52 protein-coding genes and 1 pseudogene (1 of these 53 running past the window's edge) are annotated in these 57,452 nt (G+C 72.1%); 2 read left to right on the top strand and 51 right to left on the bottom strand.

Translation table 11 applies throughout. From position 1 onward, the window contains the following. From accC to VMF70_07980, 6 genes are all read right to left on the bottom strand, one after another. Positions 1–1,017, bottom strand: the 5' portion of a protein-coding gene (gene accC, locus VMF70_08005; protein HTT67955.1) for an acetyl-CoA carboxylase biotin carboxylase subunit. It extends 345 nt beyond the left edge of the window; 1,017 of the gene's 1,362 nt are visible here — the first part of the coding sequence; its start codon is at positions 1,015–1,017; its stop codon lies beyond the left edge, outside the window. Continuing rightward, the gene (locus VMF70_08000) at positions 1,017–2,306 is read right to left on the bottom strand and encodes a PilT/PilU family type 4a pilus ATPase (protein HTT67954.1); all 1,290 of its coding nucleotides are present in this window, start codon (positions 2,304–2,306) and stop codon (positions 1,017–1,019) included. The genes accC and VMF70_08000 overlap by 1 nt, the downstream gene beginning before the upstream one ends. A 7-nt stretch (positions 2,307–2,313) precedes the next feature. Next, positions 2,314–2,781: an acetyl-CoA carboxylase biotin carboxyl carrier protein gene (accB, locus tag VMF70_07995; GenBank protein ID HTT67953.1), complete on the bottom strand. Its 468-nt coding sequence runs from the start codon at positions 2,779–2,781 to the stop codon at positions 2,314–2,316. Continuing rightward, entirely contained in the window at positions 2,778–3,872 is a 1,095-nt protein-coding gene (locus tag VMF70_07990; protein ID HTT67952.1) for an aminopeptidase P family protein, read from the bottom strand. The genes accB and VMF70_07990 overlap by 4 nt, the downstream gene beginning before the upstream one ends. A gap of 168 nt (positions 3,873–4,040) precedes the next feature. Beyond that, positions 4,041–4,493, bottom strand: a complete 453-nt coding sequence (gene aroQ / locus VMF70_07985; GenBank protein ID HTT67951.1) for a type II 3-dehydroquinate dehydratase — start codon at positions 4,491–4,493, stop codon at positions 4,041–4,043. After that, on the bottom strand, positions 4,493–6,637 hold the full coding sequence (locus VMF70_07980) for a tetratricopeptide repeat protein (protein HTT67950.1): 2,145 nt from the start codon (positions 6,635–6,637) through the stop codon (positions 4,493–4,495). Before VMF70_07980 ends, aroQ begins: the two co-directional genes overlap by 1 nt. A 151-nt stretch (positions 6,638–6,788) precedes the next feature. Between VMF70_07980 and VMF70_07975 the strand changes: the two genes are divergently transcribed. After that, positions 6,789–8,624: a peptidyl-prolyl cis-trans isomerase gene (locus tag VMF70_07975; GenBank protein HTT67949.1), complete on the top strand. Its 1,836-nt coding sequence runs from the start codon at positions 6,789–6,791 to the stop codon at positions 8,622–8,624. Between the two features lie 275 nt (positions 8,625–8,899). On the opposite strand, the pseudogene VMF70_07970 reads toward VMF70_07975, so the two are convergent. The 43 genes and pseudogenes from VMF70_07970 to VMF70_07760 all read right to left on the bottom strand — a co-directional run bounded on the left by VMF70_07970 (position 8,900) and on the right by VMF70_07760 (position 56,436). Continuing rightward, positions 8,900–9,040: pseudogene (locus tag VMF70_07970) on the bottom strand (twin-arginine translocase TatA/TatE family subunit). A 15-nt stretch (positions 9,041–9,055) separates the two neighbouring features. Next, positions 9,056–9,328, bottom strand: a complete 273-nt coding sequence (locus VMF70_07965; GenBank protein ID HTT67948.1) for a DUF4321 domain-containing protein — start codon at positions 9,326–9,328, stop codon at positions 9,056–9,058. A gap of 3 nt (positions 9,329–9,331) precedes the next feature. Next, a complete protein-coding gene (locus tag VMF70_07960; GenBank protein HTT67947.1) occupies positions 9,332–10,321 on the bottom strand; it encodes a polyprenyl synthetase family protein in 990 nt (329 codons plus the stop codon). A gap of 1 nt (position 10,322) precedes the next feature. Continuing rightward, on the bottom strand, positions 10,323–12,491 hold the full coding sequence (locus tag VMF70_07955; protein HTT67946.1) for a tetratricopeptide repeat protein: 2,169 nt from the start codon (positions 12,489–12,491) through the stop codon (positions 10,323–10,325). Between the two features lie 12 nt (positions 12,492–12,503). Further along, positions 12,504–13,832 (bottom strand): imidazolonepropionase, encoded by a 1,329-nt coding sequence (gene hutI / locus VMF70_07950; protein ID HTT67945.1) that lies wholly within the window; start codon positions 13,830–13,832, stop codon positions 12,504–12,506. Beyond that, positions 13,825–15,480 (bottom strand): urocanate hydratase, encoded by a 1,656-nt coding sequence (gene hutU / locus VMF70_07945; protein ID HTT67944.1) that lies wholly within the window; start codon positions 15,478–15,480, stop codon positions 13,825–13,827. Before hutU ends, hutI begins: the two co-directional genes overlap by 8 nt. A gap of 173 nt (positions 15,481–15,653) precedes the next feature. Then, positions 15,654–16,472 (bottom strand): hypothetical protein, encoded by an 819-nt coding sequence (locus tag VMF70_07940; protein HTT67943.1) that lies wholly within the window; start codon positions 16,470–16,472, stop codon positions 15,654–15,656. Between the two features lie 184 nt (positions 16,473–16,656). Further along, entirely contained in the window at positions 16,657–19,494 is a 2,838-nt protein-coding gene (locus VMF70_07935) for a putative LPS assembly protein LptD (protein ID HTT67942.1), read from the bottom strand. Next, complete coding sequence (gene tatC / locus VMF70_07930; GenBank protein HTT67941.1) at positions 19,495–20,283, bottom strand: twin-arginine translocase subunit TatC; 789 nt, start codon at positions 20,281–20,283, stop codon at positions 19,495–19,497. Between the two features lie 12 nt (positions 20,284–20,295). Further along, positions 20,296–21,144: a tetratricopeptide repeat protein gene (locus VMF70_07925; protein ID HTT67940.1), complete on the bottom strand. Its 849-nt coding sequence runs from the start codon at positions 21,142–21,144 to the stop codon at positions 20,296–20,298. Next, the gene (pal, locus tag VMF70_07920; protein HTT67939.1) at positions 21,144–21,785 is read right to left on the bottom strand and encodes a peptidoglycan-associated lipoprotein Pal; all 642 of its coding nucleotides are present in this window, start codon (positions 21,783–21,785) and stop codon (positions 21,144–21,146) included. Before pal ends, VMF70_07925 begins: the two co-directional genes overlap by 1 nt. After that, on the bottom strand, positions 21,782–23,089 hold the full coding sequence (locus VMF70_07915) for a hypothetical protein (GenBank protein ID HTT67938.1): 1,308 nt from the start codon (positions 23,087–23,089) through the stop codon (positions 21,782–21,784). The genes pal and VMF70_07915 overlap by 4 nt, the downstream gene beginning before the upstream one ends. Next, positions 23,086–23,859 (bottom strand): TonB C-terminal domain-containing protein, encoded by a 774-nt coding sequence (locus VMF70_07910; protein ID HTT67937.1) that lies wholly within the window; start codon positions 23,857–23,859, stop codon positions 23,086–23,088. The genes VMF70_07915 and VMF70_07910 overlap by 4 nt, the downstream gene beginning before the upstream one ends. Next, a complete protein-coding gene (locus VMF70_07905; GenBank protein ID HTT67936.1) occupies positions 23,856–24,269 on the bottom strand; it encodes an ExbD/TolR family protein in 414 nt (137 codons plus the stop codon). Before VMF70_07905 ends, VMF70_07910 begins: the two co-directional genes overlap by 4 nt. Further along, positions 24,270–24,980 (bottom strand): MotA/TolQ/ExbB proton channel family protein, encoded by a 711-nt coding sequence (locus VMF70_07900; GenBank protein HTT67935.1) that lies wholly within the window; start codon positions 24,978–24,980, stop codon positions 24,270–24,272. Then, positions 24,980–25,930 carry an NAD-dependent epimerase/dehydratase family protein gene (locus VMF70_07895; GenBank protein HTT67934.1) on the bottom strand — a complete coding sequence of 317 codons (951 nt, stop codon included), beginning with the start codon at positions 25,928–25,930 and terminating at the stop codon, positions 24,980–24,982. The genes VMF70_07900 and VMF70_07895 overlap by 1 nt, the downstream gene beginning before the upstream one ends. Before the next feature lie 82 nt (positions 25,931–26,012). Beyond that, the gene (locus tag VMF70_07890; GenBank protein ID HTT67933.1) at positions 26,013–27,269 is read right to left on the bottom strand and encodes a LysM domain-containing protein; all 1,257 of its coding nucleotides are present in this window, start codon (positions 27,267–27,269) and stop codon (positions 26,013–26,015) included. Beyond that, positions 27,241–27,765 carry a single-stranded DNA-binding protein gene (ssb, locus tag VMF70_07885; GenBank protein HTT67932.1) on the bottom strand — a complete coding sequence of 175 codons (525 nt, stop codon included), beginning with the start codon at positions 27,763–27,765 and terminating at the stop codon, positions 27,241–27,243. The genes VMF70_07890 and ssb overlap by 29 nt, the downstream gene beginning before the upstream one ends. Before the next feature lie 94 nt (positions 27,766–27,859). Then, positions 27,860–28,327 carry a ribosomal protein S18-alanine N-acetyltransferase gene (rimI, locus tag VMF70_07880; GenBank protein ID HTT67931.1) on the bottom strand — a complete coding sequence of 156 codons (468 nt, stop codon included), beginning with the start codon at positions 28,325–28,327 and terminating at the stop codon, positions 27,860–27,862. Continuing rightward, entirely contained in the window at positions 28,311–28,973 is a 663-nt protein-coding gene (gene tsaB, locus VMF70_07875) for a tRNA (adenosine(37)-N6)-threonylcarbamoyltransferase complex dimerization subunit type 1 TsaB (GenBank protein HTT67930.1), read from the bottom strand. Before tsaB ends, rimI begins: the two co-directional genes overlap by 17 nt. Further along, positions 28,970–29,389 (bottom strand): tRNA (adenosine(37)-N6)-threonylcarbamoyltransferase complex ATPase subunit type 1 TsaE, encoded by a 420-nt coding sequence (tsaE, locus tag VMF70_07870; protein HTT67929.1) that lies wholly within the window; start codon positions 29,387–29,389, stop codon positions 28,970–28,972. Before tsaE ends, tsaB begins: the two co-directional genes overlap by 4 nt. Then, on the bottom strand, positions 29,367–31,559 hold the full coding sequence (gene uvrB, locus VMF70_07865) for an excinuclease ABC subunit UvrB (protein HTT67928.1): 2,193 nt from the start codon (positions 31,557–31,559) through the stop codon (positions 29,367–29,369). Before uvrB ends, tsaE begins: the two co-directional genes overlap by 23 nt. Further along, positions 31,556–33,718 carry a bifunctional (p)ppGpp synthetase/guanosine-3',5'-bis(diphosphate) 3'-pyrophosphohydrolase gene (locus tag VMF70_07860; GenBank protein HTT67927.1) on the bottom strand — a complete coding sequence of 721 codons (2,163 nt, stop codon included), beginning with the start codon at positions 33,716–33,718 and terminating at the stop codon, positions 31,556–31,558. The genes uvrB and VMF70_07860 overlap by 4 nt, the downstream gene beginning before the upstream one ends. Beyond that, positions 33,715–34,398 (bottom strand): DNA repair protein RadC, encoded by a 684-nt coding sequence (radC, locus tag VMF70_07855; GenBank protein ID HTT67926.1) that lies wholly within the window; start codon positions 34,396–34,398, stop codon positions 33,715–33,717. Before radC ends, VMF70_07860 begins: the two co-directional genes overlap by 4 nt. A 269-nt stretch (positions 34,399–34,667) precedes the next feature. Continuing rightward, the gene (secA, locus tag VMF70_07850; protein HTT67925.1) at positions 34,668–37,958 is read right to left on the bottom strand and encodes a preprotein translocase subunit SecA; all 3,291 of its coding nucleotides are present in this window, start codon (positions 37,956–37,958) and stop codon (positions 34,668–34,670) included. A 61-nt stretch (positions 37,959–38,019) separates the two neighbouring features. After that, the gene (nadD, locus tag VMF70_07845) at positions 38,020–38,592 is read right to left on the bottom strand and encodes a nicotinate-nucleotide adenylyltransferase (protein ID HTT67924.1); all 573 of its coding nucleotides are present in this window, start codon (positions 38,590–38,592) and stop codon (positions 38,020–38,022) included. Continuing rightward, positions 38,567–39,328, bottom strand: a complete 762-nt coding sequence (gene bamD / locus VMF70_07840; protein HTT67923.1) for an outer membrane protein assembly factor BamD — start codon at positions 39,326–39,328, stop codon at positions 38,567–38,569. Before bamD ends, nadD begins: the two co-directional genes overlap by 26 nt. After that, positions 39,325–40,230 (bottom strand): hypothetical protein, encoded by a 906-nt coding sequence (locus VMF70_07835; GenBank protein ID HTT67922.1) that lies wholly within the window; start codon positions 40,228–40,230, stop codon positions 39,325–39,327. The genes bamD and VMF70_07835 overlap by 4 nt, the downstream gene beginning before the upstream one ends. Continuing rightward, complete coding sequence (locus VMF70_07830; protein ID HTT67921.1) at positions 40,230–40,958, bottom strand: tetratricopeptide repeat protein; 729 nt, start codon at positions 40,956–40,958, stop codon at positions 40,230–40,232. The genes VMF70_07835 and VMF70_07830 overlap by 1 nt, the downstream gene beginning before the upstream one ends. Beyond that, the gene (locus VMF70_07825) at positions 40,942–41,910 is read right to left on the bottom strand and encodes an NAD-dependent epimerase/dehydratase family protein (protein HTT67920.1); all 969 of its coding nucleotides are present in this window, start codon (positions 41,908–41,910) and stop codon (positions 40,942–40,944) included. The genes VMF70_07830 and VMF70_07825 overlap by 17 nt, the downstream gene beginning before the upstream one ends. After that, positions 41,907–42,839 (bottom strand): UDP-glucuronic acid decarboxylase family protein, encoded by a 933-nt coding sequence (locus tag VMF70_07820; GenBank protein ID HTT67919.1) that lies wholly within the window; start codon positions 42,837–42,839, stop codon positions 41,907–41,909. Before VMF70_07820 ends, VMF70_07825 begins: the two co-directional genes overlap by 4 nt. Continuing rightward, positions 42,839–44,143, bottom strand: a complete 1,305-nt coding sequence (locus VMF70_07815; protein HTT67918.1) for a UDP-glucose/GDP-mannose dehydrogenase family protein — start codon at positions 44,141–44,143, stop codon at positions 42,839–42,841. The genes VMF70_07820 and VMF70_07815 overlap by 1 nt, the downstream gene beginning before the upstream one ends. Continuing rightward, positions 44,140–45,165, bottom strand: a complete 1,026-nt coding sequence (gene rfbB / locus VMF70_07810) for a dTDP-glucose 4,6-dehydratase (GenBank protein HTT67917.1) — start codon at positions 45,163–45,165, stop codon at positions 44,140–44,142. The genes VMF70_07815 and rfbB overlap by 4 nt, the downstream gene beginning before the upstream one ends. Positions 45,166–45,167: 2 nt before the next feature. Beyond that, a complete protein-coding gene (locus VMF70_07805; protein ID HTT67916.1) occupies positions 45,168–45,653 on the bottom strand; it encodes a dTDP-4-dehydrorhamnose 3,5-epimerase family protein in 486 nt (161 codons plus the stop codon). Continuing rightward, positions 45,650–46,378, bottom strand: coding sequence for a sugar phosphate nucleotidyltransferase (locus tag VMF70_07800; GenBank protein ID HTT67915.1), 729 nt, complete (start codon positions 46,376–46,378; stop codon positions 45,650–45,652). The genes VMF70_07805 and VMF70_07800 overlap by 4 nt, the downstream gene beginning before the upstream one ends. Position 46,379: 1 nt before the next feature. Beyond that, complete coding sequence (rfbD, locus tag VMF70_07795; GenBank protein ID HTT67914.1) at positions 46,380–47,258, bottom strand: dTDP-4-dehydrorhamnose reductase; 879 nt, start codon at positions 47,256–47,258, stop codon at positions 46,380–46,382. Between the two features lie 5 nt (positions 47,259–47,263). Further along, entirely contained in the window at positions 47,264–48,565 is a 1,302-nt protein-coding gene (locus tag VMF70_07790) for a nucleotide sugar dehydrogenase (protein HTT67913.1), read from the bottom strand. Then, positions 48,562–49,680, bottom strand: a complete 1,119-nt coding sequence (locus tag VMF70_07785; GenBank protein ID HTT67912.1) for a DegT/DnrJ/EryC1/StrS family aminotransferase — start codon at positions 49,678–49,680, stop codon at positions 48,562–48,564. The genes VMF70_07790 and VMF70_07785 overlap by 4 nt, the downstream gene beginning before the upstream one ends. After that, positions 49,677–50,246: an acyltransferase gene (locus VMF70_07780; protein HTT67911.1), complete on the bottom strand. Its 570-nt coding sequence runs from the start codon at positions 50,244–50,246 to the stop codon at positions 49,677–49,679. The genes VMF70_07785 and VMF70_07780 overlap by 4 nt, the downstream gene beginning before the upstream one ends. Next, positions 50,243–51,208, bottom strand: a complete 966-nt coding sequence (gene murB, locus VMF70_07775; GenBank protein HTT67910.1) for a UDP-N-acetylmuramate dehydrogenase — start codon at positions 51,206–51,208, stop codon at positions 50,243–50,245. Before murB ends, VMF70_07780 begins: the two co-directional genes overlap by 4 nt. Further along, positions 51,208–54,537 (bottom strand): carbamoyl-phosphate synthase large subunit, encoded by a 3,330-nt coding sequence (gene carB, locus VMF70_07770; GenBank protein ID HTT67909.1) that lies wholly within the window; start codon positions 54,535–54,537, stop codon positions 51,208–51,210. The genes murB and carB overlap by 1 nt, the downstream gene beginning before the upstream one ends. Then, positions 54,521–55,474: a GDP-mannose 4,6-dehydratase gene (locus VMF70_07765; GenBank protein HTT67908.1), complete on the bottom strand. Its 954-nt coding sequence runs from the start codon at positions 55,472–55,474 to the stop codon at positions 54,521–54,523. The genes carB and VMF70_07765 overlap by 17 nt, the downstream gene beginning before the upstream one ends. Further along, a complete protein-coding gene (locus VMF70_07760) occupies positions 55,471–56,436 on the bottom strand; it encodes a GDP-mannose 4,6-dehydratase (GenBank protein HTT67907.1) in 966 nt (321 codons plus the stop codon). The genes VMF70_07765 and VMF70_07760 overlap by 4 nt, the downstream gene beginning before the upstream one ends. A 139-nt stretch (positions 56,437–56,575) precedes the next feature. Here VMF70_07760 and rpmB point away from each other — a divergent pair, with 139 nt between their 5' ends. Continuing rightward, complete coding sequence (gene rpmB, locus VMF70_07755) at positions 56,576–56,794, top strand: 50S ribosomal protein L28 (protein HTT67906.1); 219 nt, start codon at positions 56,576–56,578, stop codon at positions 56,792–56,794. A 104-nt stretch (positions 56,795–56,898) separates the two neighbouring features. On the opposite strand, the gene rplQ is transcribed toward rpmB, so the two are convergent. Together rplQ and VMF70_07745 are read right to left on the bottom strand one after the other, a co-directional pair. Continuing rightward, positions 56,899–57,255, bottom strand: coding sequence for a 50S ribosomal protein L17 (gene rplQ / locus VMF70_07750; GenBank protein HTT67905.1), 357 nt, complete (start codon positions 57,253–57,255; stop codon positions 56,899–56,901). After that, positions 57,255–57,452 (bottom strand): hypothetical protein (locus VMF70_07745; GenBank protein HTT67904.1); only part of this gene is annotated, 198 nt, incomplete at its 5' end. The genes rplQ and VMF70_07745, both read right to left, overlap by 1 nt.

Genomic DNA, 57,452 nt, shown 5'->3' with positions numbered 1-57,452 from the left:
CACCCGGCACTCGATGGCGTGCCCGCGCAGGAACAGGCCGCTCTCCGGCACCGACAGCGGCTCCCCGGCCGCGACCTTGATCTGCTCCTTCACCAGGTCCCACCCCGTGGTCATCTCGGTGACCGGGTGCTCCACCTGGATGCGGGTGTTCATCTCCATGAAGTAGAAGCTGCCGTCGCCGTTCAGCAGGAACTCCATCGTCCCGGCGCCGACGTAGCCGATGCGCTCGGCCAGGTGCACCGCGGCGCCCCCCATGCGCTCGCGCAGCTCGGGTGTCACCGCCGGCGAGGGCGCCTCCTCCACCAGCTTCTGGTGGCGCCGCTGCACCGAGCAGTCGCGCTCGCTGAGGTGCAGCACCCGGCCGTGCCGGTCGCCGAACACCTGGATCTCCACGTGCCGCGGGCGCTCGAGGTACTTCTCGAGGTACACCGCGTCGTTGCCGAACGCCGCGAGCGCTTCGCCGCGCGCCAGCTGGAAGTGGCGGGCGAAGTCCTCCTCGTCGGCGGCCACCCGCATCCCCTTCCCGCCCCCGCCCGCCGCCGCCTTGATGATGACCGGGAAGCCGAGCTGGTGGGCGGCGGCGACCGCCTCCTCCACGTCGCCGACGGGGCCCGGCGTGCCCGGGATGATGGGCACCCCCGCGGCCTCGGCCAGGCGGCGGGCCTCGGCCTTGTCGCCCATGGCGCGGATCTGATCGGGCGTGGGGCCGATGAAGGTGATGTTCGACGCGGCGACGATCTCGGCGAACTCGGCGTTCTCGGCCAGGAACCCGTAGCCCGGGTGGATGGCGTCGGCGCCGGTGATCTCGGCGGCCGCGATGATCTGGGGGATCTTGAGGTAGCTGTCGCGCGCCGGCGCCGGCCCGATGCACACGTCGTCGTCGGCGAACCGCACGTGCAGCGACTCGCGGTCCGCCTCGCTGTAGACGGCGACCGTGGCGACACCCAGTTCGCGGCACGCCCGGATGATGCGCAGGGCGATCTCGCCGCGGTTGGCGATCAACACCTTCTTGAACATCAGCGCTGCAGCGGATCCCTGCTCAGGCCCGGCACCTTGGGCTGGCTGCGCGGCGGCTCCTCCGCGGCGACCGCCCCTCCGGCCGGCTTCGCCGCCCTCCGCCCCTTCTCCTCGAAGCCCTCGAAGGTCCGGTCGCTCGCGGCGGCGATGCCCTGGACCTGCAGCTGGAACTCGGTCGGATTGGAGCAGTAGAACAGCGCGTTCTCCAGCGAGATGATCCCGCTGGTGTACCACTGCATCAGGCTCTGGTCGAACGACTGCATCCCGTACTGGACCGCGCCCTCCTTGATCAGGTCCGGGATCGCCAGCTGCGCCTTCATGTCGCGGATGTTCTCGCGCACCGCGGCCGTGTTGATCAGCACCTCGCACGCCGGGACCCGCGTCACGCCGTCGGTGGTGGGCACCAGCCGCAGCGACACCACCGCCTGCAGGGCCGTGGAGAGCAGGTGGCGCACCTCCTCGTGCTGGTGCGGCGGGTAGAACGAGATCACGCGGTTGATCGTCTGGGTGGCGTCGGTGGTGTGCAGGGTCGAGAAGACCAGGTGGCCGGTGTCCGCCGCCTTGATCGCCGTGTCCAGCGTCTCCATGTCGCGGATCTCGCCCACCATGATCACGTCGGGGTTCTGCCGCAGCACGTGGCGGAGGGCGTTGTGGAAGGAGAGCGTGTCGGCCCCGATCTCGCGCTGGCTGACCATCGAGTTGATGTCGCGATGCAGGAACTCGATCGGGTCTTCGACCGTGATGATGTTGACGTGGCGGTGCTGGTTGATGTGGTTGACCATCGCGGCCAGCGCCGTGGACTTGCCGCTGCCGGTCACGCCGGTCACCAGCACCAGCCCGCGCGGCTTCAGCGCCAGCGCCTCGAGGATCCTGGGCAGCCGCAGCTCCTCGACCGTCTTGACCTCGTAGGGGATCACCCGGAACGCGAAGGCGAGCGTGCCGCGCTGCCAGTAGATGTTGACGCGGAACCGCCCCACCCCCGGCACGCCGATGGCGAAGTCCGCCTCCTTCGTCTCCATGAACTCCTTGAGCTGGCGGGGCTGCATCAGGTGCTCGGCCAGCAGCTTCAGGTCCTGCGGCGTCAGCGGCACCTGGTCGGGCATGGGCATCAGCTCGCCGGCCACCCGGATCGTGGGCGGGCGCCCCACCTTCAGCAGCAGGTCCGAGCCCATCTGCTCCACCATGTAGCGGATGGAGATGGGGAAATACGCCGGGGCGCCGGACTTGCCGGGGGCCGCACCCGCGGACGGGGACGACGCACCGGCCGGGGCGGGCGTGGGCTGGGACACGCGTGGCTCAGACACTGGGTTCCACCCGGAAGAGTACCTGACCGAACTCGACGGGCTGGGCGTCCTCGACGAGGATCTCGCGCACCGCTCCCGTCACCTCGGACTCCAACTCGTTCATGATCTTCATCGCCTCGATGATGCACAACGTCTGGCCGGATGTGACCCGGCTCCCGACCTTCACGTAGGGCTCCGCCCCCGGCTCCGGCGAACGGTAGAAGGTCCCCACCATCGGGCTCTTCACCTCCAGCAGCCGCGTGCCGGACGGGGCAGCCGCGGCGCCCGCCGACGGCGGGGTGGCGGCCGGGGCGCCCGGTGGCCCGGGGTCCGGGCCGGGCGCCGCCACATAGACGGGCGTGCCGCGAGCGCTCTCCCGGCTGACCCGGTAGGTGGTGAAGCCCCGCCGGATCTCGATCGTGGTGGCGCTCGAGGCGTCGAGGAGCGCCAGCAGTTCCTTGAGCAGCGCGAGGTCGGTCATCCAAGCACCAGGAGATCTCGTGGAAACTGGGTGAGCAGCGTGGCGCCGTCGACGCCGAGGACGACGTCGTCCTCGATCCGGACCCCACCCCAATCCGAATAATAGATGCCCGGCTCCACCGTGACTACCGCGCCTTCCGGGAGCACCTGCTCCGCGGTCCGCGCAAGCCGAGGCGCCTCATGCACTTCCAGGCCCAGGCCGTGGCCCAGCGAGTGGCCGAACGCCTCGCCGTGGCCGGCCTCGTCGATCACGTGGCGCGCCAACGCGTCGGCCTCGCGGCCGGAGAGGCCCGACCGCAGGCCCTCCAGCGCCGACGCCTGCGCCCGCCGCACCACGCCGAAGATCTCGGCCTGGCGCCCGGTCGGGGCGGCGCCCACCACGAAGGTCCGCGTCACGTCCGACGCGTAGCCGTCCACCACCGCGCCGAAATCCAGGAGCAGCAGCTCGCCCCGCTCCACCCGGCGCGCGGTGGACCGCGCGTGGGGCAGCGCCGAGCGCGGCCCCGACGCCACGATCGAGGGAAACGGGTGGTCCTCGCTGCCGTGGCGCCGGAGGGCGGACTCGAGCAGGCCCGCCACCTCCAGCTCGGTCTGGCCGACGCGGACGGCCGCGGTCGCCTCCTCGAGCGCCGCGCCCGCCACCGCGCCGGCGGCACCGAGCGCGGCGACCTCCTCCGGCGCCTTCGCCACCCGCAGCCGCTCCACCAGGTCGGTGGTCGGCTGGAATCGCCACGCGGCGGCGCCGTCGCCGGAGAGCCGCTCCGCCTCGTGGACCGTCACGACGTGCCCCTCGTAGCCCACCGAGTGCACGAGCGGGTACTGGGGCAGCAGCTTGAGCAGGCGCTCCCAGCTGCCGGAGCCGTCGATCACGATGCGCGCCAGGTCGCCGATCTCGCCACGGGACTGCGCTTCGTAGCGGAAGTCGGTGATGAACAGCACGCCCTGGCGGCACAGGAACAGGAGGCCCGCGCTGCCGGAGAAGCCGGTCAGGTAGCGGATGTTCGCGGGGTGGGAGACCAGGAGCGCATCCAGGCCCTCGTCGGAGAGGCGGGCGAGGAGGGCATCGATGCGTTCGGGGCGGCGGTCAGGCATTCTTCAAGTTGCCAGACGGCAAGACGGCACGGCGGAAGTGGTTACCAGTTGCCAGCCTCCAGATCGCAGTGCAGCTGCAGGTACTGACGACTTGTCTGGCCCCCGACCACTCTCGCCTGGGAACCTCTTCAGTACGTGCCGTCTGGCGACTGTTCTGAGCACCGGCCTTCAGTCCTCCGCCTTCTTCGGGGCCTTGAGCCACGCGACGAGCCCTTCGAGGCCGAGGAGGTACGACCGCGGCCCGAAGCCGGCCACGACGCCCACGGCCAGGTCGGCCAGGAGCGAGCGGCGCCGCTCCTCCTCTCGCGCCCAGATGTTCGTCAGGTGGACTTCCACGAACGGCACCGCGGCGGCGAGCACGGCGTCCCGGATGGCCAGGGAGGTGTGGGTGTACGCGGCCGCGTTGACGAGCGCGCCGTCGGCCCGGCCGCGCAGGGCCTGGATCGTCTCGACCAGCTCGCCCTCGTGGTTGGACTGGCTCCACGCGATTTCGACGCCCAGGTCCCCGGCGCGGGAGCGCACCGCGGCCTCGATTTCGGGCAGCGTCGCGGTGCCGTAGCGTCCGGGCTCCCGAACCCCGAGCAGATTGAGGTTCGGCCCGTTGACCACCGTGATCCGCACTAGCGCTTGAGTCCCTGCAGCCAGGCGTTGAACGCGCTGAGGTCCTCGTCCCCGCTCTGGGCCGGCTCGTCGGGGGCCTTCGACGCGGGCCGCACGCTCGCCTGATCCTGCGGCGCACCGAAGAACTCGTCGAACGAGGTGCCACCTGCCGGCGGCGGCGTCGCGGCGGCCGCGGCGGCCGGCGGCGCGGCAGCCGGCGCCTCGGTGGCGCCGAAGATCTGATCCAGCGAGAACGCCTCGTGGGCCGGATGGGCGGGCTCGCCCGCGGGCTCCGGCGCGGGCGCCGCGAACGCCGTGTCGAGCGGCGTGGGGCCCGGCGGCGGCGCCGGAGCCGGCGCCGACGGCGAGCGCAGCCGCGCCGCGGCGACCCGGCGCAGCCACGTCCCCACCGACTCGGCTCCCTGGGAGTCCGCGCTCAGGTCCGGCGGCTCCTCCAGCCGGCTGAGCTTGCTCTGCAGGCCCGCGTCGCCCGGCCGCTGGGTGAGCAGCCGGCGGTAGACCGCCGCCGCCTCGCTGCGGAACCCCTGCTGCAGGTACAGGTCGCCCAGCGTCTCCGACAGCATCGCCTGCTCGGCGCCCGGGCCCTTCTCCTCGGGCGGCGTGGGCGAGACCATCTGGACGAGCTTCGACGACGGCCTGGCCAGCTCCTCGGCGGGCGTCACGTCCTCCGGCATGATGAGCGGCAGGCCGGCGGAGGGACGGGGCGCGATCGAGGAGGCCGGCGGCCGGTGCGCCACGGGCGGCGGCTCCGTGTCGATGATGGAGTACGCGCCCGACAGGTCCGCCGGCAGCTCGACGTTGACCGGGGCCTCCGCCACCTGCGGCAGGGAGTCGAACGTCTGGAGGTCCTCGTCGCGCTCGATCGTGAACTCGCCCGCCTCGGCGCGTCCCTGGCTGGCCGGCGCCGCCTCGGCCGTGGCCGGCGGCTCGCCCGCGGGCGGCGGCTCCGCGCCCTCGATGGTCGCCAGGAACTCGACGGCGGGCGTCGTCAGACCGTCGTCGTGCTCGATGGCGGCGACGTCCTCGGCCCGGATGGCCCGCGACGAGCGCTCGCCGGTGCCCCAGGCCAGCGAGTCGTCGAACGGCATCAGGTCGAGTCCGGAGTCGGCGACCTGCAGCTCCTGGGGGAGCGGATGCCGGTCGGGCACCGGCTCGGCCGCCTGCTCGGGAGGCTCGACGCTCTCCTCGATCGCCGGCGCGGGGCTCTCGGGCGCGGCCGCGAGGGGCGGCATCTCGAACGTGGGCTGCGTCGGCTCCACGACTTCGAGGTGTGCCTCCGCCGCTTCGCCCACGGGCTCGGCGACCGCCGGGCGCGGGGCCTCGCTCAGCTCGGGGTGAGCGGCCTCGGCGGCCGCCGCCGGGAACGCAGTCGGCGGCTCGATCGGCGCGGTCTGTCGCTCGGGGAGGGCCACCTCGGGCGCCGGGGGTGCCGGCTCCGCCGCGCGCGGCTCCGGCATCGCGGGCATCGCGGGCGGCGCGGGGGCCTCCGCAGCCGGCGCGGGGGCCTCCGCAGCCGGCGCGGGGACCTCCGGGGCGGGAGCGGGGGGCTGGACCACGGCTGCCGGCGGCGGGGCCTCCACGACCTGGGGCGCAGGCTCCGCCGTCATCGGTGGAGCGGCCGCGGGCAGCCGGGACTCCAGCACGGCTGCCGGCTCCACCTCCGCCGCGACGTCGGCGAACGACACCTCGGCGCCGCCGGCGGCGTGAACCGCCTCGATGGGCTGGGTCGCCTGCTCGGCGATCACCCCGCCGAGGCGCTGCAGGTCGGCCTCTGCCTCGGTGTTCATCGAGTCCACCACCAGCAGCTGCTGGAGCCACTTCCGGGCCTCCACCGTGCGGCCGGTGCGCTCGGTGATCTCCGCCAGGCTCTTCAGTGCGATGATGTTCTCGGCGTCCAGCTCCAGGACCGACCGGAACGTCCGCTCGGCCTCGGCGTCGTCGCCCTTGTCCAGGAGGCAGCGGCCCAGGACGATGCGGGCCGAGAGGTAGTCGGGGTGCTTGGCGAGCCCGGCGCGCACCAGCTCCAGGGCGCGATCCAGGCTCCCGGCCTTGCGGTAGGCGTCCGCCAGGGGCGCGAAGAACCGTCCGTCGGGGTTCTCCGCGTACCGGCGCTCGAGTTTCTCGATCTCGCTGGGCGCGGCCATGCAGCTCCTGGGCAGGCGCTCTTCGGCCGCGAACATACTGCGTCGGGGCCGGAAGTGTCAACGGTGAACCGACTTGAGGCCGGTTGGCTTTGCGCGTTGTCTCGTCTACATTTAGCCCGCTCCCGCGAGGGGGGCTTTGGGGGTATCGGCCATGCTGCGCACCATGCGCGAAAAGACCAAGATCATCATGCTGGTCCTGGCGGTCGCCTTCGTGGGGTGGCTCGTCTTCGACGTCGGCATGGGGGTCACGGGGCGGCGAGCGGGCCCCTCGACCCAGAACGTCGGATTGGTGAACGGCTCGCCCATCCGCTATCAGGACTGGCTCCGCGCCTACCAGGCCCTGTCCGAGGAGCAGCGGGCGCGCAATCCCGGCCAGGTGCTGACGCGGGAGGACCAGAAGTCCCTGGAGGACGAGGCGTTCGACCAGGAGGTCCAGGACCAGCTGATGCAGGCCGAGTTCCGGCGGCGCGGCATCGTGGTGACGGACGACGAGATCCGGAACGCGGCGCGCCGGATGCCGCCCCAGGAGATCGTCAAGGACAAGGACTTCCAGACCAACGGCCAGTTCGACCCGCAGAAGTGGGAGCGGTTCCTCTCCAGCGGGCAGCAGTCCGAGGGCTTCCTCCTCCAGCTCGAGGACCGGTATCGCGCCGAGCTGCCGCGGCTGAAGCTGCTCGAGGACGTGACGAGCGACATCTACGTCTCCGACGCCAAGCTGTGGACCATCTTCCGTGACCAGCACGATTCGGTGACCGTGCGCGCCCTGGTGGTCCGGCCCGACCAGGCGGTGGCGGACGCGTCGGTGCACGTGACGCCGCAGGACCTGCAGGCGTTCTACGACGCCCACCAGACGGACCTGCGGCGGCCCGCCCGCGCCTATCTGTCGTTCGTGGGCATCATCAAGCTCCCGCAGACCGTGGACTCGGCGGTGGCCATGGACCACGCGCGGGCGCTGCGGGACTCGCTGCTGCACGGGCTGGACTTCGCCGCCGCCGCCAAGGCCGAGTCGGCCGATTCGGCGAGCGGGCCCAACGGCGGCCTGCTGCGCACCTTCGGCCACGGCGAGATGGCACCGGCCTTCGACCAGGCCGCCTTCCACACGCCGGCGGGCCAGATCAGCCAGCCGGTCGTGACCCCCTACGGCATCCACCTGATCAAGGTGGAGAAGCGGACCGCGGACAGCGTCACCGCCCGTCACATCCTCATTCCGATCGAGCGCACCGGCGCGCGGCTCGACACGCTCGAGGCACGGGCGGATTCGCTCGACCGCCTGGCGGCGGAGCAGACCGATCCCACGATGCTCGACAGCGTCGCGCGCAAGATGTCGCTCGGCATCGGGCAGACCGGTCCGATCTACCAGGGCGAGGCCGTCGTGCTCGGCCGCTACCGGATCCCGGACGTCGGGGTCTGGGCGTTCGAGACCAAGGTCGGCGAGCTGAGCGCGGTGATCGAGACCAGCGGCGCGTTCTACGTGTTCCGGCTCGACAGTCTCCTGCCGGCCGGCGTCCCGCCGCTCGCGGAGATCCGGCCGCTCCTGCAGGGGCAGGTGGTCAAGGAGAAGAAGCGGCAGGCGGCGGAGGCCATCGCCCGGGACGCCGAGCGGCGGCTCGCCTCGGGCCAGACCCTGGACCAGGTGTCGGGGGCGCTGCATCTGCCCATCCAGACCGTCGGCCCGTTCGCCCGGACCTCCACGGTCGCGCTGCTCGGCACCGCGAGCGAGGCGGTGGGGGTCGCCTTCCGGCTGCGCGTGGGGGAGCGCTCGCGGCTGCTGTCGAGCGACCAGGGCTTCTTCTTCCTCGAGCCGACGCGGCGCAAAGGGGCCGACTCGGCGCTGTGGGCCAAGCAGGTGGATTCCCAGCGCGCCGCCGTGATCCGCACGGCGCGGCAGTACCGGGTCGAGGCGTTCCTGCAGTCGCTGCGGCGCCAGGCGACGGTGGTGGACAACCGGGCGGCGGTGCTGAGGCCGACGGCGGGGGCGACACAATGATGCAGCGTGAGAGGTGAGGGGTGAGACGTTCCGGTGAGAAGTGAGACGTGAAACGGCGTGAGAGGTGAGAGGCTGTGTGAGGGGTGAGAAGCGAAAAGGCGTGAGAGGGAGCCACCTCTCACGCCTTTCTCACTTCTCACGCTGCTTGCTTCTCACTTCTCACTTCTCACCTCTCACTTTCAGTTGCTTCTCCTATCCGTCGCCGGCGGAATCGTGGGCTGCGAGGCGGCCGGCGGCGGCGGGGGGGGCGGCGGCGGCTGGTTCACGTCGGTCTGGATGTCCCGCATGCTCTTCTTGAACTCGCCGATGGACTTGCCCAGCGCACCGCCGATCTCCGGCAACCGCTTCGCCCCGAACAGCAGGAGCAGGATCACCAGGAACAGCAGGATGTGGGTGAGGCTGAAGCCCTCGAACATCGATGCCTTCCTTCCCTAGAAGAGGGATCGCGCCAGCAGGTACGCCAGGACGACCCCGACCACCGCGAGCACCGAGATCCTCACGCCGACCGGGCCGACCGTGAACCACAGCACCAGGAGATCCACCGTCACCGGGCCGAGCTTCGGCGTCACGGCCAGCGTCAGCACTTCCTTCGGCGCCCCCGCGGGCAGCACCCGCTGCAGCAGCGCGGACAGGAACCCCCCGAGCGCGAACCCGGCCGAGAGCACGCCCAGGTAGAACAGCGGCCGCCGCGGGACGTGCGCCACGGCTCAGCGACGCCGCTCGACGGCGTACACGATCGCGTCCCGCAGCGCGTCGCGGGCCGACGACGACGGCAGGTCGTCGAGCGCCGCCTCCGCCTCGGCCGCGAACGCCGCCGCCCGGTCGCGCGCGTAGTCCAGCCCGCCGTGCTGCTCGACCAGCTGCACCACCTGCGCCACCTGCTCGTCGTCGGGCGCCGCCTGCCGGAACAGCGCCTCCACCGGCTGGCGCTGCGCCGCCGACAGCCGCCCCAGCACGGCGATCAGGGGCAGCGTGACCTTGTGCTCCTTCAGATCGTGCCCCGACGGCTTGCCGGTCACCGCTTCCCCCTCGGTGTAGTCCAGCAGGTCGTCGGTGATCTGGAACGCCATCCCGAGCGCGTCGCCGTAGCGCCGCGCCGCCAGCCGCTGGACCGGCCCGGCCCGGAGCGCGCCCACCTCGCACGCCGCCGCGAACAGCGAGGCCGTCTTCGACCGGCACAGCAGCTCGTACTGCTGCTCGTCGAAGTCCAGCGCGTCGTACGCCGCCAGCTGCCGCATCTCCCCGACGGTCATCGCGTCGGTGACCCGCGCCAGCACCCGGATCGGCTCCAGGTCGTCCAGCCGCGCCAGCTCGATGATCGCGCGCGAGTACAGGTAGTCGCCCATGATCACCGACACCTGGTGGCTGAACAGCGTATTCACCGTGGGCATACCCCGGCGCAGCACCGAGTGGTCCACCGAGTCGTCGTGCACCAGCGTGGCCAGGTGGATCAGCTCCACGATCGCCGCCAGCGACACCACGCGCGGGTCGCCCGTCGCGCACGCGTCGTCGGTGAGGAGCAGCAGCGTCGGCCGGAACAGCTTCCCCTTCATGTGCAGCAGGTGCCGGTTCACCTCCTGCATCAGCGGCACGTCCGCCGCGATCATCCGGCCGACCTCGGCGGTGACCGTGTCCAGCGCCTCGGCCACCGGCCGCTGGATGTCCACCAACGTCACGCTCGCCGCCTGGCGGGGCATCCTACACCGTCGCGCGCGACAGCGCCTTCACCCGCTGGCTCACGTCCTGGAAGGTGATTTCCACCGCGAACACGCGGTTGTACGAGGCCAACGCGTCGGCCCCCTTGCCCAGCTCCTCCTGCGTCCGGCCCAGCCAGTAGAGCAGGCCCACGCGATCCGCGTCGCCCGCCGCGGGCAGCTCCAGTGCGCGGCGCAGGATCGTCTCGGCCACCGTGAACTGGCCCTTCTCGAAGAAGCACAGTCCCAGCGCCTCCGACGCCTTGAGCCGGCCCTCGCTGCCGCGCAGCGCCTTCTGGAACTCCGCGATCGCCTCGTCCAGCAGGCCCATCTCCTTGTACGCCACGCCCAGGTCGTAGTGGCTCTGGAAGTCGGATTCCTCGACGTTGGCCTCCACGCCCCTCTTGAAGGCCGTGAGCATCGTCTGGAAGTCCTGCTGCTCGTCCCCGGACGGCTCCTCGTCCTCGATGCGCATCCGGGTGTCCTTCGGCCCCTCGTCCTCCAGGAGCAGCGCCCCCAGATCGACGTAGCCCCCGCTGGGCACGGCCGTCGGCGCCGGCTCCGGCGCGGCCGGCATCTCGAGCGGCATCCCCGGGCTCAGGGTCTCGATGCCCGTCTTCGCCCGCACGTTGCCCGGGTCGTGCTCGAGCACCCGCTGGTAGACGGCGAGGGCCTTCTCGGCCTCCCCCGAGCGCAGCAGGGCGTCCCCCAGCTCGAGGTACGCGCCCGCCAGCCGCTGGCGGTCGCCCTGCCGGTAGGCGAGCTCGACGCACTTCTGGTGGTACCGGACGCTGTTCGGATCGAGCCGCAGCAGCTCCTCGGCGATCGCGTACGCGCCGTCCAGGTCGTCCGACTGCTCCAGCCCCTCGAGCGCCACGTCGAACTCGCTGAACGCGCGCTCGCGCTGGCCGGCCTCGATGAGGACCTCGCCCAGCAGCCGGTGCGCGTGCCAGTCGCCGGCGTTCGCGGCGACGCGCGCCTCGAGCTCCTCGATCGACGGCGCCCTGACCACCTCGCTGACGTCGAGGAACTCCATCTCGGGCTCGGCCGCCTCCTCCGCCGGCGCTTCCACCTCGCCGAGATCCAGCAGCGGCAGGTCGCCGACGCCCGCCCCGGCCGGCTCCTCGACCTCCTCCACGGCCGCCCCGGGGGCTTCCTCGACGACCTCCGGCTCGGGCTCGGCCGCCGGGGCCTCCAGCTCCGCCAGCTCCAGGTCGCCGACCTCCCCGGCCGGTGGCGCCTCGGCGGTGGGGGGCTCGACCGCGGCCGACGTCGGCTCCAGGCCGAGCGGCGGAGCCGCCAGCTCGTCGGCGCCGATCAGGGACGTCGCCTCGAGCTCGAGCATCGGGAGCTCGGGCCCCGGCGCCTCCTCCTCTTCGGGGACGAGAGACGTCGGCTCGATCTCGAGCGCCAGGGGCTCGGTCTCGGGAGCCCCGCGGTGCGGCCTCGGGGTGGGAGTGGGCGGCGCCGGCGGCATGATCGCGGGGGCGCTGCCGCGCGGCGAGGGCTCCAGGTCCAGGAAGACCAGCTCGCCCTTCTTGCTCGGCTTCTCCTCCGGCAGCTCCTCGCCGGTGATCATGTGCCGGCTGAGGCGCGACTTGCGGTGGTGGGCGCGGTCCTTGTACTCGAACTCGCTCAGCAGCTTCTCGACCTGCTGCTTCTGATCCGGCGTCCGCGCCGTGGCCCGGGCCTGCTGGGCCAGCACCGACCAGATGTCCTCCTGGCCCGGCGTCATCTCGGCGAACTTCTTCAGGGCCTTGAACGCCTCCTCCAGCTGGCCGGCCTTCTGCATCCGGTCCGCGTACTCGAGGAGGTTGGTCTTGGCCTCGGCGCCGAACCCCTTGGTCGCGAACAGCATGCCGAGCTTGAGGTAGACCTGGGCGCGGCCGGGGGCGATCCGGAGCACCTTGTTGCAGAGCGCGATCGCGTTGTTGTCGAGCCCGATCTCGGCGTACTTGTCGACCGCGCGCTCGTAGTAGACGATCGCGTTCTGCCCCTGCCCGATCTTCTGGTAGAGGTCACCGACGCGGTTGTAGATGGAGAGGTCGGCTTCGGCATCGGGAGCCGCCTCCATCTCTTCGATGAGGCCGACGTACTCCTCGATAGCCTTCGCCCACTGCTCCTTCAGCTCGTACTTTCGCGCTCTTTCTTTGTACTTCTCCAGATTGGCCATGCGCCTGGCGGTTCAGGAGAGTGGCGGAGACAGCGGACCCCCAGTAGAACCTGCGGAAGATATTCCCGGCCCCGGAGCGTGACAAGGACGACCGGCGGCGTAAACTCGCCAGGCAAGCGGCATTCCATACCAGTAGGCCAGCTCCCGGACGTCCCGGCAGTTCCACACCACCAGGTCCGCCGCCAGTCCCACGGCCACCCGGCCCTTCACGGCCGCGAGTCCCAGGGCGTGGGCGGCGTTGGCCGTGGCGGCGATGAACGCCTCCTCCGGCTGGAGCCGTGCCTGGCTCACGGCCAGGGCCATCATCAGCGGCAGGTTGGCGCCCGGGGAGGATCCCGGGTTGAAGTCGGTCGCCAGGGCCACGATGGCGCCCGCGTCCACCAGCTCCCGGGCCGGCGCCTGCCGCGTCCGGCCCAGGAACAGGAGCGTGCCGGGCAGGAGCACCGCCACCGTCTCGCTCGCCGCCAGCGCCTCGATGCCCGCCGCGGAGACGGCGCCGAGGTGGTCGGCCGAGGCCGCACCGAGCCTCGCGGCCAGCTCCGCCCCTCCGGAGGGGTCCAGCTCGTCCGCGTGCACCTTGAGGCCGAGTCCGAGGGCCGCCGCCGCGCCGAGGATGGCCGCGCTCTCCTCGACGCTGAACACGCCCGGCTCGCAGAAGACGTCGCAGTACGCGGCCAGGCCGGCCTGGGCCACGGCCGGCAGCATCTCCTCGATCACGAGCCGGAGGTAGGCGTCGCGCCGCGACCGGAAGTCCGGCGGCACCTCGTGGGCGCCGAGAAAGGTGGCCACCAGCCGCTGGGGAACCAGCTCGCGCAGCCGGGCGACGACCCGGAGCGCCTTGAGCTCGGGCTCCAGGGCCAGACCGTAGCCGGACTTGATCTCCACGACCGTGGTCCCGAGCGACGCCATCATCGCGAGCCGCGGCAGCGCCAGCGCCACCAGCTCGTCCTCGCTGCGGGCGCGGAAGTCGGCGACGGTGGACAGGATCCCGCCCCCCGCCGCCGCGATGGACTTGTAGTCCTCGCCCCGGGCGCGGCGGGCGTGGTCCCCGAGCCGCGGCCGGCCGAACACGGCGTGGGTGTGCGCGTCCACCAGCCCCGCGGTGACCAGCCGGCCGCCGCAATCCACCACGGTGTCGGGGACCGCGGCGTCGTGGTACCACTCCCCGACCTCGTCGTCGGGCGCGATCAAGGCGACGCGATCGTCCTCGATCCCGATTCCGACGCCCTGCAGCACGCCCACGTCGTACCAGGACGGGTGGCGGACCGGTCCGGGGGCGACCGGGCCGGTCGCCACGGCGCCCACGTTCACGAGCGCCAGCCGGCGGCCGGGATCAGCCATGCATCGGGAGCCGGAGGCCCTGGCGCCGCGCGGTCTCGATCGCGAGGTCGTAGCCGGCGTCGGCGTGGCGCACCACGCCCAGGCCGGGGTCGTTCGTGAGCACGCGCTCCAGCCGCGCCGCCGCCGCCTCGGTGCCCTCGGCCACGATCACCTGCCCGGCGTGCAGGGAGTTGCCGATGCCGACGCCGCCGCCGTGATGGAAGGAGACCCAGGACGCGCCGCTGGCGACGTTGAGCATCGCGTTGAGGACGGGCCAGTCGGCGATGGCGTCGCTGCCGTCGCGCATCCCTTCCGTCTCGCGGAACGGGGAGGCCACCGAGCCCGTGTCGAGGTGGTCGCGCCCGATCACGACCGGGGCGGTGATCTCGCCCTTCGCGACCAGCTCGTTGAGGGCGAGGCCGAAGCGCGCGCGCTCGCCCTGTCCCAGCCAGCAGATGCGCGCCGGCAGTCCCTGGAACGCCACCCGCTCGCGGGCGAGCCGGATCCAGCGCCGCAGGTGCTCGTTGTCCGGGAACAGCTCGAGCACCAGCTCGTCGGTGCGCGCCAGGTCCTTCGGGTCGCCCGACAGCGTGACCCAGCGGAACGGGCCCTTCCCTTCGCAGAACAGCGGGCGGACGTAGGCGGGCACGAACCCCGGGAAGTCGAACGCATCCTCCACGCCGGCGTCGTGCGCCTGGGTGCGGAGGTTGTTGCCGTAGTCGAACGTCACCGCGCCCTGGCGCATCAGGTCCAGCATCGCGCGGACGTGCACGGCCATGGAGTCCATCGCGCGGCGCACGTAGGACTTCGGGTCGGCCGCGCGGAGCGCGGCCGCGGCCGCCACGTCGAGCCCGGAGGGCACGTAGCCGTTGAGCGGGTCGTGCGCCGAGGTCTGGTCGGTGAGCACGTCCGGCACCACGCCGCGGCGGACCAGCTCGGGCAGCACGTCGGCGCAGTTGCCGGCGAGTCCCACGCTCAGCGCGCGGCCCTGGCGCTTCGCCTCGTCGCACCAGCGCAGCGCCTCGTCGAGCGAGGCGGTCTCGCGATCCAGATAGCGCGTCTCGATGCGCCGGCGGATCCTGGCCGGGTCCACCTCGACGCCGAGGAACACGGCCTCGTTCATCGTCGCGGCCAGCGGCTGGGCTCCCCCCATCCCGCCCAGGCCGCCGGAGACGACCAGCCGGCCCTTGAGCGAGCCGCCGAAATGCTGGCGGCCCACCGCGCCGAACGTCTCGTAGGTGCCCTGCAGGATGCCCTGCGTGCCGATGTAGATCCACGAGCCGGCCGTCATCTGGCCGTACATGATGAGGCCCTTCTTCTCCAGCTCGCGGAACACGTCCCAGGTGGCCCAGCGGCCGACGAGGTTGGCGTTGGCGATCAGCACCCGCGGCGCGTCGGGATGGGTCGTGAAGATGCCGACCGGCTTGCCGCTCGCCACCAGGAGCGTCTCGTCGTTCTCCAGGCTCGTGAGCGAGGCGACGATCGCGTCGAACGCCTCCCACGAACGCGCCGCGCGGCCGGTGCCGCCGTACACCACCAGGTCGTCCGGCCGCTCCGCCACGTCGGGATCCAGGTTGTTCATCAGCATCCGCATCGCGGCTTCCTGGATCCAGCCCTTGCAGCTGATCCCCGGGCCGCGCGGCGCCCGGACGGTGCGTGCGCGATTCATGGCGGGGAAGGTAATGCGGGGTCAAGTGAGAGGTGAGGGGTCAGAGGTGAGAGGTTCAGGTGAGAGGTGAGGAGCCAACGGCGTGAGAGGTGAGACGCGAAAGGCGTGAGAGGGACTCACCTCTCACGCCTCTCACCTCTCACTTCGCCTTCTCACCTCTCACTTCTCACCCCTCACCTCTTGCGCTGTATCAGCTCCGGATTCCCCGGATCCGTCTGGTACGACCAGTCGAAGATCACGTAGTTCGGGCCCACCGCGCTAACCCGGATGGCGCCGTACTGATAGAACGCCCCGCCGCGGATCTGGAACACGTAGCCCCACTGCGGCACCGCCTCGAACATCGCGTCGCTGTAGCCAGCGGCCGGTGCGAGGTCGATGGCCGTCAGGTCCGCAATCGGCGTGTTGCCGTAGAGCTGCATCGAGTCGCTGCCCTGCGGCACGATGAAAATGCCGCCCGAGGCATGCTCGACCACGAAGTCCACGGCTGGCGTGCCCGCCGGGTACACCACGCCGTTGTGGGAAGCGTCGATCCAGAAGCGGAACGCGCTCTGCGTACCGCCCAGCGTGTCGCTCGTGAACACGAGCACGTTCTGGCCGTCCGGCCGCGGCGTGTCGTTCCTGACGGGCGACGGATCGCTCTGGATGTTGTCCAGCGACACCGCCGTGACCTCGAAGCACCCGGGCACTCCGTTGGTGAGCGCCCCCACCAGGAACTCCGGCGAGACGGTCGTGCCCTCGGTGACCCACGAGCTGCCGCACAGGTTGTGGTCGAGGTCGTAGCTCGTGCTGTACACCTGGTAGTACGCGAAGTCGTTCGGGTCCGACGTGTACGCGTTGTCGGACCACTCCAGGTGCACGGCGCCGTTGAGGGAGATGCTGTTCAACGAGGCCGGCGCCGGCAGCTGAACGCCGCCCGGTCCCGTGACGGATCCGCGATCGTAGCACGCCGCGAGGAGCAGCGTGGCGGCGGCGACGAGCGGGACTCCTGACATCAACCGGCGCATCGGGCTCTCCCGTGAAGTTCGACCCCCAACAACGCACGGGCCGTGCCCGGCGCCCGCAAACCCGTAACCTCTTGCAGCCGAACGACGTACGTGCCGTCCTGTGACCCGCAGCACAGGCCCCGCTGTCCCTCCGGAGGGACACCCGCTCGTGTCGTCCTTCGCACTCGACCGGTCACTGCGTAGGCACGTTGCGCTGGTCGTAGTCGAACTTGATCTCGGGCTGCGGGATCAGCGCAATGTTGAAGTTGAACACGACGTTGCCGTTGGGCGATTGCACGAGGCTGAACGTCGCCCGCCAGTCGTGGAGGTCCCGGTCCAGCCGGAGCACGTGCGAGCCGAACTTCCCCGCGTGGAGATCGTAGAGCGTCTCCCACGAGACCGACCAGTGCCGCGTCGGCGCGAAGTGGAGGCTCCCGCTGATGGTGCTCTGCGGGACGGGAAAGACCTGGGCCTGGTGGGTCCGGAGGGCGACCGCCGAGTCGATCGGGCGCTGCCGGGAGAGGTCGAAGGCGAGGGACGCGCTGAAGCCCGAGCTGCCGCCGCTGCGCGGGGCCAGCTGGTCGAGCGCGGTGGGCGTGTTGGACAGCGGGCCGCGCTGGTACGCGTCGTTGAACAGGTGCGGCATCGCCAGCGTGTCGGGGCCGGTCCGGGTGCTGTCCCGCCGCCCCCCCTGCGCGGCCGTGGCGGGCTGGCTCGACAGCCCCAGCAGCGCGCCGATCCAGCGCAGCAGGCTCGGCCCCAGCCCGAAGCGCGCCGAGACGCTGGTCAGGTAGGGATGGAAGCGCGAGGTGGAGGAACCCACGGGCCCGTCGAACAGCGAGTGCGCGGTCGAGAAGCTGAACCCGGGCAGCAGGTCGGTGGCGAAGGTGTTGGTCAGCCCGCCCGACACCCAGCCCGTGTGCCCGCCCTGCTTCGCCTGCTCGAGGTCCACGCCGATCCCGCTGGTCTGGATGGACAGCAGCTTGATCTTGCGCCCCTCGGGCGGGGGCGCCCCCGTCGTGTCGGCGCTGGCCGGCAGCGGTGGCGGCTTCAGCTTGGCCTCGAAGTTCTGCGACAGGCCGAAGGTGAGCGTCTGCGTGGCGAGGCTGCGCGTCGTGGTGACCGGGCCGCCCGCGGCGATCGCCCGTGCGTACGCGAGCGGGATGGTCGCCGCGGGCGCGTACGACCAGCTGATGCTCGGGGAGATCGAATGACGGATCCGGGCGATGGGGCCGAGGCCCGGGAACAGGCCGAAGAAGGTCGGCGACACCGACAGCGAGTAGCCGAGCCGCTTGCCCTGGGTCACGAACGCGCCGTTGGTGAACCGGTTGCGCACCATGAACGGGCCGCCGGTGGTGTTCACGATGTTGACGCTGGGCTGCAGGTTCCACGAGCCCTGCAGCAGCAGCGGCAGGCCGATCCCGGTGCTCCAGTCCAGGTCGGTCTGGAACGTCTGGTCGTAGGTCCGCACCAGGTGGCGGGACGTGTCGGTCGGATCCGGGATGGTGTCCACCACCCGCAGGTTGCTCCACTGGTCGTTCACCGTGACCGAGTTGCTCCAGTTCCAGCGCCCGATCCGGACCGGGGTGGAAATCGCCACCGAGGTCTGGCGGTTGTCGGTGTAACGGAGCGACGAGTCGGCCGGCGACGTGCCGTAGATGGTGCTGACGACCGGGTTCCCCGGCGCCCCGTGGCTCAGCAGCGCATTGGTCAGGCTGAACGACGGGCTCCAGGTCACGTTCTCGGAGATGGCGATCGGGTTGGGCGTGAACGACAGGGTCGGAAACGACGTGGTGACCTGGGAGGTGTTCAGCGACTGCGTCCGGCTGCCTCCCACGTTCAGGGAGCCCCACGCGAACCGCTGGGAGAAGTTGAGGCGGCTGTCGATGTTCGAGACGGCCAGGACCGGGTCCACCGCGTTGCGCGAGATCACACTCGAGCTGGTGGCGTAGTCCAGGCTGGCGGTGAGGTGGCTGTTGAGCGAGAAGTCCTGCATGTGGCTCCACGAGATCCGGTCGCTGGTGCTGCCGTTGAACTCGTGGATCTCGGAGAAGGCGATGCCCCCGGTCACGAACCGGTTCAGCCACCGGTACCGGATGCGGCCGTTGAACTGCAGGCTCTGCTGCGCGTACCAGTCCATGGTCAGCTGGGCGTCGGAGTAGTCGTTGATCGCCCAGTAGTAGCCCAGGTTGTTCACGTGGCGGTGGTAGGTCGGCGAGTTGCGGACGATGTCGCTCAGGCCGAACTGCGGGGGGATCAGGCCCGAGCGGCGGCCGCGCCGCATGTCCTGGAAGATGAAGGGCAGCCACATGATCGGCACGTCGGCGATGTACAGCACCGCGGGCCGCGCGACCATCAGCGTCTTCGACACCCACTTCACCTCGCGCGCGGCGAAGTGGTAGTGCGGATCGGGCAGCTCGCAGCTGGTGATGCTCGAGCCGGCGGCGTAGACGCGGTTCTCCTCGTTGTCCACCGCGAGGTTCCCGAGCAGGTACCAGGTCGCCGCCTCCTCCTTGAAGTCCGTCTTGGCCGTGCCGATGAGACCGGCGTGGTTGCAGGCGTCGTACAGCATCCCGTGGCCCACCATCACTCCGGTCTGATCGAACAGCTCGGGAGAGCCGGCGGCGTGCAGCGCGCAGTTGTGCTCGGCGTAGTTGATCGTGTCGGCCTGGAGCGTGGAGCCGTCCCGCGCCACCAGCGCCTGGCCGCTCATCCGGATCTCCTTCGCGGGCGGCAGGAACTGCACCGAGTCGGCGCTGTAGCGGGTCACCCGGAAGCCGCGCAGGTCGAGCAGGGCCTGCTCGACCGAGTCGGCCTCCTGGAAGGAGCGCGACGGGCCGGAGGGCAGGCCCGAGCCCCGACCCACCTTCGACGTGTCGGCGAGCGAATCGCGCGGCGACCGCTGGGCGCCTGGTGCCGCGCCCTGTGCCGCGCCCGGGACCGGCCGGGGCTTGCCGGGCAAGGGCACCTGCGCCGTCGCGGGGGCGGCCAGCACCGCCAGCGCGGCCACCACGAGCCAGCGCCGGGGCACCTAAGCCCCGCTGGTGGCGGCGACCGCCTCGGCGGCGGCCTCCGCCCGCGCCCGCCGGCGCTCCATCACCCTGGCGATGACGACCGTGATCTCGTACAGCAGCTGCACCGGCACCATCATCAGCGTCATCGAGATCAGGTCCGGCGGCGCCAGCAGCATCGACAGGAAGGCGTTGCCGGCGATCGCGAACCGGCGGTTCCGGCTCAGGAAGCCGGCCGTGATGACCCTCAGGTACACCAGCATCAGCAGCACCAGCGGCAGCTCGAAAATGGCGCCGAAGGCGATCACCACCTGCGCCGCGAAGCCGAAGTACTCCTTCGCGGTGACGATCGGCTGCAGGCTCTGCGACTGGAAGCCGAACAGCACCCGGATCGCGGTCGGCAGGATCAGGAAGTACGCCATGGCGACGCCCGCGAGGAACAGCGCGACGGCCGCCAGCGACACGGGGAGCACGACCCGGCGCTCCTTCTCGTACAGCGCCGGGGAGAGGAACCGCCACAGCTGCCAGATGATCACCGGCGAGGCGAGCACCAGGCCGACGAAGAACGCCAGCTTGAGGGTGATCATGAACGGCTCGATGGGGCTGGTGAAGTACAGCTTGCCGCCCGCGAGCCGCGGGGCGATGGGCCGCATCAGCAGGCCCATCACGTCGAGCTGGTCCACCAGCACGAAGCCCACCACGAACGCGATGGTCAGCGCCAGCAGGCTCCAGATCAGGCGCCAGCGCAGCTCCTCGAGATGATCGAGGAAGGGCATCTCGCCCCGCTCGTTGCGCTTGAACCTGGGCACGCGGGCCGCCGGTTACGGCTTGGGCCGGGGCGCGGCCGGAGGCGGGGCGCCGAGCGAGCGCAGCTGCTCGCGGGCCAGCGCGGCCTCCGCCGACGCCGGGAACGCGGCCACCAGGGAGCTGAACTGGGCGACCGCGTCGTCGCGGTGCCCGGCGGCGAGCGCGATCAGCCCCAGCTTGTACAGGGCCGCGGCCGTGTGCGTCGACGTGGGGTAGTGCTGCACCACCTGGCGGTACGCCGCTGCGGCCGAGTCACCGTGCTGCTCGGCCGACCAGGCCTCGCCAGTGAAGAAGTACGCGTCGCCGGCGCGCGCGTGGGTCGGGTAGAGCCTCAGGAACTCCGCGAAGGCGCCGCGCGCGGTGGCCGGGCTGCCGCGCCGCAGCTGCTGCAGTCCCAGCTCCATCAGCTGGTCCGGCCCGGGACCGGCCGGCGCGGCGGGCGGCGCCGCCGCCGCGGGGCTCCCCTGCCCCGGGGTCGGCGCGGCGGCGGGTGCGGCGGCTGCCGGCGGGGCCGCCAGCTGGCTGGAGCGCTCCTCGAGCTGGGCGCGCAGCTCGGTCAGACGCTGCTGGCTCTGCCCGGTCAGCTCCTGCACGGCCACGAGCTGCTGCTGGACGTTGTACAGATCCACGCGCAGGTCGCCGCGCATCCCGCCGATCACGGTCCCCTGCGCGGCCAACGTGTCGAGCACGCCCTGCACCAGCCGGGCGATGGCCGACAGGTCGGCGCGCAGGGCCGAGTCGGAGCGTGCCGCGGCCTGCTGCTGCGCGTCGAGCTGCAGGCGCAGCCTGGTCACGTCGCTCCGCATGGCACAGGCGCCGGAGAGCAGCGCCGCCGCCACGATGCCGAGCCGCCACGGCCGCACTAGCGGGCCCCTTTCGTCACCACGAAGTCGTCCCGCCGGTTCTTCGCCCACGCCCCCTCGCTGTGCCCGGGGTCGAGCGGGTGCTCCTTGCCGTAGGAGACGATCTCCACGCGCGTGGCGGCGACCCCGTGCGCGGCCAGGTACCGCTTGGCCGCGGCCGCCCGGCGCTCGCCCAGCGCCAGGTTGTACTCCGTGGAGCCGCGCTCGTCGCAGTTGCCCGCGATCCGGATCTCGAGCCGCGCGTGCGCGGCCAGCACCGCGACCTTGCGGTCCAGCTGCGCCTGGTCCGTGGCCCCGATGTCCGCCCGGTCGTAGTCGAAGTGGATCGGCTCGGCCAGCAGCGCCGAATCGGCCGCGGCGAGCCCCGCCGGGGCACCCTTGGGTGCCGTGTCGGCGCTCACCTGCTGGACGCTCATCCGCACCGAGTCGGCCCGCACGCGCTCGCGCTCGGCCCGGGCGAGCGAGTCGGCCCGCGCGGCCGCCGCCGCGGAGTCCCGCCGGGCCGCGGCGATCGAGTCGGCCGCGCGCGCGAGGTCGGGCGCCGCGGCCACCGGGGTCGTCGGCGCCGGCGCCGGGGGCTTGCTGCAGGCCACCGCCAGGAACACCACCGCCGGTCCCGCTCTCCAGAGCCTGGCCATCATCGCGCCTCCGTCAGGAATGTACGACGCGGCGACCACGCGGGGAGCCGCGCGCCGCCCGTGGCGGCGAGCGGGCGCATCCGCCCGGTCTCGAGATCCACGATCCACAGCTGCCGGACGCCGCCCCGCGTGGACGCGAACGCCAGGTGCCGCCCGTCCGGCGCCCAGGTCGGGTCCTCGTTCCGCCCCTCGCCCGTGATCTGGCGCACGGCCCGCGTCGCCAGGTCCAGGACGAACACCTGCGGCACGCCCCCCACCTCCCGGTGGAACGCGATCGCCTGGCCGTCGGGCGACCACTCCGGGCCGTTGGACTGGCCCGTGGCGCCGTAGTCGAACCGCGCCAGGGCCTCCTGGCCGCTCCCGTCCGCCGACATCACGTACAGCTGCGGCGAGCCGGGGCGCGAGGAGACGAACGCCAGCCGCTGGCCGTCGGGGCTCCAGGTGGGCGAGAGGTTGTCGTAGTAGCGCCCCACCGTCAGCCGCGTCACGCAGCAGTGCCGCGCGACGTCGTACAGGTAGACGTCGGTGCCGTTCTCGTCGCCGTGCGCGTACGCGAGCCGCCGGCCGTCGGGGGAGAACTCGGGCGTGATGTTGACGCCGTACTCCGTGCCGGGCACGACCTCGCGGCTGCCCGACGCCAGGTCCTGGAGCACCAGCGGCCGGCCGCCGGGAACGAACGCGGTGTACGCCACGGTGCGACCGTCGGGCGACCATGCCGGCGAGAGCGTCGGCCGACCGGCCGCGGGCACGTTCGCCAGCCCCGCGCCGTCCGGGTCCACGCGCCACAGCCTGCCGTCCGACACGAACAGGATGGCCGTCGCGGCGACGCCCGGCGTGCCGGTGGCCCATCGCACGACTTCGTCGGCGACCCGGTGCACGGCGGCGCGCAGCGCCTCGCCGCCGGCCGGAAGCTGGAGCGACAGGTGGTTCCTCACGCTGCCCGCGCGCACGTCGTGCAGCTGCACGTCCACGTCGCCGCCCGGCCCGCCCGCCCCGACGACCGCCACCGCCAGGTCGGTGCCCAACGCCGTCAGCCCCGGGTAGTTCGGGGCGCCGCCCTGCATCGCGACCGTCGGGGGCGGCAGCAGCACCTCGAAGCGGTCGGAGTAGTCGAGGTCGCGCAGCAGGATCGCCCGCACGCTGTCCAGGGAAGCCGTGGCCACCGGCAGCACCGCGACGCTCGGCCGCGTGCCCGGCGTGTAGGTGATGCCGACCCGCACTCCGACGGGCGCGGGGCGGGTGCTGTCCTGCGAGCGAAGCGCGGCGGGCGCGAGCATCGCCACCGCCACCAGCCACCCGCGTCTCACCGCGCACTCCCGGGATTGAAGTAAAAGGAGACCGGCAGCACGTCCGGGCCGTAACCCGCCGGCAGCGCGCCGAACGCGCCGGCCCGGGCCGCGGCCTCGAGGGCCCCCTGCGCTTCGAGGTCGAAGGCGAACGAGCCCGAGCGCCGGATGAACAGCAGGCCGGTCACCGCGCCGTCCCGGTGCACCAGGAAGAAGATCTCAGCCTCCAGCCGGGCGTTGGACGGCGGCGGGCTCCACCGCCGGTACACCTGCGAGACCAGGTTGTGTAGATACCCCGGGAACGGGAATTCGACCCCCTCCGTCTTGATGGTCGTGACGTCCGAACCACCGGGGGATCCGCTCGGCATTCCGGGCGCTCCGCCGGATGCCGCGGCGCTCGCGGCCGGCGCCGGCGCTCGCGCGGGGGCGGCCGGAGGGCTGGTCGGCGCCGCGGGCTTGGGGGTCGCGGCCGGCGAGCGCGCGGGCGGCCTCACGGGCGCGGCCGGCGTCCGCCCGCGGGGCGCGGCTCGCACGGCAGGCTTCGGCGCCCGGCTCGCGGGCGCGGGCGTCACGGGCCGCGCGGTGCCCGCCGCGCCGGCGGGCGCCGCCGCCGGCGCGGTGCCGAGGGGGGCCACCAGCGTCACGCGGTACACGGGGGGCTGACGCGGGCGCGCCTTGAGGCCGCCCGCGGTCAGGAAGGTGAGCACCGCGAGCGCGTGCAACGCCGCCGAGCCCGCCACGCCGGGCAGGCCCAGGCGCTCCGACGCGGATCGGTGCCGCAGCCCCCTCACGGCCGGCCGGTCTCCTCCTCGGCCACCAGGCCGACGTCCCGGATGCCCGAGGCGCGGATCACGGCCAGCACCCGCACCACGTCGCCGTAGGAGGCCCCCTGGTCCGCGCGCAGGTACACGGCCGACGGCTTGCGGCGCGCCACCAGCGCGTTGAACGTCGCGCGGAAGTCTTCGTAGCTGAAGGCGGATTGATCCACGTACACCCGGCCGCGCCGGTCCACCGACACGACCACGCCCTGCTCCGGCTGGAGGGGTCGGGTCTCGACCCGCGGGAGCTGGACCTGCACGCCGCCCTGCATCATCGGCGCCGTGATCATGAAGATGATCAGCAGCACGAAGGCGACGTCCACCAGCGACGTGACGTTGATGTCCGCGTTGTACCCGGAGCGTGCACGGCGCCGGGCGGCCACCTACAACCTCCCCTCCCGGGCGAGCGTCACGATCAGCTCGCGGGCGAACCCCTCGAGCTCGGCCGCGACGAAGTTCTGCCGGGCCGTGAAGATGTTGTAGGCGATCACGGACGGAATCGCGACCGCCAGTCCGGCCACCGTCGCGACCAGCGCCTCGGCCACGCCGGGCGCGACCGCCGAGATGTTGCCGGACCCGCGCACCGAGATCCCGATGAAGGCGTCCATCACGCCGAGCACGGTGCCGAGCAGGCCGATGAGCGGGCTCACCGAGCCGAAGGTGGCGAGCCAGGGGATGTAGCGCCCGAGCTGGTCGTGCTCGGCGTCCACCTGGGTCTCGAGCACCATGCGCAGCGCCTCGAGCTGCGTGGGCGTGAGCACGCCGCCCGGCCCCGGCGCCTTGGCGAGCGCCCCGGGGCGCACGTCAGCGAAGAAGTTGAGCCCCTCGGTGAACAGGCGCGTGAACGGAGAGGGGGCGAGCCGGTCCACCGCCGCCCGCCCCTCCTCGAGCCGCGTGGCGTGCTCGGTGGCGTCGAAGAAGGCGTCCCCGGCGCGCCGGATGCGCCGGAACTGCCACAGCTTGGCGAAGATCAGGAACCACGAGACGGCGGAAAACACCGCCAGCACGCCGAGCACGATCTTGGTCGCGAAGCTCGAGACGGCGATCAGCTCCAGCTCGGTGGTGGGCACGGCGCCGCCGACCTGCAGCAGCATCACGAGGCGTCCCCGCGGATCCAGTCGTAGGTGCGCCGCAGCCCCTCGGTGAGCGGGACCTGCGGCCGCCAGCCCAGCAGCCGCTCCGCCTTGGCCGCCACCAGGGCGCTGGCCTGCAGCTCGCCCGCGCGCGCCGCCGCGCGCTCCACCTTCACGTCCACCGCGGCGACCGCCACCATCGCGTCGGCCAGCGCCGTGACGGAGGTCTCCACCCCGGTGCCCACGTTGAAGGCCCGCGCGTCCACCGTCCCGTCGAGCGGCGGCAGCGCCGCCTCGGCGGCCAGCACGTTGGCGCGCGCCACGTCGCCGACGTACACGTAGTCGCGCGTCTGGCTGCCGTCCCCGTACACCGTGAGCGGTTTCCGCGCGCGCAGGCGGTTGCCGAAGATCGCCACCACGCCCGCCTCGCCGTGCGGATCCTGGCGCGGCCCGTACACGTTCGCGTACCGCAGCGACACCGCCTCCAGTCCGAACAGCTGCGCGTAGCACGCGAGGTAGTACTCCGCCGCCAGCTTGCTCACGCCGTACGGCGAGACCGGCAGCTTGGGCGTGGTCTCCACGTGCGGCGGCTTGCGCTCGCCGTAGACCACGCCGCCCGAGGACGAGAACACCACGCGACGCGTGCCGCCCGCGCGGGCGCCCTCGAGCAGGTTGAGGAGTGCCAGCAGGTTCTCCCGCGCGTCGAGCATCGGATCGGACACCGAGACCCGCACGTCCACCTGCGCCGCGAGGTGCGCGATCACCTCGAATCCGCCGCCCGCAACCAGCGCGCGGGCCTCGGGCGACCCGAGGTCCAGCTGCCGGAAATCCGCCCCCTTCGGCACGTTCGGCGCCCGGCCCCGCGACAGGTTGTCGATGACGGTGACGTCGCACCCGGATGCCAGGAACGCGTCGGCCACGTGGGATCCGATGAACCCCGCACCCCCGGTGACGAGCACACGGCGTTTCATGCCCCGCAGGACCTCATGGATGGGCTTGGGCCGGCCGAGACCGGCGAGGAGACGGACCCGCCCGAGCGGGCGGGTCCGAGCGTCACGAAGGCATCCGGCGAATCTGGAGCACGGTGGACCCCGGGCGAATGTCGCCCCGGTCGACCTGGATGAGGACGCCGGAGGCCGTGTGCGGCCGCACGTACACGATCAGCACCTTGCCCTGGTTCTGCGTGATCGCGCCGATCCCCGCCGCCGGCGGACTGACGCGGCTGACCTGGAAGATGTCGCCGAGATGCACGCCGTCGCCCGACCCCTTGTTGATGAACAGCACGTCCTGCTGGTTCACCACCTCGCGCGGCGAGCGCAGGTCGAGCACCTCGCCGGAGACCGCGCTGTCGGGCGACACCGGGCGCGGCCAGATGCCGCGCTTGGACTCGAACGGCACGGCCCTGACCACGTGCTGCCCGCCGTCCACGCTCTGGTACAGCGCCACCACCTGGGTGATGGCCGTATCGCGTCCGGCGGTGACGACCTTGAGCAGGCCCGTGGGGCGGACGATCGAGCCGTAGCCCTGGATGATCCGGGGCGTGTCGTACGCCATCAGCAGATCGCCCGGCTTCAGGGTGTCACCCGGCGGCGGCGTGATGGCCACGGTGCCGTAGAGCATCGCGCTGTTCGTGGTCGTGAGCCGGCTGATCGACGAGGTCGACGTGTTGCCGACCAGCGCGCCGGAGTTCAGCTGCTCCCCCGCGTCGAGCACGTAGCCGGAGGAGTAGTACTCGCCCTCGCGCACCGCCCGGTACTCGCGCTGCTCGCCGAGCCGCAACGATCCGGCCGCGACGCTGGTGCGGCCCTGGGTCGCGAAGATCGTGGGCCCCATGGCGGGATTGGAAATGCTCGTCTGCGTCACGGCCGCCGTGGTCTCGCCGGCCGCCGGCGCGACCGCGATGTCGCCCTGCGGCGCGGCTTCCGCCGTCGGCGTCACGGGCGCCGCGGCCGCCGCGGGCGCGGCCGGTGCCTCCGGCGCGGCGGGCGCCGCCGCCACGGGCTCGGACGCCGGCCCCAGGTGCAGCTCCTCGCCCGGGAAAATCCAGTGGGGATCCTCGATGACGGCGGTGTTGAGCCGGTAGATCTCCGGCCACAGCAGCGGGTCACCCAGGAACTGCTGCGCCAGCCCCCACAACGTCTCCCCCTGCTGCACCACGTGCGTGGCGGGCAGCGGTGCGCGCGCCGCGGCCGGCTGCTGCGCCGCGAGCGGCGCCGTGCCGGCCAGCGTCACCGCCACGCCGACGAGCGCCACGCCCACCATCACTCGGTGCTGCGCGAGCCTAGAAAGGAAGATCGTCGTCCTCTTCATCGAGTGCCTCCGGGAAGTCCTCGAACGAATCCTCCTTGCCCTGCGCCCCCGCCCCCGCCCCTCCCGCGCCCTGCGCCGAATCTCCGGCCGGCGCCGCGCCCTTCGCCGCCGCGGCCGAGCCCCGCCGGCCCTCGCCGCCGCCGCCGTCGCCGCGACCGGACAGCATCACCATGTCGCGCACGTTGATCTCGGTCGTGTACCGCGTCTGGCCCTCTTTGTCCTTCCAATTCCGGTACTCGATCCGGCCCTCTACATAGACCCGGTCACCCTTCTTGAGGTATTTCTCGACCACGTCGGCCAGGCCGCTGCCGCCCTGGTTCCACACCACGCAGCGGTGCCACTCCGTCTTCTCCTGCTTCTCGCCGGCCTTGGTGGTCCACTGGCGGCTGGTGGCGAGCGACAGCGTCGCCACCCGGGACCCGTTGCTGGTGCTCCGAACCTCCGGGTCGGCCCCGAGGTTCCCGATCAGCATGATTTTGTTGAGACTGCGACTCACCTGGCGACCCTCCTTGCGGCAGGATCGGGGACCACGGACAGGGCGGAAGTATAGGCGCCACAACGGGTTTTGTCAACCGAAAGCACGTGTTACCTCATCCTTTCTCGGCGACTTCAGGCGCCAACGCCAGCGCCATGGTGACGGCGTTTTCCGTCGGGTTCCGGTAGTAGCCGCGCCGCGTCGAGACCGGACGGAAGCCGGCGCGCTCGTACAGGCGCATCGCCGCGGCGTTCGACTCCCTGACCTCGAGGTGCACGATGCCGACGCCTTCACGGCGGAGCATCGCGAGCAGCGCGTACAGGAGATCCTGGCCCAGGCCGCGGCGCCGCACGCCCGGCTCGACGGCGAGGTTGAGGATCTCGCCCTCGTCCGCCGCGACCGAGGCGAACGCGTAGCCGGCGAGCGGGCCGTCGGGGCCGTCCACCGCGAACGCACGCACGTGCGACTGACCCAGCAGCTCGACGAAGGCCGAGCGCGGCCAGGGATCCGTGAACGCGGCGCGCTCGATCGCCATGACGCGATCGAGGTCGCGCGAGCCGAGCGGCCTAGCCGTGGCGGGCACGGTAGCGCGCCTCCGCCTCGGCGAGCCGGCCGTACGCCGGCTCCCAGGCGTCGGGGGCTGCGATCCCGGCGAGCCCACCGGCCACCGCCCCGAGGCGGATCAGGCACGCGGCCGACGCGTGCGCGGCGCCGGCCCGGACGAGGTCCGGCAGCGACGGCGGCGGCGCGTCGCCCGGCACGAGGGTCGGGGCGGCCAGCACCTCCACCCGCGCGGAGCCCGTCACGCCGCGCCGGTCCGGCGGAGCGTCCGCGAAGCGGTACACGGCGCGGTAGCGGTCGCCGCGCTGCGCGTCGTATTCGACCAGCACGGTGCCCCGACCGCCCGAGGCCGCGAGCGCCGCGCCGAGCAGCGAGGGCGCGCTCGCCAGCGCGAGGCCGGCGGCCCGGCACAGCCCCTTGGCGAAGGCGATGCCGATCCTGAGGCCCGTGAAGGAGCCCGGACCGTCCGCCACGATGACGCCCGCGAGATCCCGGACTCGGGCGCCGCGCCGGGCCAGCAGCTCCGCCGCCACGCGCTCGACGTCGCGCGACAGGTCGCGACGGGAGGCGATCCGCAGGTCCTCGCCGGGGGCGTCGGGCGAGCCCAGGGCGAGTGTGGGGACGTCGGTCGCGGTATCGAGGGCGAGATAGCGTTCCCGGGAGCTCACGCGACGCCCAGCTCCCGCATGAGCGGATCGTCGGTGTAGGCGAGGGTGATCCGGTGGTCCACCGGAGGCAGCGCCTCGCCGAGCCGCTCCGGCCACTCGATCAGCACCACGCTGGGCTCGGCGAGCATGTCGTCGAGGCCGAGGTCCGCGGCGTCCGCCGCGCGGCGGAGCCGGTACGCGTCGACGTGGTAGATCGCGGCGGTGGCGCCGGCGTAGCGGTGGACGAGCGCGAAGGTGGGGCTGGTGACGGGCTCCGTGACGCCGAGGGCGCGGGCGACGGCGCGGACCAGGGTCGTCTTGCCGGCGCCCAGCTCGCCGGCGACGGTCACGACGACGGCCGGCGGCGGACGGAGCCGGCGCGCGAAGGCCTCGCCGAACCGCGCCAGCGCCGCCTCATCGACGCGCCGGACGTCCACGCCCCCGCCGCCTGCCGCCGCTCGCGCCCGCCCCGCCGCCGCCCGCCGATTCGCCTTCCCTTCCGCCTTGCCGTCCTGCCGTCTGGGAACTGGACTTCAGATCGAGGATCTGGTCGCGGATCTGCGCGGCCAGCTCGAAGTCCAGGTCGTCCGCGGCGCGGCGCATCTCGTCCTCGAGCCGCTTCAGCAGCTCCCCGCGCTGCGCGGCGTCGAGCGCGGTCCAGTCGGCGGCGGCCTTGCCCGCCAGCGACAGGGCTTCCGTCCGCGGCAGCGGGTCCTCGCGCGCGTCGGCCACCCGCGTGGTGAAGCGGATCTCGTCGACCGACTTCACGATGGAGCGCGGAGTGATGCCGTGCTCCCGGTTGTAGCGCTCCTGGACGGTGCGGCGGCGCTGCATCTCCTCGAGCGCCTCCCGCATCGAGTCGGTCGTCCGGTCGGCGTACATGATGGCGCGGCCGGCCAGGTGGCGCGCGGCCCGCCCGACCGTCTGGATCAGCGAGGTGCGCGAGCGCAGGAAGCCCTCCTGGTCGGCGTCGAGGATCGCCACCAGCGAGACCTCCGGCAGGTCGAGCCCCTCGCGCAGCAGGTTGATGCCCACCAGCACGTCGAACTCGCCGAGCCGGAGCCCGCGCACGATGTCCATCCGCTCGATGGCGTCGATGTCGGAGTGCATGTAGCGCACCCGGACGCCGACCTGCGCGAGGTAGTCGGTGAGGTCCTCGGCCATGCGCTTGGTGAGCGTGGTGACCAGCACCCGCTCGCCGCGCCGCTCCCGGAGCCGGATCTCCTTGAGCAGGTCGTCCACCTGCCCCGCCACCTTGCGGATCTCGACCTCCGGGTCGATCAGGCCGGTGGGCCGCACCAGCTGCTCGACCACCGCGCCGCCGCTGAGCCGCAGCTCCTCCGGCCCCGGGGTGGCCGACAGGAACAGCACGCGCGGCGCGAGGGCGAGGAACTCGTCGTAGCGGAGCGGCCGGTTGTCGAGTGCGCTCGGCAGGCGGAAGCCGTACTCGACCAGGGTCTCCTTGCGCGAGCGGTCGCCCGCGTACATCGCGCCGACCTGCGGGACGGTGACGTGCGATTCGTCCACGATGACCAGGAAGTCCTTCGGGAAGAAATCCATCAGGCACGCGGGCCGCTCCCCGGCCGCGCGCCCCGAGATGTGGCGGCTGTAGTTCTCGATGCCGTGGCAGGTGCCCACCTCGAGCATCATCTCGACGTCGAACCGGGTGCGCGACTCCAGCCGCTGCGCCTCGAGCAGCTTGCCGGCCGACTTGAGCACGTCCAGCCGCTCGGCGAGCTCCTCGCGGATCAGGCCCACCGCCCGCTCGAGGTTCCGGCGGTCGGTCACGAAGTGCGTCGCCGGGTAGATCGCGCAGCGCGCCAGCTCCGCCACGGTCTTGCCGGTGAGGGGGTTCACCTTGACGATGCGCTCGATCAGGTCGCCGGCCAGCTCGACCCGGACCGCCTGCTCCTCGTAGGCGGGAAAGATCTCGATCACGTCGCCGCGCACCCGGAAGTTGCCGGGCTCGAAGGCGACGTCGTTGCGCTGGTACTGGATCGCGACCAGCCGCTCGAGGATGGCGCGCCGGCCCACCAGGTCGCCGCGCGCCAGGCGCAGCATCTGCTCCTTGTACTCGACCGGATCGCCCAGGCCGTAGATGGCGGACACGGTGGCCACCGCCACCACGTCGTCGCGCTCCACCAGGCTCGAGGTGGCCCGCAGGCGCAGCCGCTCGATGTCCTGGTTGATGGAGGCGTCCTTCTCGATGTACGTGTCGGTCTGCGGCACGTACGCCTCGGGCTGGTAGTAGTCGTAGTACGAGATGAAGTACTCGACCGCGTCGGAGGGGAAGAAGGACTTCAGCTCGCCGTAGAGCTGCGCCCCGAGCGTCTTGTTGTGCGACAGCACCAGCGCCGGCACGCCGAGCCGCTGGACGACGTTCGCCATCGTCATCGTCTTGCCGGAGCCGGTGACGCCGAGCAGCACCTGGTAGCGCTCGCCCGAGGTGAAGGCCCGCACCAGGGCCTCGATGGCCTGGGGCTGGTCGCCCGCGGGCTGGAACGGCGCCTCGAGGGTGAACGCGGTGGTACTCGTACCAGGGCCGGATCGTGCGGGCGGCGCCTCGGAGGAGTCCTGCGCGCGTCGTCCCCCGTCCGGCGCCGTCACGCGATCAGGCGCTCGCGGCGCCTGACGTCGCTCACGCCTTTCACCTTCCGGACGGCCTTGATGACCTTGTTGAGGTGGGAGAGGTTCTCGACTTCCACGATCACCTGGCCGGTCATGCCGAGCTCGCCGCTCACCAGCTCGCAGCTGCGGATGTTGGTCGCGGCCTGCGCGATCGCGGTGCAGATGTCGCCGTACAGCCCGCGGCGGTCCTCGCCCACGAGGTCGAGGCGGACCGCGAACACCTCGCCCTCGACCTCGCGCCAGTCCAGGTCCATCCGCCGCTCCGGCTCGTTGTCCAGCGCGAGCAGGTTGGGGCAGTCCACGCGGTGGATCGAGATCCCGCGGCCGCGGGTGACGTAGCCCGTGACCGGGTCCCCGGGCACCGGCTGGCAGCACTGGGAGTAGCGCACCATCAGGCCGTCCACCCCCTGGATGCGGACCCCCTTGCCCACCCGGATGCGCTGCACCAGGCGGCCCAGGGTGCCGGGCTTGGGGGGCGGCGCCTCCTCTTCGGCCAGCTCGGGATGGAGCGCCCGCAGCAGCTGCACCACCGAGCAGTCGCCCCGGCCCAGGGCTTCCTTGAGATGCGCCTCGTCGGGGAGCGACAGCGCCTCCGCCGCCCGCTGGAGCGCGTCGGCGTCGGGCCGCGGGAGGTGGCGGCGCTTGAGCTCGCGGTCCAGCATCTCCTCGCCCAGGGCGAGCGAGCTGTCCTGCTCCTCCTGCTTGACCCACTGGCGCAGCTTGGTCCGCGCGCGCCCGGTGTGCACGTGCGCCATCCAGTCGCGGGAGGGGCGCGCCGACGCGGACGTCAGGATCTCGATCGTGTCGCCGTTCTTGAGGGCGCGGTGGAGCGGCGCAATGCGGCCGTTGATCTTGGCGCCCTGGCAGTGGTACCCCACCTCGGTGTGGACCGCGAAGGCGAAGTCGATGGGCGTGGCGCCCTTGGGCAGCTGCTTGACGTCGCCCTGCGGCGTGAAGACGAAGATCTCGTCCGCGTACAGGTCGATGCGCAGGAACTCGATGAACTCGTCCGCCGTCAGCGCCTCCTGCTGGTGGTCCAGCAGCTGGCGGAACCAGGTGAGGTGGCGGTCGAGGTCGTCCGGCGAGCGCCCTTCCTTGTAGAGCCAGTGCGCCGCGATGCCGTACTCGGCGGTGTGGTGCATCTCGCGGGTGCGGATCTGGACCTCGTACAGCTGGCCGCTCGGTCCGAACACGGTGGTGTGGAGCGACTGGTAGCCGTTCGACTTCGGCTGGGCGATGTAGTCCTTGATCCGCTCCTGCAGCGGCGTCCAGCGCGAGTGGATCACCCCCAGGGCGTGGTAGCAGTCGGGCACCGTGTTGACCAGCACCCGGATCGCCATCAGGTCGTAGATCTCCTCGTAGGGCAGGTCGCGGCGCAGGATCTTGCGGTAGATCGACCAGAGGTTCTTGGGCCGCCCCGTCACCTCGACGCCCGTGATGCCGGTCCGCTCCAGCTCGCGGCGGAGCGGCTCCCGCATCCGCTCGATCAGGTCCTCGCGCTCGGCCTGCTGCGCGGCGACCTTGCGGCCCAGCGCGTCGTACTCCTGCGGCTCGAGGAACCGGAACGCCAGGTCCTCCAGCTCCGCCTTGATGCCCGCCATTCCGAAGCGGTGCGCCAGGGGGGCGTAGATTTCGCGCGTCTCCTGGGCGATGCGCCGCTGCTTCTCCTCGGGCAGGTGCTCCAGCGTGCGCATGTTGTGCAGCCGGTCGGCCAGCTTCACGATCACGACCCGCGCGTCCCGGGCCACCGAGAGCAGCAGCTTGCGGTAGTTCTCCGCCTGCTCCTCGGCCGTGGACCGGAAGGTGAGGCTGGAGATCTTGGTCAGCCCGTCGACGATGGCGGCGACCTCGGCACCGAACTCCCGCTCGAGGTCGGGGACCGTGACCTCGCTGTCCTCGATGACGTCGTGCAGCAGCCCGCACGCCGCCGACGTCGAGTCCATGTGCGCCTCGATGAGGATGCGCGCGACCGCGATGCCGTGCGTGACCGCGTCCTCGCCCGACCAGCGCTTCTGCCCGCGGTGCGCGGAGGCGCTGAACCGGTAGGCCCGATCCAGCAGGTCCAGGTCGAGCCGGTCGGCGTACGCCTCGAGCGCGTCGGTGAGGCCCGGGATGGCCGGGACCGGCAGGACGGTCACAGCAGCCCCGCCTCGGCGAAGCTCACGTAGCGGTTGGCGCCCACGACGACGTGGTCGTACACCGGCAGGTCGAGCACCCGGCCGGCCTCGACCAGCTGCCGCGTCACGGCGCGGTCGTCGGCCGACGGGGTCGGGTCGCCCGAGGGGTGGTTGTGGACCACGATGATCCCCGCCGCGGCTTCGGCGATGGCGCCGCGAAACACCTCACGCGGGTGCACGAGCGACGAGTTCAAGATCCCCCTGGTGACGAGCAGGTCGCGCAGCACGCCGCTCTGGCTGTCGAGTGCGAGCACGTGGAACTCCTCCGCCGCCAGATCGGCGAGGCGCGGCGCGAACCAGCGGTACACGTCGGCCGGAGAGCGGATCCGGGGCCGGTCGGGGCGCCCGTCCTCGAGCAGCCGCCGGCCCAGCTCGAGCGCGGCCACGACGCGCGCCGCCTTGGCGGCGCCGATCCCGGCGACCGACGCCAGCTCGGCCGCCGTGCGGCGTGCCAGGCGCGGCAGGTCCGGTCCGCCCTGCGCCAGCAGGGCCGCGGCGACCTGCGGCGCCGAGGCGCCACTCCGGCCTGTACCGATGAGAATCGCCAGGAGTTCCGCCGTCGTCAACGCGGCCGCGCCCAGCCGGAGCAGCCGCTCCCGCGGACGGTCCTGCACCCGAGTCTCGGAAATCCGAACCGGCACGGCCCCAACCTACTGATCCGGACCCGTGTTTGTGGGCGGATTCGCAACGGCGCGGCGCGATTCGACGCAGGATGGCAGTGATCAGATCAGTTGCGAGACGCCAAGTTGCGGGTGGTTACGAGGGAAGAGTGTCCAGCAAGAGGAACGGGCCCCGCCGCAGCCATTCGCTGCCCGACGCCCGTGCTCGCTCTCATGGCTGGCAACTCACAACCACTCGCAACTGGGCGTCTCGCAACTGCCCTGCCCACCGAATGCCTGATCCCCGCACCCTACAATGCCGCCCCGTGGCACTTCTTGAACTTCCTGCCCGAGCCGCACGGGCACGGGTCGTTGCGGCCGGTCTTCTCCCAGCCGACGGGCAGCCCCGCCGGGGAGGGCCCGCCGAAGCGGTTGCCGCCCACCAGGACGTTGCCCGCGCGGGCGGCGGCCGGCTCGGGCGCCGCCAGGGCGTCCTCCTCGACCAGGTCGGCGCCGACGCTCCTCGGCCGGCCGGTGGGCTCGCCGGGACCGCGCAGCGCGGGTCCGGTGAAGGTGCGCGGCGGGGGCGGGGGCGGAGCCGCCGGCGGTCCGGCCGTGACCTGGACCTTGAAGAACTGCTCGCTGAACGTGGCCCGCAGGTCCGCCATCAGGTCCACGAACATGCCGAAGGCTTCCTGCTTGTACTCGATCAGCGGGTCCTTCTGTCCCCAGGCGCGATAGGTGATCGCGTTGCGGAGCTGGTCCAGGTCGTAGAGGTGGTCCTTCCACTTCTCGTCGATGCTGCGGAGCATCACCTGGCTGAGGACCTGCTCGGCCAGCTTGGGCACCCCGTACTGCCCGCCGTAGGTGTCGAGCGCCTTCACCTTGCGGTCGAACGCCTCGCGGGCGTTCCGCTTCACCAGCTCGAACAGCTCGGCGCGGCTGGCGACGCCCCGTTTCGACAGCTCCGGCGCCGTCAGGAGGAACCGCATCTGCAGCGCCTCCTGCAGGGTGGCCAGGTCCCACAGCTCGGGGTGCTTGCCGCCGCCGATGGCCTCGTCGATGGGGCGCTCGAGCGCGCCGTCCACCATGCGGATGGCCTCGGCCTTGGCCTCTTCGCCGCCCTCGAGCGCGAACAGCCGCAGCGAGTAGATCACCTCGCGCTGCTGGTTCATCACGTCGTCGTACTCGAGCAGGCGCTTGCGGGCCTGGAAGTTCTGCAGCTCGATCCGCTTCTGGGCGCCCTCGATGGACCGGGTCACCAGCGGGTGGGTGATCACCTCGCCCTCTTCGGCGCCCATCCGGTCCATGAGCGAGCCGATGCGGTCCGACCCGAACAGCCGCATCAGGTCGTCCTCGAGCGAGAGGAAGAAGCTCGAGCCGCCCGGGTCGCCCTGGCGGCCCGACCGGCCCCGCAGCTGGCGGTCGATGCGGCGGGACTCGTGGCGCTCGGTGCCGATGATCTGGAGGCCGCACGGCGGGTCGGTCATGCAGCCGAGCTTCTGGATCTCCTCCCACGCGAGGTCGGGCTGGTCGATGGCCTGGCCGAACGGCGCCTGGCGGGCCTTGATCCCGCACACTTTGCACTTGGTGACGCCCGGGCCGAGCTTGATGTCGGTGCCGCGGCCGGCCATGTTGGTCGCGATCGTGATCGCGCCCGGCTGACCGGCCTGCGCCACGATCTCCGCCTCGCGCTGGTGGTACTTGGCGTTCAGCACCTCGTGCTTCAGGCCGCGGCGCTTCAGCATCCGCGACAGCGTCTCCGACACCTCGACGCTCACGGTGCCGACCAGCACCGGCAGGCCGCGCCCGTGCTGGCGCTGCACCTCGTCGCTGATCGCGTTGTACTTCTCGCGCCGGGTGCGGTAGATCCGGTCGTGGTTGTCGATGCGGCGCACCGGCCGGTTGGTGGGGATGACCATCACCTCCAGGCCGTAGATCTTGAAGAACTCCTCTTCCTCGGTCTCCGCCGTGCCGGTCATCCCGGCCAGCTTGGCGTACATCCGGAAGTAGTTCTGGATGGTGATGGTGGCGAGCGTCTGGGTCTCGCCCTTGACCTGCACGCCTTCCTTCGCCTCCACCGCCTGGTGCAGCCCGTCGGACCAGCGGCGGCCGGGCAGGATGCGGCCGGTGAACTCGTCCACGATGAAGATCTGGCCGTCCTGCACCACGTACTCGACGTCCTTCTCGTACAGCGCGTGCGCCCGGAGCAGCTGGTGGATGATGTTCAGCTTCTCGCTCTTGGCGGCGTAGTCGGACTCGAGCTGCGCCCGCCGCTCCAGCTTCTCGTGGGCGGAGAGCTGCTCGTCGCGGTCGATCTTCAGCACCTCCTCCGACAGGTCCGGCACGATGAACAGTGCCGGGTCCCGGGGCGAGAGCAGCTCGACGCCCTGGTCGGTGAGGTGGACCGAGTGCCCCTTCTCGTCGAGGACGAAGTACAGCTCCTCCTCGAGGTCGCGGAGCTTCTGCTGCTTGGCGGGCAGCTTGCGGTCGGCGATGTAGTCGAGCTCGACCTTCTGCACCAGCTTCTTGGCGCCCTGCTCCTGCAGGTACTTGAGCAGCCGCTTGTGCTTGGGCATCCCGAGCTGGACCTGGTAGGCCTTCACCGCACTGGCGTACTCGTCGGTGGGCCACAGCTTCTCGGCGTCCGCGATGAGGTTGTTGGCGACCTCGCTCTGGCGGCGCACCAGGCCGACCACCGCCTGGTTGTGGTCGGCGTACTTGGTGTCGGTCTCGTTGCCGACCGGCCCCGAGATGATCAGCGGGGTGCGCGCCTCGTCGATGAGGATCGAGTCCACCTCGTCGATGATCGCGTAGGTGTGGGCCCGCTGGACGCGCTGCTCCAGCGAGAACACCATGTTGTCGCGCAGGTAGTCGAAGCCGAACTCGTTGTTGGTGCCGTAGGTGATGTCGCACCCGTACGCCGCGCGCCGCTCGGGCGAGCCGGGCTCGGTGTCGTCGATGCAGCCCACGGTGAGGCCGAGCCAGGTGTAGACGTGCCCCATCCACTGGGAGTCGCGCCGGGCCAGGTAGTTGTTCACCGTCACCAGGTGCGATCCGTTGCCCGGGAGCGCGTTCAGGTAGAGCGCGAGCACCGCCACCAGCGTCTTGCCCTCGCCGGTCGCCATCTCCGCGATCTTGCCCCGGTGCAGGCAGATGCCCCCGATGAGCTGCACGTCGTAGGGCACCATGTCCCAGATCAGCTCGCGCCCGGTGACCATCACCTTGGTGCCCAGCAGCCGCCGGCACGCCTCGCGGACCGTCGCGAACGCCTCGGGGAGCAGCTCGTCGAGCACGTCGGCCGTGGCGTCGGCCAGCTCCCGCTCGTGCTCCAGCAGCCGCCGGTCGATCCGGTCCCGCTCGTCCGGATCCGCGCACCCGTGCTTCTCCTGCTTCAGCCGCTCCACCTCGTCCTTGAGCGTCCCGGTCCGTTCGGCGATGCGCGCGCGGAACCGGGCCGTCTGGCCGCGCAGCTCGGCCTCGGACATTCCCCGCAGCGTCTCCTCGTGCTGGTGGACGGCGTCCACCAGCGGCCGGATGTGCTTCAGCTCGCGCGTGAAGCGCGTGCCCAGGATCTTCGTGACGACGGTCGGCAGCGGCATCACGTCACCAGTTGCCCGTCGTGCAGACGGCAAGTTGCGCAGTGGTTACCAGAAGCGAGTGTCATCGGTACAGGTGTTCCTTCGCGATGTAGTCGGCCACGGCATCCGGAACCAGGTAGCGGATGCTCTTCCCCGCGAGGCAGCGGGCCCGGATGTCGCGCGCCGAGATCTCGATCGCCGGCGTCGCCACCACGTGCCGCACCAGGCCGCTCGCCGCCTCCGGCGCGCCGGGGCGCGTCAGGGCGGCCACCTCCGCGAGCCGGGCCACCTCCTCGACGGCCCGCCACCGCCCGAGGTCCGCGGCCGCATCGGCCCCGAGCAGCAGCACCAGCCGCTCGCCGGGCCAGCGCCGCTTCAGCTCGCGCAGCGTGTCCACGGTGTACGAGGGCCCCTCGCCCGCGCGGTCCAGCTCCAATGGCTCGAGCGCGAAGACGGGGTGGCCCGCGATCGCCAGCTCGATCATCGCGCGGCGGTGCGCCGCGCCGGCCACCGGGCCCTCGGCCTTCAGCGGCTGGCGCCGGCACGGCACGAACAGCACCCGTGCCAGGCCCAGCGCCTCCGCCGCACGGTCGGCGGCGATGAGGTGCCCGAGGTGGACCGGATCGAAGCTACCGCCCAGCAGCCCGGTCGCCACACAGCTCCCGGACGTCGGCGCGCTGCCGGTAGAACGGGGCGTAGTAGGCCCGCAGCTGGTCGCAGAACGCCCCCAGCTCGTCCTTCCAGCCGATGGCCTGGTACGACCGCACCAGGTACACGTACGTCTCGGGCACCAGCGACGACGACGGATAGGTGGCGATCAGGTCCTTGAAGTACAGGATCGCCGAGTCGTACGCGCCGCGCTGGAAGTAGAACAGCGCGTTCTCCAGCTCCTTGACGGCGAACCGCTCGTTCAGGGCCCGGATCCGCACCCCCGCCACCCGTGCCGCCGGCGAGTCCGGAAACCGGCTCTGCAGCTCCTGGTACGTGGCCAGCGCGGTCTGGCCGTTCGAGGGATCGAGGGCCGTGTTGGGCCACTGGGCGGCGTACGCGTCGCCCGCCCGCAGCAGCGCGTCCGGCGCGAGGCGGAAGGTCGGGCTCTCGTCCGACACGCGGCGGAACTCCCGCGCCGCGGTCACGTAGTCCTCCTGGCCGAAGTACGACTCCGCCAGGTAGAAGCGCGCCACGGGGTAGAGCGTGTCGTGCGAGCTGACGTTGAACGTGAGCGCCTGGAAGCCGCTCTGCGCCTTGTCGTACCGCCCCGCCCGCAGCTCGTGCAGCGACGCCCGCATCAGGTCCAGGGGCTCGGGATACGCGCGCGGATCGAAGTGGTGACACGCCCCCACCCCCGCCACCAGCAGGGCCACGGCCGCCGTACGCGCCGCCGCCGTCACGGGGTGGCCCCCTTGAGCAGCCGCTCCAGCTGCGCGGCGGCGCGCAGCACGGTCGGGTCCTGGTCCCCGCCCCCGGCGACGGCGTGGCGGTAGGAGTCCACGGCCTGCGCCGTGTCGCCGTCCGCCCAGCGCGCGTCCCCCAGCAGCAGCCAGGCCAGGCGCACCGTGCTGTCCGGCACCCCGATGGCGATCGCGCGGCGGAACTGTTGCACCGCGTCCTGGAGGGCGCCGGCGCTCAGCGACAGCTTCCCGTCCGCGACGGCGCACCCGGCGAGCCCGCCCTGCGCCGCCCGCGCCAGGGTGGGCAGGCTGTTGCGCCGCAGCACGGCGGCGTAGACGCCCGTGCCCACGTCGCAGCGGCCCAGCCGGGCGTTGACGTCGCCGTACGCCAGCAGGAAGGAGTCGGTCGCCGCCGCCGTCGGGGCCGCGGCGGCGGCCTGGAGCAGCACGTCCATCGCCTCCGGCCGCTTGGCCAGCGCCGTCGAGCTCGCGCCCAGCGCCACGGCGAGGGCGCCCACGGGGCGCTGCGGCGCGACGTCGTGCAGCGCCACCATCGCGTCCGTCACCGCTCCCATGTCCCGCGCCCCGACGGCCAGCCGCGCCGCGCGCGTCAGGCCGTCCGCCGCCTCGTCCAGGGCCGCCGGCTCCGCGCGTGCCAGCTCCCGGTAGGCGATGACCGCGTCGCTCAGCGCGCCGGAGTGCAGCGCCGCCTGGGCGAACTTGGCCCGCAGCTCGTAGCTCGGGCGGCGCTGCTGCATCGCCAGGCGGTACTCCGCGAGCGCATCCACGTACGCCTGCTCCGCGTAGCGCCGGTCGCCCAGGCGCTCGTGGTCCGGGCCGGACGCGCAGGCCGCGGCCACAAGCGGCAGCGCCCACCGCCAGCGCACCGCGGACCGCCGCATCAGGCGCCGGCCCCCGCCGGCCGGCCTTCCACGCGCTCGAGCAGCGCGAGGTACGCGCCGATGCGGGGCTCGTCGGGCCGCTCGACGCGGCACCGCTCCCACGCGCGGCGGGCGCCGGGGGTGTCCCCCAGCAGGTGGCAGGCCATCCCGAGGGCCGCGCGCGCGTCGAAGAAGGTCGGGCGCAGCTCCAGGATCCCCTCCAGCTCGTGCCGCGCCTGGTCCGCTTCGCCCGCCTCCAGCCGCAGCCGGGCCAGGCGATAGCGCAGGTCCACGTACTCCGGCCGCAGCCGGGCCGCACGCTCGTACTGGTCGATGGCCTGCACGAGACCGCCGGCCTCGACGTACGCCTCGCCCAGCTCGGCGTGCAGGTTGGCCAGCTGCGAGGCGACCGGCGCCGCGAAGCCGGTGTGGTCCACCGCGCCCAGCCCCTGGGCGGCCGCGAACGCCGCCACGGCGTCCTCGTACCGGCCCAGCTCGTTGAGCAGCACGGCGCGGTTGAGGTGGGCGTCCACGTAGCGGGGGTTCAGCTGCAGCGCCTGGTCGAACTCCGCCACCGCGTCCTCGCGCCGGCCCACGGCCGAGTACGCCAGCCCGAGCAGGTTGTGCGCGTCGGCGAAGGCCTGCCCGGACTCCAGCGCCTCCGAGAGCAGGTGGATGGTGCCGTACGCGTCGCCCGCGTCGAACCGCTCCTTCGCCCGGGCCACCAGGTGGCTAGTGCGTGCGTCCATGGACCTCCTCGAACCAGCGCACGAAGCGCGGGATGCCGTCCTCCACCGTCGTCACGGGCCGGTAGCCCAGCAGCCGCCCGGCCTTGCGGACGTCGGCGCAGGTGCGCCGCACGTCGCCCGGCTGCTCCGGCAGCCGCTCCAGCCGCGCCTCGCGCCCCACCGCCCGGGCGATCAGGGCGACCAGCGCGCTCAGCGTCGTGGTCCGCGATTCGCCGAGGTTGACGATCTCGACGCCCGGTCCGCCGCCCGCGGTCCAGCCCACGGCCGCCGCGACGCCTCCTACAATATCGTCGATGTAGGTGTAGTCGCGCTCGCTCGACCCGTCGCCGTAGAACGGCACCGGCCGCCCCTCGGCGATCAGGCGGGTGAACTTGTGGATCGCCAGGTCCGGCCGCTGCCGCGGCCCGTACACGGTGAAGAATCGCAGCGCCATGATCCGCAGGCCGTACAGCTGGGCGAAGGTGACGCACAGCAGCTCGCCGGCGCGCTTGGTGGCGGCGTAGGGCGAGATCGGCAGCAGGGCCGGCCAGTCCTCGGCGAACGGCACCGGCGCCGTGTCGCCGTACACCGACGACGAGCTGCCGAACACGAACCGGTGCGCGCCGGCGCGGCGCGCGGCCTCGAGCAGCACCGCCGTGCCCTCGATGTTCACCGACGCGTAGAGCGCCGGGTCCTCCAGCGAGGGCCGCACCCCGGCGCGCGCCGCCAGGTGCACGATCACCGTCTCGGCGTCGAGCAGCCGGCGCACCAGGGCGCCGTCGCGCACGTCGCCCTCGACCAGCTCGAAGCCCGGCGAGCGCGCCAGCGCCGCGAGGTTGGCCTCCTTGACCGGCCGGGCGTAGAAGTCGTCGAAGCTGTCGAGCCCGACCACCTCGTCGCCCCGGGCCACCAGGCGCTCGGCCACGTGCGAGCCGATGAAGCCCGCCGCCCCGGTCACCAGGACCCGCGTCACGCCAGCTGCTCGCGCAGGTACGCGATCGTCCGGCCGAGCCCGTCCTCGAGCCCGATCTTCGGCTCCCACCCCAGCAGCGACCGCGCGCGGGCGATGTCGGGCTGGCGGACCTTGGGGTCGTCCTCGGGCAAAGGCTCGCGCACGATCGCCGAGCGCGAACCGGTGAGCCGGATCACCAGCTCGGCCAGCTCCAGCACCCGGTACTCGCGCGGGTTGCCGATGTTCGTCGGCTCGGCGGCCCCGCGCTCGAACAGCCGCACGATCCCGTCCACCAGGTCGTCGACGTAGCAGAACGACCGTGTCTGCGAGCCGTCGCCGTAGATGGTGATGGGCTCGGCCTTGAGCGCCTGCACGACGAAGTTCGACACCACCCGCCCGTCCCGCACCCGCATCCGCGGCCCGTAGGTGTTGAAGATGCGCGCGATCCGCGTGTCCAGGCCGTGGTAGCGGTGGTACGCCATCGTCATCGCTTCCGCGAACCGCTTCGCCTCGTCGTACACGCCCCGCGGGCCCACCGGGTTGACGTTGCCCCAGTAGCCTTCCGGCTGCGGGTGCACCAGCGGGTCGCCGTACACCTCGGACGTCGAGGCCAGCAGGAAGCGCGCCCCCTTGGCCTTGGCCAGGCCCAGCGCCTTGTGGGTCCCGAGCGAGCCGACCTTGAGCGTCTGGATGGGCAGCTCCAGGTAGTCGCGCGGGCTGGCGGGCGACGCGAAGTGCAGCACCCCGTCCAGCGGGCCGTCCACGTAGATGAAGTTGGTGACGTTGTGCTCGTGGAAGGCGAAGTGCCGGTTCCCCGTCAGGTGCGCGATGTTGTCCGGGCTGCCGGTGACGAAGTTGTCCATGCCGACGACGTCGCAGCCGGCCGCCAGGAAGCGGTCGGCCAGGTGCGAGCCGAGGAAGCCCGCCGCGCCGGTGATGAGCACGCGCATCAGACCCGTCCCCGCCCGATGGAGTCGTAGCTGAACCCGTGCTGCCGCATCCGCGCCGGCTCGTAGAGGTTGCGGGCGTCGATCACGACCGGGCGCCGCATCAGGCTGCGGGCGCGCTCGTAGTCCAGCACGCGGTACTCCTGCCACTCCGTGAGCACCACCAGCGCGTCGGCCCCCTCGAGCGCGTCGTAGCGGCGCTCCACGTAGCCGATGCGCCCGCCGAAGCGGCGGCGCGCCTCGTCGAGCGCCTTGGGATCGTGCACCCGCACCGCCGCGCCGGCCGCCAGCAGCCCGTCGATCACGACCAGCGCGGCGGCCTCGCGCATGTCGTCGGTCTGCGCCTTGAACGCCAGGCCCCACACCGCCACGGTCCGGCCGGCCAGGGTGCCGAGCGCGCGCTCCAGCTTCTCCAGCGCCACCCGCTTCTGCCGCTGGTTCGCGTCGTCGACGCACTCGAGGATGTCCTGGCGCGCGCCCACCTCGCGTCCGGTGGCGCACAGCGCCTTCACGTCCTTGGGGAAGCAGGACCCGCCGTACCCGGGCCCGGGGAACAGGAACGCCTTGCCGAGCCGCGCGTCGGACCCGATGCCCGCGCGCACGTCGTCGACGTCCGCCCCGACCCGCTCGCACAGCGCCGCGAGCTGGTTCATCAGCGCGATGCGGGCCGCCAGCATCGCGTTGGCGGCGTACTTGGTGACCTCGGCGGAGGGGATGTCCATGAACAGGATCGGGTTCCCCGAGCGCACGAACGGCTCGTACAGCTCGCGGAGCGCCGCCTCCGCCTCCGGGCTCTGGACCCCGAGCACGATGCGGTCCGGCTTCATGAAGTCCTGGACCGCGGCGCCCTCCTTGAGGAACTCCGGGTTCGACGCCAGGTGGAACGGCACCGCCGTCTCGCCCGCGATGGCGGCGCGGACCTTCTCGGCGGTGCCCACCGGCACGGTGCTCTTGGTCACCACCACCTTGGACCGGTTCATGTGCCGGCCGATCGTGACCGCCACGTCGAGCACGTGGCTGAGGTCGGCCGACCCGTCCTCGTCGGGCGGTGTGCCCACGGCGATGAACACGATGTCGCTCTTCTGCACCGCCTCGCCCACGTCGGTGGTGAACGACAACCGGCCCTCCGCCTGGTTCCGCGTGACCATCGGCTCGAGTCCCGGCTCGTAGATCGGGACCTCGCCGCGCCGGAGCCGCTCGATCTTGCCGGCGTCCACGTCGGCGCAGACCACGGCGTTGCCCATCTCGGCCAGGCCCGCCCCCATCACCAGCCCGACGTAGCCCGTCCCCACCACCGCCACGTTCATGACGCCCGCTCCTCGTACCATGCGCGGTAGAACGCCCGATACGACCCGTCCTTGACGGCGCGCCACCAGGACTCGTGCTCCACGTACCAGCGCACCGTGTCCGCCAGGCCCTGCTCGAAGGAGCGTGCCGGCCGCCACCCCAGCTCGCGCTCGGCCTTGGTCGCGTCCATCGCATAGCGGCGGTCGTGGGCCGGCCGGTCGGCCACGTGCTCCACCAGCGCCGGGGCGACGCCGGTCAGCACCACGATCCGCGACACGATGTCGAGGTTGGCCCGCTCCGCGCGGGCGCCGAAGTTGTACACCTCGCCCGCCCGCCCCCGCTCGAGCGCCGCCAGCACGCCCGCGCAGTGGTCCTCCACGTGGATCCAGTCGCGCACCTGCCGACCGTCCCCGTACACCGGCAGGCGCCGGCCCTCCACGGCGTTGGTGATCATCAGCGGCACCAGCTTCTCGGGAAACTGGTACGGCCCGTAGTTGTTGGAGCAGCGGGTGATCACGACGTCCTGGTCGTAGGTCCGGGCGAACGCCAGTGCCAGATGGTCGGCGGCCGCCTTGCTCGCCGCGTAGGGGCTCGTCGGGTTGAGCGGGGTCGCCTCCGTGAACGGCGCGTCGTCCGGTCCCAGCGCGCCGTACACCTCGTCGGTCGACACGTGCACGACCCGGCAGCCGCCGAGCGCGCGGGCGGCCTCCAGCAGCTGCACCGTGCCGAGGACGTTGGTGCGCACGAACGGCTCCGCCGCCAGGATCGACCGGTCCACGTGGGTCTCGGCGGCGAAGTTCACGATGCCCTCGGCGCCCCCCTCGAGGGCGCGGCTCACGTCCGCCGGCTCGGCCACGTCGCCCTTCACGAAGCGGTAACCGGACCACCCGGCCAGGTCGGCCAGGTCGGCCAGGTTGGCCGGGTTGCCGGCATAGGTGACCAGGTCGAGGTTGGTGACGGACCAGTCCGGATGCCGTTCCCGCACCAGCCGCACGAAGTTGGATCCGATGAAGCCCAGCCCGCCCGTGACCACCAGGCGCACGGTCAGCCGTCCTTCCGCGCCCAGTCGTACGGGATGCGCGGGTCGTGCGCATCGATGCGCAGCTCGTCCGGCCGCGCGTGGTCGTACGGCTCCGTCGGGACGTTGACCACCAGGGCCTCCCGCTCGGAGATGCACTTGAAGCCGTGGAACACGAGCGGCGGGATCTGGACGAGCAGCGGGTTGTGGTCGCCCACGAAGAACTCGTTGATCGTGCCCCGGGTGGGCGACGCCTCGCGGTCGTCGTACAGCACCAGCTTCATCATCCCGGCCACGCACACGAAGTTGTCGGTCTGCCGCTCGTGGTAGTGCCACGCCTTCACCACGCCGGGGTAGGCGGCGGTGAGGTAGACCTGGCCGAACCGCGTGAACTCCGGGTCGTCCGAGCGCAGCATCTCCATCAGCCGCCCGCGCTCGTCCGCCACGACCCGCAGCACCTTGGTGCGGACGCCGTCGATCGGGCGCCGCGACGGCGCCTCGAGACCCTTCATCGCCCCTCCGAGCGCTGCTGCGCGACGAGGCTGGCGGCCCGGTACAGGCTCTCGACCGCTCCGGCGTCGGTCCACCAGCCCTCCACGAAGGCGTGATCGAGCTCGCCCCACCCGAGATAGGCATTGTTGACGTCGGTGATCTCCAGCTCGCCGCGGCCCGAGGGCTTCAGGGTGCGGATGATCTCGAACACGCGCGCGTCGTACATGTAGACGCCGATGACGGCGTACCGCGAGCCGGGCCGCGTCGGCTTCTCCTCGATCCGGACGATGCGCTCGCCCTCGAACACCGGGACGCCGAAGCGCTCGGGGTCCGCCACCTCCTTGAGCAGCACCAGGCCGCCGCGGCCGTTGCGGGCGTACCGCGCCACCGCCGGACGGATGGACCGCTCGAGGATGTTGTCGCCGAGGATCACGCAGATCGGCGCGCCGTCGGCGAAGTCCTCCGCGAGGCCGAGCGCCGCCGCGATGCCGCCCTCGCCCTCCTGGTAGGTGTAGTTCAGGTGCTTGAGGCCGAAGTCCCGGCCGTTGCCCAGCAGGCGCAGGAAGTCGCCCGCGTGGCTGCCCCCGGTCACCAGCAGGATCTCGGTGATCCCCGCCTCGACCAGCGTCTGGATCGGGTAGTAGATCATCGGCCGATCGTAGACGGGCAGGAGGTGCTTGTTGGTCACCCGGGTCATCGGGGCGAGCCGGGTGCCCAGCCCGCCGGCCAGCACCACGCCTTTCATGTCACGCGTCTCCGTCGATCAGGCCCAGCGGGGGGACCCGCCCGGTCCGGAGGTGAGCCACCACGTGCTCCTCCCATCGCGGCAGCGCGATCCCCAGCGCGGTCTCGGTCGCCCGGCAGTCGAGCACCGCGTAGGCCGGCCGCGCCGCCGCGCGCCCCGCGTCGGCGGTGCGGCACGGCGTGACGAGCGCGGGATCGGCTCCGACGGCGCCGTAGACCGCCCGGGCCACCTCGAACCACGACGCCGCTCCCGCCGCCGCGAGGTGCCAGCGGCCCGACCGCCCGCCCCCGACCAGTCCCCACAGGCCCTCGGCCACCAGGGCGGTGGACGTCGGCGCCCCCACCTGGTCGTCCACCACCCGCAACGGGCGGCCCCGGGCGGCGGCCGCGCGGACGGTGTCCACGAAGTTGCGGCCGCCGGGCCCGAACAGCCATCCCGTGCGGACGACGGTCCACCGCGGCCCCGACGCCTCCGCCGCTTCCTCGCCGGCGGCCTTGCCCCGGGCGTACGCCCCCAGCGGCGCGGGGCGGGTGGCCGGAGGGATCGGCGCGCGGGCCGATCCGTCGAACACGTAGTCGGTGCTCAGGTACACGAGCTGCGCGCCCGCCTCCCGGCACGCGGCCGCCACGTGCGCCGTCCCGTCGCGGTTCACGGCGAGCGCCGCGTCCGGCTCGGCCTCCGCCCCGTCCACGTCCGTCCAGGCCGCGAGGTGCAGCACCGCGTCCGGTCGCGCGCCGAGCACGGCCCGCCGCGTGGCGGCCGCGTCCCGCACGTCGAAATCGTCGAGCGTCCACCCGAGCACCTCGGCTCCCGCGCGCCGCCACAGCGGCACCAGGGTGGCGCCGAGCAGGCCGTCGGCTCCCGTGACGCCGACGCGCAAGCGGGCTAGCGGGCTTCGCGGCGGGCGGCGACGACGTGCCGCGTGTCCACGAGGGCCTTCGCCTCGCGCGCCACCATCGCGTAGTCGAGCTTGCTGTGGTCCGTGACGATCACCACGCAGTCGGCCGACCGCACGACCTCCGGCGTGAGCGGCGAGGAGCTCAAGGCCACGCTGTCCTCGTGCAGCTCCGGGATGTAGGGGTCGTGGTAGCGCACCACGGCGCCCATCCGCTCCAGCAGCTTGATCACGTCGAGCGCCGGGCTCTCGCGCAGGTCGTCGATGTCGCGCTTGTACGCCACGCCGACCACCAGCACGGTGGAGCCGCGCACCGACCGCTGGTGGTCGTTGAGCGCCGCCACCACCTTCTCGACCCAGTACTCCGGCATCTCCGCGTTGATCTCGCCCGCCAGCTCGATGAACCGGGTGCGGTAGTTCAGCGTCCGCATCTTCCACGCGAGGTAGTGCGGGTCGAGCGGGATGCAGTGCCCGCCCACGCCGGGCCCCGGCGTGAACTTCATGAACCCGAACGGCTTGGTGTTCGCCGCCTCGATGACCTCCCACACGTCCACGCCGAGCTTGTCGCAGACGATGGCCATCTCGTTCACCAAGCCGATGTTCACCGAGCGGAAGGTGTTCTCCAGCAGCTTGACCAGCTCGGCCGCCTCCGGCGAGCTGACCGGCACCAGCGTCTCGATCGCCGGCTGGTAGAGTGCCATCGTGACGCGCGTGCACGCCGGCGTGACGCCGCCCACCACCTTCGGCGTGTTGTGGGTGTTGAACTTCGGATTCCCGGGGTCCACCCGCTCGGGGCTGAACGCGAGGAAGAAGTCCACGCCCACCTTGAGGCCGCCCTTCTCGAGCGCGGGCAGCAGCATCTCGCGGGTGGTGCCCGGGTAGGTGGTGCTCTGGAGGATGATGGCCTGGCCCGGCCGGATCGTCCGCGCCACGCTGTCCGTCGCGGCCGAGATGAACGAGACGTCGGGGTCGCGGGTCTTGGACAGCGGCGTCGGCACGCAGATCGCGACGCCGTCCGGCTCCCCGAGCCGGCCCAGGTCGGTGGTGGCGCTGATCTTCCCCGCCTTCACCAGCTTGGCCAGCCGCTCGGTGGGGATGTCCTGCACGTGCGAGCGGCCCGCGTTGACGCCGTCCACCACGCGCTTGCTGACGTCGAAGCCGATCACCCGGTACCCGGCTTCGGCCAGCTCGACGGCGAGCGGAAGGCCGACGTAGCCGAGCCCCACCAGTCCGAGGACGGCGGTCCGCGCCTTGGCCTTCTCCAGCAGCTGTGCTTCGTAGTTGGTCGTCATGTCCCGTAGAATCCGCGAATGGTTTCGGCCACGTACTGCTGCTCGGCCTGCGACAGCTCCGGGTACACCGGCAGGGCCAGCACCCGGCGGGTCGCCGCCTCGGACGCCGGGAAGGCGCCCGCGCGGTGGCCCAGGTACCGGAAACAGGGTTGGAGGTGCAGCGCGAGCGGGTAGTAGACCGCGCACCCGACGTCCTTCGCCTTCAGGTGCGCCAGGAGCTCGTCGCGCCGCTCCGCCTCGATCACGTACTGGTGGAAGATGTGCTCGTTGGCGGGATCGGTCGCCGGCGTGCGCACCGAGGGCAGGCCGGCCAGCAGCTCGCCGTAGCGCGCCGCGTTGGCGCGCCGGGCCGCGCTCCACGCCGCCAGGTGCGGCAGCTTGGCCAGCAGGACCACCGCCTGCAGGGCGTCGAGCCGCGAGTTCGTGCCCACCTCGTCGTGATGGTACATCTGCAGCCCGCCGTGGGTGCGCAGGCTCCGGACCCGGGCCGCGATCCGCTCGTCGTTGGCCACCACCATGCCCCCGTCGCCCCACCCGCCGAGGTTCTTGCTCGGGAAGAACGAGAAGCCGGTGACCGTGCCCAGCTCGCCGGCCATGCGCCAGGCCCCGTCCACGCGGCGGCGGGCGCCGATGGCCTGGGCCGCGTCCTCGAGCAGCGGGATGCCGTGCCGGGCGGCGAGCGGCACCAGCCGCTCCATCGCCGCCATCTGCCCGAACAGGTGCACCGGCATGATGGCGCGGGTGCGCGGGGTGATGGCCGCCTCCACGGCGGCCGGATCGATGTTGAACGTCACGGGGTCGATGTCGGCGAACACCGGCCGGGCGCCGGCGTTGTGGATCGCCCCCGCGGAGGCGAAGAAGGTGAACGGGCTGGTGATCACCTCGTCGCCCGGCTTCAGGTCCAGCGCCTTGAGCGGCACCAGCAGCGCGTCGGTGCCGCTGGCCACGCCGACGCCGAACCGGGCGCGCGACAGCTCCGCGATCCGGGCTTCGAGCTCCTCCACCGGCTTGCCGAGGATGAACAGCTGCGCGTCGGCCAGCTCGAGCACCTTGGCCACCACGCTCTCGCGGATGGCCCGATGCTGCGCCTTGAGGTCCAGCAGCGGGACCTTCACTGGACCACCAGCGCGCCGCCGCGCTCCACGTAGGCGGAGCCGCAGCGCGCGCACCGGCCCTTCCCCTGCTCCACCTTCAACCGCTCGCCGCACTGGCACATCCAGCCCACCTGGCGCGCGGGGTTGCCGACCACCAGCGCGTGGTCCTTGACGTCCTTGGTCACCACGGCGCCGGCGCCCACGAACGAGAACCGGCCCAGCGTGGTGCCGCAGACCACGGTCGCGTTGGCGCCGATGGTGGCCCCGCGCCGGCACAGCGTCCGCTCGTACTCGCCCTTGCGGATGACGTGGCTGCGCGGGAACGACACGTTGGTGAACACCATCGAGGGCCCGCAGAACACGTCGTCTTCCAGGGTCACGCCCTCGTAGACGGACACGTTGTTCTGGATCTTCACGTTGGTGCCGATGCGGGTGCCGGGCATCACGACGACGTTCTGCCCGAGACTGCAGCGCTCGCCGATCACCGCGCCCGGCATCACGTGGCAGAAGTGCCAGATCTTGGTGCCCTTGCCGATGACGGCGCCCTCGTCGATCACCGCCGACGGGTGCGCGTAGAAGTCGCTCACTTCGGCTCCCCGAGCACCTTCACCTCGAGCTCGAGCTCGATGCCGAACTCCTTGAACACGGCCGTGCGGGCGATGTCGATGAGCTTCAGCACGTCGTCGGCCGAGGCGTTCCCGACGTTCACGATGTAGTTGGCGTGGACCTTGGAGATCTCCGCGCCCCCCACCCGCCGGCCCTTGAGCCCGCAGCGGTCGACCAGGCGCCCGGCGGTGGTCTCCTCCGGGTTCTTGAACACCGAGCCGCAGCACGGCTGGTCGAACGGCGTGCCTTCGCGGCGCTTGCGCAGCAGCATCGCCAGCTCGGACTTCAGCTTCTCCGGCTCCTCCTGGTCGAGGCGCAGGGCGCAGCCCAGGACCACGTGGCCCTCGAGGCCGCTGCGGCGGTAGGTGAACGGGATGTCCTTGCGCGGCTTGTCCACGACCCGGCCCTTGGCGTCCAGGACCGTGGCCGAGATCAGCACCGAGGCGACGTCCTGGCCGTGCGCGCCCGCGTTCATGAACACCGCGCCGCCCACGGAGCCGGGGACCCCGATGAGCTTGTGCACGCCGGCGTAGCCCTCCTCGGCGGTCTTCCGCGCCAGCAGCGGCAGCGGCAGGCCGGCGCCCACCTTCCAGGTCCCGGCGCGGTGCGACAGGGCGTCGAGCCCCTTGCCGATCTTGATCACCAGGCCGTGGAACCCGCCGTCGCGGATCAGGACGTTGGAGCCGAGGCCCAGGACCAGGTAGGGGAGCTTGTGCTCCTTGGCCCAGCTCACCGCGCCCGCCACCGCCTCGTTGGTCGACGGCGTGAAGTGCACCGTGGCCGGCCCGCCGATCCGGTAGGTCGTGTGCCGCGACAGCGGCTCGCCGTACTTGACCGCGCCGCCGAGGTCGTCGGGAAAGGCCGCCATGCCCTTCGGCGGCCCCTTGGCGGCCGGCTCCGCCTTCTTGGCGCGCGGCTCGGCCTTCTTGCGGGGCGCGGCCATCAGGCCACCTGCACGATCGAAGCCAAGCGACGCGCGTACCACTCCTGCACGCTCAGCACGTCGGCCTTCGAGCTGCGGAGCGCAATCACCGCGTCGCACGCCGCCGAGGCGGCCGACATCGTGGTCGTGTAGGGCACGCCGTGCATCAGCGCGGCCCGCCGCAGCTCGTAGTCGTCCCGCTGGGAATACTTGCCGAGCGGGGTGTTGATCAGCAGCTGCACTCGGCCAGAAATGATCAGGTCCACTGCGTTCGGCCTCCCCTCCCACACCTTGTGAACGCGCTCGCATGCGATGCCGCGCTTCTGCAGATACCGGGCCGTCCCCTCCGTCGCGATGAGGCGGAACCCCATCTCGTGAAACCGCCGCACGATCGGCGTCACCGTCGGCTTGTCGCTGTCGTTGACGGTGACCATGATGGCGCCCTCCAGGGGCAGCGCGCCGTCGGCGGCGATCTGCGCCTTGGCGAACGCCCACCCGAACGACTCCGCGATCCCCATCACCTCGCCCGTCGAGCGCATCTCCGGGCCGAGCAGCGTGTCGGCGTTGGGCAGCTTGTTGAAGGGGAACACGGCCTCCTTCACCGCGACGTACGGCAGCTCCACTTCCTCGACCAGGCCCAGCTGCTCGAGCGTGCGGCCCGCCATCACCCCGGCGGCGAGCTTGGCCAGCGACACGCCGGTGGCCTTGGAGACGAAGGGCACCGTGCGCGAGCCGCGCGGGTTGACCTCGAGACAGTAGACCACGCCGTCCTTGATGGCGTACTGGACGTTGATCAGTCCGACCACGCCCAGGGCCGCCGCCAGCGCCTTGGTGTGGCGGCGCATCTCCTCGATCTCGCGCTCGCCGATCAGGTACGGCGGCAGCACGCAGGCCGAGTCCCCGGAGTGGATCCCGGCGTCCTCGATGTGCTGCATCACGCCGCCGATCACGCAGGTGGTGCCGTCGGCGATGGCGTCCACGTCGGCCTCGAACGCGTCCTCGAGGAACCGGTCGATCAGCACCGGGTGGTCGGGCGCCACGCGCGCGGCCTTGGCGAAGTACTCCTTCAGCACCCCCGCGTCGTACACGATCACCATCGCCCGCCCGCCCAGCACGTAGGACGGCCGCACCAGCACCGGGTAGCCCACCCGCTCGGCCACCGCGAGCGCCTCGTCGGTGCTGCGCGCCGTGCCGCTCGCCGGCTGGGTGATCTTGAGCCGGCGCGCGATGGCCTCGAAGCGCTTGCGGTCCTCGGCGGTGTCGATCGCGTCGGCCGACGTGCCGAGGATCGGCACGCCCGCCGCCTCGAGCCGCTGGGTCAGCTTGAGCGGCGTCTGGCCGCCGAGCTGCACCACCACGCCCCGCGGCCGCTCCAGCTCCACGATCTCGATCACGTCCTCGAAGGTGAGCGGCTCGAAGTACAGCTTGTCCGAGATGTCGAAGTCGGTCGAGACCGTTTCCGGGTTCGAGTTGATCATGATCGTGCGGTGGCCGAGCTCGCGGAACGCCAGCGCCGCCTGGACGCAGCAGTAGTCGAACTCCACGCCCTGACCGATGCGGTTGGGCCCGGAGCCCAGCACCACGATGCCCCGCTCACCCAGCGGCTCCGACTCGTTCTCCTCGTCGTAGCTCGAGTACAGGTACGGCGTCGCGGACGGGAACTCGCCCGCGCAGGTGTCCACCGTCTTGTACGCCGGCCGGATGCCGAGGGCGTGGCGTTCGGCGCGGATCGCGTCCTCCGAGGTGCCGGCCAGCGCCGCCAGCTGCACGTCGGCAAACCCCATCCGCTTCATCCGCCGCAGCATCGCCGCCGCCGTCGGGTCGGCCGCCCGCGGGACCGCCCGCCCGCGCCGGCGCGCCGCGGCGCGCCGCGGCTTCGCGCCGCGCTTCCAGTGCCCCGGCGCCCAGGCGGCGAACTCCCGTTCCGCCTCGACCAGGTCGGCCATCTGGCGGACGAACCACGGGTCGATGGCCGTCAGCTCCGCGATGCGCTCCGCCGGCATCCCGGCGAGGAAGGCGCGCTTGATCTGGAACACGCGCTCCGGGGTGGGCCGCCGCAGCGCCGCCCCGATCGTCGTCGCGTCGTCGTTCTCGAGCCGGTCGTCCGCGGGCGTCGCGCCGACCACCCAGCCCGGCCGGTCCGCCTCCAGCGCCCGGATGCCCTTCTGGAAGGCCTCCTTGAAGGTCCGGCCGATGGCCATCGACTCGCCCACCGACTTCATCTGGGTCGTCAGCCCCCAGTCGGCGAGCGGGAACTTCTCGTGCGGGAAGCGCGGGAACTTCACCACCACGTAGTCGAGCACCGGCTCGAACGACGCGGGCGTGGTGCGGGTGATGTCGTTGGGCAGCTCGTCCAGCGTGTAGCCCACCGCCAGCTTGGTGCCCATCCGCGCGATGGGGAAGCCCGTGGCCTTGGAGGCGAGCGCCGAGGAGCGCGACACGCGCGGATTCATCTCGATCACCAGCATCGTGCCGTCGGTCGGGCTCACGGCGAACTGGATGTTGCAGCCGCCGGCCTCGACGCCCACCTCGCGGATGATCGCGATCGCGGCGTCGCGCATCACCTGGTACTCGCGGTCGGTCAAAGTCATCGCCGGCGCCACGGTGATGCTGTCGCCGGTGTGCACCCCCATCGGGTCGAGGTTCTCGATCGAGCACACGATCACCACGTTGTCCCGCCCGTCGCGCATCACCTCCAGCTCGAACTCCTTCCACCCCACCACGCTCTGCTCGATCAGCACCTGGTGCACCGGCGACGCTTCGAGACCGCGCCGCACCGCTTCGTCGAGCTCGGCCGGGTTGTAGGCGATCCCGCCGCCGGTGCCGCCCAGCGTGAACGACGGCCGGATGATGGCCGGGTAGCCCGTCCGCTCCACGATCGCCCCGACCTGCTCGACCGAGGTGGCGAAGCCGCCGACCGCGACCTGGAGCCCGATGCGCCGCATCGCCTCCGCGAACGCCTCGCGGTCCTCCGCCATCTCGATGGAGCGGGCGTTGGCGCCGATCAGCTCGACGCCGTAGCGCTCCAGCGCCCCGCTACGATGGAGGGCCATCGCCACGTTGAGCGCCGTCTGGCCGCCCATCGTCGGCAGCAGGGCGTCGGGGCGCTCCCGGGCGATCACCCGCTCGACCCACTCCGCGGTCACCGGCTCGATGTAGGTGCGGTCGGCCAGCTCGGGGTCGGTCATGATCGTGGCCGGGTTCGAGTTCACCAGCACGACCTCGTACCCTTCCTCCTTGAGGGCCTTCACCGCCTGGGTCCCGGAGTAGTCGAACTCCGCCGCCTGCCCGATGACGATCGGACCGGAGCCCACCAGCAGGATCCGCTTGAGATCAGTCCGCTTGGGCATTGACCAGGTCGGTGAGCGTCCGCTCCAACGGAATCCTCGGCGTCCAGCCGGCCGCGGCGGCGAGCTTCCCCGCGTCGCCCACGAGGTACGGAATGTCGGCCGGCCGCATGAACTCCGGATCCGGCTCCGCGATCGCGTCCACGCCCACGATCGCGGCGAGCCGCTCGAACAGCTCCCCCAGCGCGAGGCCGCGGCCGGACGCGACGTTGTAGACCTCGCCCGGCACGCCACGCGCGAGCAGGGCGACGTACGCCTCGGCCACGTCGCGCACGTCGAGGAAGTCGCGCACCGGCTCGAGATTGCCGACCTTGACCACCCGGGCGTGCGCGAGCCGCGCGCCGCGCAGCCGGCGCGCGAACGCCGGCGCCACGAACCGCTCGTCCTGCCCGGGCCCGGTGTGCGGGAACGACCGCGCGATCACCACCTTCAGCCCGGTGCGCAGGCGGGTCTCCACGGCCGCCAGCTCCGCGCCGGCCTTGGACGCCGCATAGGGCGAGCGCGGCGCCGTCGGGTCGCTCTCCACGAGCGGGCGGCGCGCCGGGCCCGCCCCGTACACCTCCGCCGTGGACACGACCACCACCACCGGATCGCTCTCCCCGGCCCGCCGCCGCCGGCCGAACTCGCCCACCAGGCGCGCCGTCCCGGCGGCGTTCACGGCCCACGCCACGCCCGGGTCCTTCAGCGCGTCGCCGCCCGAAGCGACCGCCGCCAGGTGGATGACGGCGTCGTAGGCCCGCGCCGCCGCCTGGCGCACCGAGCCCGGGTCGCCCAGCTCCAGCGGGATCCAGGTCACGGCCTTCCGCTCGGCGGCGGTGAGGCCGTCGGGGCGCGGTGGCCCCGGCTGCGCCCCGGCCACCACCTCGTGCCCGGCCGCCAGCAGCGCGCGGAGCACCCACCGCCCGACGAAGCCGTCGGGTCCGGTCACCAGGACGATCATGCGGAGCGCTTCACGCGATCCAGGTCCGCGTCGACCATCATCCGCATCAGGTGCTCGAAATCCACCGTCGGGCACCAGTCGAGCCGGGTGCGCGCCTTGGAGGGGTCGGCCAGCAGGGTCTCGACCTCGGCCGGCCGGTCCTGCGCCGGGTCGTGGACGACGTGCTTTCGCCAGTCCAGGCCGACGTGCCCGAACGCCACCTCGCAGCAGTCGCGCACGCTGTGCTGCGTCCCCGTGCCCACCACGAAGTCGTCGGGCTCGGTCTGCTGCAGCATCCGCCACATCGCGTCCACGTAGTCGCCGGCGAAGCCCCAGTCGCGCCGGGCGTCGAGGTTGCCGAGCCGCAGCTCGGTGGCGAGGCCGTGCTTGATGCGCGCCACGCCGTCCGAGATGCGCCGGGTCACGAACTCGAGGCCGCGGCGCGGGCTCTCGTGGTTGAACAGGATGCCGCTCACGGCGAACAGCCCGTACGACTCGCGGTAGTTCACCGTGATGTGGTGCCCGTACACCTTCGCCACGCCGTACGGGGAGCGCGGGTGGAACGGGGTCGTCTCGCGCTGGGGCGTCTCCCGCACCTTCCCGAACATCTCGCTGGAGCTGGCCTGGTAGAACCGGGCGTCCGGCTTGACCAGGCGGATGGCGTCCAGCAGCCGCGTGACGCCGAGCGCGGTGAACTCGCCGGTCAGGACCGGCTGGGTCCACGAGGTCGGCACGAACGACTGGGCCGCGAGGTTGTAGATCTCGTCCGGCGCCGCCGCGTGGACGACGCGCTGCAGCGAGTGCTGGTCCAGCAGGTCGGCGGGGACGATCTCCATCCGGCCCACCAGGTGCTGGATGCGCTCGTAGCTGTCGTGCGAGGTCCGCCGCACCACGCCCACGACCCGGTACCCCTTGGCGAGCAGCAGCTCCGCCAAGTACGAGCCGTCCTGCCCCGTGACGCCGGTAACGAGCGCGGTCGGCATGTAGACCCCAGACAAACGGGTATAGGGTACGGAGGGTGCGGGTGCAGCGCCGCGCGCACCTCAGCCCCGCCCTTGAATCAAGTGCCAGAGCCGGCTAAACTTAGCGGCTGCACCGGACTTTTTGAAGCGAGGATTTCTGATGGCGCGCGTATGCGCGGTATGCGGCAAGGGCCCGAGCTTCGGGCATCACGTCTCCAACGCGAACAACCGGACCACCCGGCGCTGGTATCCCAACCTCCAGGCGGTGCGGGTGCTGGTGGACGGCGTCCCCAAGCGGATCCGCGTGTGCGCGGCCTGCCTCCGGTCCAACAAGATCCAGAAGGCGCCGCGGGCGCGGAAAGTGGCCGCCACAGGCTGAAAAGGCGTTGGGGGGTTGCAGGTTGTGGGTGGTGGCAAAAAAGCGGGGGACCGGTCCGGTCTCCCGCTTTGCTTTTCCACAACCTACAACCCACCACCTACAACCTACTCTTTCAGCAGCTCGATCCTCGCCGTCTCCCCGCCGTCGCCGATGCGGTGCGCGAGCCTCAGGATGCGGGTGTACCCGCCCGGCCGGGCCTGGAAGCGCGGCCCCAGCTCCTTGAAGAGCTTGGTCGAGACGCCCTTGTCCTTGACCCGCCGCTCCACCAGCCGGCGCGCGTGCAGGTCGCCCCGCCGCGCCAGGGTGATGAGGCGCTCGGCCACCGGCCGCAGCTCCTTGGCTTTGGCCACGGTCGTGACGATCGCGCCGTGCCGGAACAGCTCGGTGGCCATGTTGGACAGCATGGCCCGGCGGTGCGAGGCGGTGCGGGAAAGCTGGCGAGCCTTGGCGCGGTGCCGCATCAGACCTCCCGGCCCGCCTCCGCGATCAGCGGCCGGATCACCGGCTTGATGCCCGGATCCAGCACGCGGATCCCGCCCTCCGCTTCCTCCCACTGCATCCCGAAGGCCAGCCCTTCCTTGAGCAGCAGCTCGGCGATCTCGGCCACGGCCTTCTCGCCGACGTTGCGGACCTTGAGGAGCTGCTCCTCGGTGTTGCG

The sequence above is a fragment of the Gemmatimonadales bacterium genome (genome assembly GCA_035502185.1).
GTDB lineage: Bacteria > Gemmatimonadota > Gemmatimonadetes > Gemmatimonadales > JACORV01 > Fen-1245.
This window is presented reverse-complemented; position numbering and strand designations above follow the sequence as displayed.

What these genes read in the sequence shown, in the direction of transcription:
- accB (HTT67953.1), bottom strand. Translation starts at nt 2,781, where the DNA reads ATGACCGACCTCGCGCTGCTCAAGGAACTGCTGGCGCTCCTCGACGCC.
- VMF70_07815 (HTT67918.1), bottom strand. Translation starts at nt 44,143, where the DNA reads ATGAACGTGGCGGTGGTGGGGACGGGCTACGTCGGGCTGGTGATGGGG.
- VMF70_07835 (HTT67922.1), bottom strand. Translation starts at nt 40,230, where the DNA reads ATGCGGCGGTCCGCGGTGCGCTGGCGGTGGGCGCTGCCGCTTGTGGCC.
- rpmB (HTT67906.1), top strand. Translation starts at nt 56,576, where the DNA reads ATGGCGCGCGTATGCGCGGTATGCGGCAAGGGCCCGAGCTTCGGGCAT.
- VMF70_07975 (HTT67949.1), top strand. Translation starts at nt 6,789, where the DNA reads ATGCTGCGCACCATGCGCGAAAAGACCAAGATCATCATGCTGGTCCTG.
- VMF70_07960 (HTT67947.1), bottom strand. Translation starts at nt 10,321, where the DNA reads ATGCCCCGCCAGGCGGCGAGCGTGACGTTGGTGGACATCCAGCGGCCG.
- hutI (HTT67945.1), bottom strand. Translation starts at nt 13,832, where the DNA reads ATGGCTGATCCCGGCCGCCGGCTGGCGCTCGTGAACGTGGGCGCCGTG.
- rplQ (HTT67905.1), bottom strand. Translation starts at nt 57,255, where the DNA reads ATGCGGCACCGCGCCAAGGCTCGCCAGCTTTCCCGCACCGCCTCGCAC.
- VMF70_07765 (HTT67908.1), bottom strand. Translation starts at nt 55,474, where the DNA reads ATGATCGTCCTGGTGACCGGACCCGACGGCTTCGTCGGGCGGTGGGTG.
- VMF70_07990 (HTT67952.1), bottom strand. Translation starts at nt 3,872, where the DNA reads ATGCCTGACCGCCGCCCCGAACGCATCGATGCCCTCCTCGCCCGCCTC.
- secA (HTT67925.1), bottom strand. Translation starts at nt 37,958, where the DNA reads ATGCCGCTGCCGACCGTCGTCACGAAGATCCTGGGCACGCGCTTCACG.
- pal (HTT67939.1), bottom strand. Translation starts at nt 21,785, where the DNA reads ATGATGGCCAGGCTCTGGAGAGCGGGACCGGCGGTGGTGTTCCTGGCG.
- VMF70_07955 (HTT67946.1), bottom strand. Translation starts at nt 12,491, where the DNA reads ATGGCCAATCTGGAGAAGTACAAAGAAAGAGCGCGAAAGTACGAGCTG.
- murB (HTT67910.1), bottom strand. Translation starts at nt 51,208, where the DNA reads ATGGCCGCGCCCCGCAAGAAGGCCGAGCCGCGCGCCAAGAAGGCGGAG.
- VMF70_07980 (HTT67950.1), bottom strand. Translation starts at nt 6,637, where the DNA reads ATGGCCGCGCCCAGCGAGATCGAGAAACTCGAGCGCCGGTACGCGGAG.
- VMF70_07830 (HTT67921.1), bottom strand. Translation starts at nt 40,958, where the DNA reads ATGGACGCACGCACTAGCCACCTGGTGGCCCGGGCGAAGGAGCGGTTC.
- VMF70_07940 (HTT67943.1), bottom strand. Translation starts at nt 16,472, where the DNA reads ATGTCAGGAGTCCCGCTCGTCGCCGCCGCCACGCTGCTCCTCGCGGCG.
- VMF70_07890 (HTT67933.1), bottom strand. Translation starts at nt 27,269, where the DNA reads ATGAAGAGGACGACGATCTTCCTTTCTAGGCTCGCGCAGCACCGAGTG.
- VMF70_07900 (HTT67935.1), bottom strand. Translation starts at nt 24,980, where the DNA reads ATGCTGCTGCAGGTCGGCGGCGCCGTGCCCACCACCGAGCTGGAGCTG.
- hutU (HTT67944.1), bottom strand. Translation starts at nt 15,480, where the DNA reads ATGAATCGCGCACGCACCGTCCGGGCGCCGCGCGGCCCGGGGATCAGC.
- VMF70_07800 (HTT67915.1), bottom strand. Translation starts at nt 46,378, where the DNA reads ATGAAAGGCGTGGTGCTGGCCGGCGGGCTGGGCACCCGGCTCGCCCCG.
- VMF70_07760 (HTT67907.1), bottom strand. Translation starts at nt 56,436, where the DNA reads ATGCCGACCGCGCTCGTTACCGGCGTCACGGGGCAGGACGGCTCGTAC.
- VMF70_07805 (HTT67916.1), bottom strand. Translation starts at nt 45,653, where the DNA reads ATGAAGGGTCTCGAGGCGCCGTCGCGGCGCCCGATCGACGGCGTCCGC.
- carB (HTT67909.1), bottom strand. Translation starts at nt 54,537, where the DNA reads ATGCCCAAGCGGACTGATCTCAAGCGGATCCTGCTGGTGGGCTCCGGT.
- VMF70_07895 (HTT67934.1), bottom strand. Translation starts at nt 25,930, where the DNA reads ATGAAACGCCGTGTGCTCGTCACCGGGGGTGCGGGGTTCATCGGATCC.
- VMF70_07820 (HTT67919.1), bottom strand. Translation starts at nt 42,839, where the DNA reads ATGCGCGTGCTCATCACCGGCGCGGCGGGCTTCCTCGGCTCGCACCTG.
- VMF70_07790 (HTT67913.1), bottom strand. Translation starts at nt 48,565, where the DNA reads ATGACGACCAACTACGAAGCACAGCTGCTGGAGAAGGCCAAGGCGCGG.